This is a genomic window from Nonomuraea sp. PA05 (genome assembly GCF_008086045.1).
GTDB classification, from domain to species: Bacteria; Actinomycetota; Actinomycetes; order Streptosporangiales; family Streptosporangiaceae; genus Nonomuraea; species Nonomuraea monospora.
On the sequence record NZ_VSEY01000014.1, the window covers coordinates 1 to 55,062 of the forward strand.

Annotated in this window: 60 protein-coding genes (1 of these 60 only partly in view); 25 read left to right on the forward strand and 35 right to left on the reverse strand. The window is 72.3% G+C overall.

All coding sequences use genetic code 11. The features are described 5' to 3' along the window. Nucleotides 1–130: 130 nt before the first annotated feature. From FXF51_RS22230 to FXF51_RS22240, 3 genes are read right to left on the reverse strand one after another with little or no spacing between them, the layout of a single operon-like run. Nucleotides 131–2,629 carry a DEAD/DEAH box helicase gene (locus FXF51_RS22230; RefSeq protein WP_148436466.1) on the reverse strand — a complete coding sequence of 833 codons (2,499 nt, stop codon included), beginning with the start codon at nucleotides 2,627–2,629 and terminating at the stop codon, nucleotides 131–133. 54 nt (nucleotides 2,630–2,683) lie between these two features. Continuing rightward, entirely contained in the window at nucleotides 2,684–3,196 is a 513-nt protein-coding gene (locus FXF51_RS22235) for a GNAT family N-acetyltransferase (protein ID WP_148436467.1), read from the reverse strand. Between the two features lie 30 nt (nucleotides 3,197–3,226). Further along, nucleotides 3,227–4,486, reverse strand: a complete 1,260-nt coding sequence (locus tag FXF51_RS22240; protein ID WP_148436468.1) for an acyltransferase family protein — start codon at nucleotides 4,484–4,486, stop codon at nucleotides 3,227–3,229. Nucleotides 4,487–4,671: 185 nt separating this feature from the next. Here FXF51_RS22240 and FXF51_RS22245 point away from each other — a divergent pair, with 185 nt between their 5' ends. Both FXF51_RS22245 and FXF51_RS22250 read left to right on the forward strand, forming a co-directional pair. Continuing rightward, on the forward strand, nucleotides 4,672–5,919 hold the full coding sequence (locus tag FXF51_RS22245) for a sensor histidine kinase (protein WP_148436469.1): 1,248 nt from the start codon (nucleotides 4,672–4,674) through the stop codon (nucleotides 5,917–5,919). Next, nucleotides 5,910–6,557, forward strand: a complete 648-nt coding sequence (locus tag FXF51_RS22250; protein WP_148436470.1) for a response regulator transcription factor — start codon at nucleotides 5,910–5,912, stop codon at nucleotides 6,555–6,557. The genes FXF51_RS22245 and FXF51_RS22250 overlap by 10 nt, the downstream gene beginning before the upstream one ends. Nucleotides 6,558–6,692: 135 nt before the next feature. On the opposite strand, the gene mihF is transcribed toward FXF51_RS22250, so the two are convergent. The 3 genes from mihF to FXF51_RS22265 form a co-directional block, all read right to left on the reverse strand. Further along, nucleotides 6,693–6,998, reverse strand: coding sequence for an integration host factor, actinobacterial type (mihF, locus tag FXF51_RS22255; protein ID WP_043641121.1), 306 nt, complete (start codon nucleotides 6,996–6,998; stop codon nucleotides 6,693–6,695). A 102-nt stretch (nucleotides 6,999–7,100) separates the two neighbouring features. Beyond that, the gene (locus FXF51_RS22260; protein ID WP_148436471.1) at nucleotides 7,101–7,505 is read right to left on the reverse strand and encodes a GlcG/HbpS family heme-binding protein; all 405 of its coding nucleotides are present in this window, start codon (nucleotides 7,503–7,505) and stop codon (nucleotides 7,101–7,103) included. 128 nt (nucleotides 7,506–7,633) lie between these two features. After that, nucleotides 7,634–8,977, reverse strand: a complete 1,344-nt coding sequence (locus FXF51_RS22265; RefSeq protein ID WP_148436472.1) for an ROK family transcriptional regulator — start codon at nucleotides 8,975–8,977, stop codon at nucleotides 7,634–7,636. A gap of 23 nt (nucleotides 8,978–9,000) precedes the next feature. Here FXF51_RS22265 and FXF51_RS22270 point away from each other — a divergent pair, with 23 nt between their 5' ends. The 11 genes from FXF51_RS22270 (at nucleotide 9,001) to FXF51_RS22320 (ending at nucleotide 20,542) form a co-directional block, all read left to right on the forward strand. After that, nucleotides 9,001–10,254: an MFS transporter gene (locus FXF51_RS22270; protein ID WP_262379737.1), complete on the forward strand. Its 1,254-nt coding sequence runs from the start codon at nucleotides 9,001–9,003 to the stop codon at nucleotides 10,252–10,254. Nucleotides 10,255–10,636: 382 nt separating this feature from the next. After that, nucleotides 10,637–11,836 (forward strand): LacI family DNA-binding transcriptional regulator, encoded by a 1,200-nt coding sequence (locus FXF51_RS22275; RefSeq protein WP_262379738.1) that lies wholly within the window; start codon nucleotides 10,637–10,639, stop codon nucleotides 11,834–11,836. After that, a complete protein-coding gene (locus FXF51_RS22280) occupies nucleotides 11,833–12,747 on the forward strand; it encodes a carbohydrate ABC transporter permease (protein WP_222871411.1) in 915 nt (304 codons plus the stop codon). Before FXF51_RS22275 ends, FXF51_RS22280 begins: the two co-directional genes overlap by 4 nt. Next, nucleotides 12,744–13,562: a carbohydrate ABC transporter permease gene (locus FXF51_RS22285; RefSeq protein WP_148436473.1), complete on the forward strand. Its 819-nt coding sequence runs from the start codon at nucleotides 12,744–12,746 to the stop codon at nucleotides 13,560–13,562. Before FXF51_RS22280 ends, FXF51_RS22285 begins: the two co-directional genes overlap by 4 nt. A gap of 9 nt (nucleotides 13,563–13,571) precedes the next feature. Next, nucleotides 13,572–14,915 (forward strand): ABC transporter substrate-binding protein, encoded by a 1,344-nt coding sequence (locus tag FXF51_RS22290; protein WP_148436474.1) that lies wholly within the window; start codon nucleotides 13,572–13,574, stop codon nucleotides 14,913–14,915. Beyond that, the gene (locus FXF51_RS22295; protein WP_262379739.1) at nucleotides 14,912–15,949 is read left to right on the forward strand and encodes an ADP-ribosylglycohydrolase family protein; all 1,038 of its coding nucleotides are present in this window, start codon (nucleotides 14,912–14,914) and stop codon (nucleotides 15,947–15,949) included. Before FXF51_RS22290 ends, FXF51_RS22295 begins: the two co-directional genes overlap by 4 nt. Before the next feature lie 7 nt (nucleotides 15,950–15,956). Further along, entirely contained in the window at nucleotides 15,957–16,916 is a 960-nt protein-coding gene (locus FXF51_RS22300; protein WP_148436475.1) for an ADP-ribosylglycohydrolase family protein, read from the forward strand. Continuing rightward, nucleotides 16,913–18,070, forward strand: coding sequence for an ADP-ribosylglycohydrolase family protein (locus FXF51_RS22305; RefSeq protein WP_148436476.1), 1,158 nt, complete (start codon nucleotides 16,913–16,915; stop codon nucleotides 18,068–18,070). The genes FXF51_RS22300 and FXF51_RS22305 overlap by 4 nt, the downstream gene beginning before the upstream one ends. After that, nucleotides 18,067–19,395, forward strand: coding sequence for an ADP-ribosylglycohydrolase family protein (locus tag FXF51_RS22310; protein WP_148436477.1), 1,329 nt, complete (start codon nucleotides 18,067–18,069; stop codon nucleotides 19,393–19,395). The genes FXF51_RS22305 and FXF51_RS22310 overlap by 4 nt, the downstream gene beginning before the upstream one ends. Continuing rightward, the gene (rbsK, locus tag FXF51_RS22315; protein WP_148436478.1) at nucleotides 19,392–20,276 is read left to right on the forward strand and encodes a ribokinase; all 885 of its coding nucleotides are present in this window, start codon (nucleotides 19,392–19,394) and stop codon (nucleotides 20,274–20,276) included. Before FXF51_RS22310 ends, rbsK begins: the two co-directional genes overlap by 4 nt. A gap of 38 nt (nucleotides 20,277–20,314) precedes the next feature. After that, nucleotides 20,315–20,542 (forward strand): hypothetical protein, encoded by a 228-nt coding sequence (locus FXF51_RS22320; RefSeq protein ID WP_148436479.1) that lies wholly within the window; start codon nucleotides 20,315–20,317, stop codon nucleotides 20,540–20,542. Here FXF51_RS22320 and FXF51_RS22325 read toward each other — a convergent pair. Further along, nucleotides 20,539–21,234 (reverse strand): FadR/GntR family transcriptional regulator, encoded by a 696-nt coding sequence (locus tag FXF51_RS22325; protein ID WP_148436480.1) that lies wholly within the window; start codon nucleotides 21,232–21,234, stop codon nucleotides 20,539–20,541. The genes FXF51_RS22320 and FXF51_RS22325 overlap by 4 nt on opposite strands. 173 nt (nucleotides 21,235–21,407) lie before the next feature. Between FXF51_RS22325 and FXF51_RS22330 the strand changes: the two genes are divergently transcribed. Together FXF51_RS22330 and FXF51_RS22335 are read left to right on the forward strand one after the other, a co-directional pair. Further along, a complete protein-coding gene (locus tag FXF51_RS22330; protein WP_262379740.1) occupies nucleotides 21,408–23,102 on the forward strand; it encodes a 2-isopropylmalate synthase in 1,695 nt (564 codons plus the stop codon). A gap of 15 nt (nucleotides 23,103–23,117) precedes the next feature. Next, a complete protein-coding gene (locus tag FXF51_RS22335; RefSeq protein WP_148436481.1) occupies nucleotides 23,118–23,624 on the forward strand; it encodes a nucleotidyltransferase domain-containing protein in 507 nt (168 codons plus the stop codon). 45 nt (nucleotides 23,625–23,669) lie between these two features. Here FXF51_RS22335 and pyrF read toward each other — a convergent pair whose 3' ends face one another. Beyond that, on the reverse strand, nucleotides 23,670–24,494 hold the full coding sequence (pyrF, locus tag FXF51_RS22340; RefSeq protein WP_148436482.1) for an orotidine-5'-phosphate decarboxylase: 825 nt from the start codon (nucleotides 24,492–24,494) through the stop codon (nucleotides 23,670–23,672). A gap of 117 nt (nucleotides 24,495–24,611) precedes the next feature. Here pyrF and FXF51_RS61970 point away from each other — a divergent pair, with 117 nt between their 5' ends. After that, a complete protein-coding gene (locus FXF51_RS61970) occupies nucleotides 24,612–25,088 on the forward strand; it encodes a DUF2283 domain-containing protein (protein ID WP_222871412.1) in 477 nt (158 codons plus the stop codon). Nucleotides 25,089–25,116: 28 nt separating this feature from the next. Here the strand turns inward: FXF51_RS61970 and FXF51_RS22350 are convergent, their stop codons facing one another. After that, nucleotides 25,117–25,476, reverse strand: coding sequence for a hypothetical protein (locus tag FXF51_RS22350; protein ID WP_148436483.1), 360 nt, complete (start codon nucleotides 25,474–25,476; stop codon nucleotides 25,117–25,119). Nucleotides 25,477–25,539: 63 nt separating this feature from the next. Between FXF51_RS22350 and FXF51_RS22355 the strand changes: the two genes are divergently transcribed. Then, a complete protein-coding gene (locus tag FXF51_RS22355) occupies nucleotides 25,540–26,349 on the forward strand; it encodes an HAD family hydrolase (protein WP_222871413.1) in 810 nt (269 codons plus the stop codon). 100 nt (nucleotides 26,350–26,449) lie between these two features. Here the strand turns inward: FXF51_RS22355 and FXF51_RS22360 are convergent, their stop codons facing one another. The 5 genes from FXF51_RS22360 to FXF51_RS22375 all read right to left on the reverse strand — a co-directional run bounded on the left by FXF51_RS22360 (nucleotide 26,450) and on the right by FXF51_RS22375 (nucleotide 28,373). Beyond that, on the reverse strand, nucleotides 26,450–26,716 hold the full coding sequence (locus tag FXF51_RS22360; protein ID WP_148436484.1) for a hypothetical protein: 267 nt from the start codon (nucleotides 26,714–26,716) through the stop codon (nucleotides 26,450–26,452). 55 nt (nucleotides 26,717–26,771) lie between these two features. Next, nucleotides 26,772–27,392 (reverse strand): TIGR00645 family protein, encoded by a 621-nt coding sequence (locus FXF51_RS22365; RefSeq protein ID WP_222871414.1) that lies wholly within the window; start codon nucleotides 27,390–27,392, stop codon nucleotides 26,772–26,774. Then, nucleotides 27,392–27,538 carry a hypothetical protein gene (locus FXF51_RS60940; protein WP_187414514.1) on the reverse strand — a complete coding sequence of 49 codons (147 nt, stop codon included), beginning with the start codon at nucleotides 27,536–27,538 and terminating at the stop codon, nucleotides 27,392–27,394. Before FXF51_RS60940 ends, FXF51_RS22365 begins: the two co-directional genes overlap by 1 nt. A 170-nt stretch (nucleotides 27,539–27,708) precedes the next feature. Beyond that, nucleotides 27,709–27,927, reverse strand: a complete 219-nt coding sequence (locus FXF51_RS22370) for a hypothetical protein (RefSeq protein WP_148436485.1) — start codon at nucleotides 27,925–27,927, stop codon at nucleotides 27,709–27,711. 101 nt (nucleotides 27,928–28,028) lie between these two features. Continuing rightward, nucleotides 28,029–28,373: a winged helix-turn-helix transcriptional regulator gene (locus FXF51_RS22375; protein ID WP_262379741.1), complete on the reverse strand. Its 345-nt coding sequence runs from the start codon at nucleotides 28,371–28,373 to the stop codon at nucleotides 28,029–28,031. A gap of 91 nt (nucleotides 28,374–28,464) precedes the next feature. On the opposite strand from FXF51_RS22375, the gene FXF51_RS22385 reads away from it, so the two are divergent. After that, complete coding sequence (locus FXF51_RS22385; RefSeq protein WP_222871415.1) at nucleotides 28,465–29,310, forward strand: NADPH-dependent F420 reductase; 846 nt, start codon at nucleotides 28,465–28,467, stop codon at nucleotides 29,308–29,310. A gap of 81 nt (nucleotides 29,311–29,391) precedes the next feature. Here FXF51_RS22385 and FXF51_RS22390 read toward each other — a convergent pair whose 3' ends face one another. Beyond that, entirely contained in the window at nucleotides 29,392–30,051 is a 660-nt protein-coding gene (locus tag FXF51_RS22390; protein ID WP_148436486.1) for an endonuclease V, read from the reverse strand. Nucleotides 30,052–30,069: 18 nt separating this feature from the next. Here FXF51_RS22390 and FXF51_RS22395 point away from each other — a divergent pair, with 18 nt between their 5' ends. Genes FXF51_RS22395 through FXF51_RS22405 form a run of 3 tightly spaced genes read left to right on the forward strand, consistent with a single transcriptional unit; the run spans nucleotide 30,070 to nucleotide 34,152 of the window. Beyond that, a complete protein-coding gene (locus tag FXF51_RS22395) occupies nucleotides 30,070–31,179 on the forward strand; it encodes an alpha/beta hydrolase family protein (protein WP_148436487.1) in 1,110 nt (369 codons plus the stop codon). Nucleotides 31,180–31,211: 32 nt separating this feature from the next. Next, nucleotides 31,212–32,528, forward strand: a complete 1,317-nt coding sequence (locus FXF51_RS22400; RefSeq protein ID WP_148436488.1) for an FAD-dependent oxidoreductase — start codon at nucleotides 31,212–31,214, stop codon at nucleotides 32,526–32,528. Nucleotides 32,529–32,538: 10 nt separating this feature from the next. Further along, the gene (locus tag FXF51_RS22405) at nucleotides 32,539–34,152 is read left to right on the forward strand and encodes an AMP-binding protein (protein WP_148436489.1); all 1,614 of its coding nucleotides are present in this window, start codon (nucleotides 32,539–32,541) and stop codon (nucleotides 34,150–34,152) included. A gap of 4 nt (nucleotides 34,153–34,156) precedes the next feature. Here FXF51_RS22405 and FXF51_RS22410 read toward each other — a convergent pair whose 3' ends face one another. The 5 genes from FXF51_RS22410 to FXF51_RS22430 form a co-directional block, all read right to left on the reverse strand. Beyond that, the gene (locus FXF51_RS22410; RefSeq protein ID WP_148436490.1) at nucleotides 34,157–34,858 is read right to left on the reverse strand and encodes a type 1 glutamine amidotransferase; all 702 of its coding nucleotides are present in this window, start codon (nucleotides 34,856–34,858) and stop codon (nucleotides 34,157–34,159) included. A gap of 66 nt (nucleotides 34,859–34,924) precedes the next feature. Further along, on the reverse strand, nucleotides 34,925–35,752 hold the full coding sequence (locus FXF51_RS22415) for a bifunctional 5,10-methylenetetrahydrofolate dehydrogenase/5,10-methenyltetrahydrofolate cyclohydrolase (RefSeq protein WP_148436491.1): 828 nt from the start codon (nucleotides 35,750–35,752) through the stop codon (nucleotides 34,925–34,927). Then, on the reverse strand, nucleotides 35,749–36,351 hold the full coding sequence (locus FXF51_RS22420; protein ID WP_148436492.1) for a cyclodeaminase/cyclohydrolase family protein: 603 nt from the start codon (nucleotides 36,349–36,351) through the stop codon (nucleotides 35,749–35,751). Before FXF51_RS22420 ends, FXF51_RS22415 begins: the two co-directional genes overlap by 4 nt. 28 nt (nucleotides 36,352–36,379) lie before the next feature. Beyond that, on the reverse strand, nucleotides 36,380–36,883 hold the full coding sequence (locus FXF51_RS22425; RefSeq protein WP_148436493.1) for a hypothetical protein: 504 nt from the start codon (nucleotides 36,881–36,883) through the stop codon (nucleotides 36,380–36,382). 79 nt (nucleotides 36,884–36,962) lie between these two features. Next, on the reverse strand, nucleotides 36,963–38,411 hold the full coding sequence (locus tag FXF51_RS22430; protein ID WP_148436494.1) for a M1 family metallopeptidase: 1,449 nt from the start codon (nucleotides 38,409–38,411) through the stop codon (nucleotides 36,963–36,965). 153 nt (nucleotides 38,412–38,564) lie between these two features. On the opposite strand from FXF51_RS22430, the gene FXF51_RS22435 reads away from it, so the two are divergent. Then, nucleotides 38,565–39,476 carry a superoxide dismutase gene (locus tag FXF51_RS22435; protein ID WP_148436495.1) on the forward strand — a complete coding sequence of 304 codons (912 nt, stop codon included), beginning with the start codon at nucleotides 38,565–38,567 and terminating at the stop codon, nucleotides 39,474–39,476. 39 nt (nucleotides 39,477–39,515) lie between these two features. Here FXF51_RS22435 and FXF51_RS22440 read toward each other — a convergent pair whose 3' ends face one another. From FXF51_RS22440 to FXF51_RS22455, 4 genes are all read right to left on the reverse strand, one after another. Next, a complete protein-coding gene (locus FXF51_RS22440) occupies nucleotides 39,516–40,271 on the reverse strand; it encodes a chitosanase (protein WP_316247632.1) in 756 nt (251 codons plus the stop codon). A 10-nt stretch (nucleotides 40,272–40,281) separates the two neighbouring features. Beyond that, on the reverse strand, nucleotides 40,282–40,887 hold the full coding sequence (locus FXF51_RS22445) for an FMN reductase (RefSeq protein WP_148436496.1): 606 nt from the start codon (nucleotides 40,885–40,887) through the stop codon (nucleotides 40,282–40,284). A 30-nt stretch (nucleotides 40,888–40,917) separates the two neighbouring features. Further along, on the reverse strand, nucleotides 40,918–42,030 hold the full coding sequence (locus FXF51_RS22450) for an LLM class flavin-dependent oxidoreductase (protein ID WP_148436497.1): 1,113 nt from the start codon (nucleotides 42,028–42,030) through the stop codon (nucleotides 40,918–40,920). A 78-nt stretch (nucleotides 42,031–42,108) separates the two neighbouring features. Beyond that, nucleotides 42,109–42,645 (reverse strand): CGNR zinc finger domain-containing protein, encoded by a 537-nt coding sequence (locus FXF51_RS22455; RefSeq protein ID WP_148436498.1) that lies wholly within the window; start codon nucleotides 42,643–42,645, stop codon nucleotides 42,109–42,111. 92 nt (nucleotides 42,646–42,737) lie between these two features. Between FXF51_RS22455 and FXF51_RS22460 the strand changes: the two genes are divergently transcribed. Further along, nucleotides 42,738–43,994, forward strand: a complete 1,257-nt coding sequence (locus FXF51_RS22460; RefSeq protein ID WP_148436499.1) for an MFS transporter — start codon at nucleotides 42,738–42,740, stop codon at nucleotides 43,992–43,994. Here FXF51_RS22460 and FXF51_RS22465 read toward each other — a convergent pair. From FXF51_RS22465 to FXF51_RS22475, 4 genes are all read right to left on the reverse strand, one after another. Then, on the reverse strand, nucleotides 43,981–44,631 hold the full coding sequence (locus tag FXF51_RS22465) for an NAD-dependent epimerase/dehydratase family protein (protein WP_148436500.1): 651 nt from the start codon (nucleotides 44,629–44,631) through the stop codon (nucleotides 43,981–43,983). The genes FXF51_RS22460 and FXF51_RS22465 overlap by 14 nt on opposite strands. A 2-nt stretch (nucleotides 44,632–44,633) precedes the next feature. Beyond that, nucleotides 44,634–44,888, reverse strand: coding sequence for a DUF4291 domain-containing protein (locus FXF51_RS22470; RefSeq protein WP_262379746.1), 255 nt, complete (start codon nucleotides 44,886–44,888; stop codon nucleotides 44,634–44,636). After that, the gene (locus FXF51_RS62725; RefSeq protein WP_262379747.1) at nucleotides 44,866–44,997 is read right to left on the reverse strand and encodes a DUF4291 domain-containing protein; all 132 of its coding nucleotides are present in this window, start codon (nucleotides 44,995–44,997) and stop codon (nucleotides 44,866–44,868) included. Before FXF51_RS62725 ends, FXF51_RS22470 begins: the two co-directional genes overlap by 23 nt. 71 nt (nucleotides 44,998–45,068) lie before the next feature. Then, nucleotides 45,069–45,800, reverse strand: coding sequence for an IclR family transcriptional regulator (locus FXF51_RS22475; protein ID WP_148436501.1), 732 nt, complete (start codon nucleotides 45,798–45,800; stop codon nucleotides 45,069–45,071). Between the two features lie 71 nt (nucleotides 45,801–45,871). Between FXF51_RS22475 and FXF51_RS22480 the strand changes: the two genes are divergently transcribed. After that, a complete protein-coding gene (locus FXF51_RS22480; RefSeq protein WP_148436502.1) occupies nucleotides 45,872–46,237 on the forward strand; it encodes a metal-sulfur cluster assembly factor in 366 nt (121 codons plus the stop codon). Then, on the forward strand, nucleotides 46,234–47,217 hold the full coding sequence (locus FXF51_RS22485) for an amidohydrolase family protein (protein ID WP_148436503.1): 984 nt from the start codon (nucleotides 46,234–46,236) through the stop codon (nucleotides 47,215–47,217). Before FXF51_RS22480 ends, FXF51_RS22485 begins: the two co-directional genes overlap by 4 nt. Here FXF51_RS22485 and FXF51_RS22490 read toward each other — a convergent pair. The 7 genes from FXF51_RS22490 to FXF51_RS22520 form a co-directional block, all read right to left on the reverse strand. Then, nucleotides 47,179–48,315, reverse strand: coding sequence for an FtsW/RodA/SpoVE family cell cycle protein (locus FXF51_RS22490; RefSeq protein WP_222871416.1), 1,137 nt, complete (start codon nucleotides 48,313–48,315; stop codon nucleotides 47,179–47,181). The genes FXF51_RS22485 and FXF51_RS22490 overlap by 39 nt on opposite strands. After that, complete coding sequence (locus FXF51_RS22495) at nucleotides 48,312–50,165, reverse strand: peptidoglycan D,D-transpeptidase FtsI family protein (RefSeq protein ID WP_262379749.1); 1,854 nt, start codon at nucleotides 50,163–50,165, stop codon at nucleotides 48,312–48,314. Before FXF51_RS22495 ends, FXF51_RS22490 begins: the two co-directional genes overlap by 4 nt. A 56-nt stretch (nucleotides 50,166–50,221) precedes the next feature. Continuing rightward, on the reverse strand, nucleotides 50,222–50,761 hold the full coding sequence (locus FXF51_RS22500) for a rod shape-determining protein MreD (protein ID WP_187414516.1): 540 nt from the start codon (nucleotides 50,759–50,761) through the stop codon (nucleotides 50,222–50,224). 106 nt (nucleotides 50,762–50,867) lie between these two features. Next, complete coding sequence (mreC, locus tag FXF51_RS22505) at nucleotides 50,868–51,605, reverse strand: rod shape-determining protein MreC (protein ID WP_187414517.1); 738 nt, start codon at nucleotides 51,603–51,605, stop codon at nucleotides 50,868–50,870. Further along, entirely contained in the window at nucleotides 51,602–52,825 is a 1,224-nt protein-coding gene (locus FXF51_RS22510; protein WP_148436506.1) for a rod shape-determining protein, read from the reverse strand. The genes mreC and FXF51_RS22510 overlap by 4 nt, the downstream gene beginning before the upstream one ends. A gap of 117 nt (nucleotides 52,826–52,942) precedes the next feature. Next, nucleotides 52,943–54,811 carry a hypothetical protein gene (locus FXF51_RS22515; RefSeq protein WP_148436507.1) on the reverse strand — a complete coding sequence of 623 codons (1,869 nt, stop codon included), beginning with the start codon at nucleotides 54,809–54,811 and terminating at the stop codon, nucleotides 52,943–52,945. A gap of 191 nt (nucleotides 54,812–55,002) precedes the next feature. Beyond that, nucleotides 55,003–55,062, reverse strand: the final stretch of a protein-coding gene (locus FXF51_RS22520; RefSeq protein WP_148436508.1) for a nuclear transport factor 2 family protein. 372 nt of this gene lie beyond the right edge of the window; only the last 60 of its 432 coding nucleotides appear in the window; the start codon falls outside the window, past its right edge — the gene reads right to left on this strand; the stop codon is at nucleotides 55,003–55,005.

The following is a 55,062-nucleotide window of genomic DNA, read 5'->3' on the forward strand; positions in this document are numbered from 1 at the left end:
AAGCAAGGAATGTCTCGATCTTGGGACATTGTCATGACACGACTCCGACGTTTCCGCAGGAAACTTAATCGACAGGCCTGTGCCGGGGCGCCCTTGCCAGTCCGTTCCGGCACACGGCTTGTCGTTCTTCCTACAGCCGGTTGAGCCCCTGCACATGCAGGACGGCACGGCCCTCCTCGTCGGACGCGGCCAGATCGACCTGGGCGTCGATGCCCCAGTCGCCGTCGCCGGCCGGATCCTTGATCGTCTGCCGCACCCGCCACAGACCGCTCTCCTCCTCGATGCGCAGCAGCGCGGGGCCGCGCGCGTCGGCGTCGGTGAAGATCTCCTCGTGGTCGGCGTAGTACACGTCGAGCGCCGCACCCCAGTCGACGTCCGGGGCGAGCTCCTCCAGCTCGTCCTCCTTCTCGATCGCGCACAGCTCGACCAGCCGGAACATCGCGTTGCGCACCAGCACGCGGAAGGCCCGCACGTTGGCCGTGACGGGGCGCACCTTGACGTCGAGCTGCTCCTGCTGCTCCAGCGCCGCCTCCGGGTTGGTGAGCTTCTCCCACTCGTCGATCAGCGAGGAGTCGACCTGCCGCACCAGCTCGCCGAGCCACTCGATGAGGTCGACCAGGTCGTCGGTCTTGAGATGCTCGGGCACCGTGCGCGACAGCGTGCGGTAGGCGTCGGCCAGGTAACGCAGCACCGTGCCCTCGGAGCGGGCCAGCTCGTAGAACTGGATGTAGTCGCTGAACGTCATCGCCCGCTCGTACAGGTCGCGCACCACCGACTTGGGGCTGACCGTGTAGTCGCCCACCCACGGGTGGCCGCGCCGGTACGTCTCGTACGCGCCGAGCAGCAGGTCGTCGAGCGGCATCGGGTACATGACCTCGGCGAGCTGCTCCATGCGCTCCTCGTACTCGACGCCGTCGGCCTTCATCTGCGCGACGGCCTCGCCCCTGGCCTTCTTCAGCTGCGCCGACAGGATCTGGCGGGGGTCGTCGAGGATGGACTCCACGATCGAGACCAGGTCGAGCGCGTACGACGGCGACTCGCGGTCGAGCAGGTCGAAGGCGGCCAGCGCGAACGTGGACAGCGCCTGGTTCAGCGCGAAGTCCTCCTGCAGCTCGATCGTCAGCCGGGCGCGGCGGCCCTGCTCGTCGGGCTCGCGGAACTGCTCGACGATGCCGCCCGCCAGCAGCGACCGGTAGATGGCGATGGCCTGGCTGATGTGCCGGCGCTGCCACTTGCGGTCCTCGTGGTTGTCGGTCAGCAGGTGCTTCATCGCCTGGAAGCAGTCGCCAGGACGGTTGATCACCGCGAGCAGCATGGCGTTGCTGACCTTGAAGCGCGAGTTGAGCGGCTCGGGCTCGGCCTCCTGGAGCTTGACGAAGGTGTCCTCGCTCCAGCCGACGAAGCCCTCCGGCGGCTTCTTGCGGGCGTAGCCGCGCCGCCGCTTGGGGTCGTCGCCGATCTTCGCCAGGGCCTTGGCGTTCTCGATGTCGTGCTCGGGGGCCTGGCAGGCGACGTAGCCGATGGTGTCGAAGCCCGCGCGGCCCGCCCGGCCGGCGATCTGGTGGAACTCGCGGGCCCGCAGCCGCCGCACCTTGTTGCCGTCGTACTTGGACAGCGCCGTGAACAGCACCGTGCGGATCGGCACGTTGACGCCGACGCCCAGCGTGTCGGTGCCGCAGATGACCTTCAGCAGGCCCGCCTGGGCCAGCCGCTCCACCAGGCGGCGGTACTTCGGCAGCATGCCGGCGTGGTGCACGCCGATGCCGTGGCGCACCAGCCGCGACAGCGCCCGCCCGAACCGCGTGGTGAACCGGAACCCGCCGATCATGGTGGCGATGGCCTCCTTCTCGGCCTTGGTCGCCATGTTGATCGACATCAGCGCCTGCGCCCGCTCCATCGCCGCCGCCTGCGTGAAGTGCACGACGTAGACCGGCGCCTGGCCGGTGGAGAGCATCTCCTCCAGCGTCTCGTGCAGCGGCGTCATCCGGTACGAGTAGATCAGCGGCACCGGCCGCTCGGCGTGCTTGACCACCGCCGTCTCCCGGCCGGTGCGCCTGGTCAGGTCGTTCTTGAACATCGACACGTCGCCGAGCGTCGCCGACATGAGGATGAACTGCACCTTCGGCAGCTCCAGCAGCGGCACCTGCCACGCCCAGCCGCGGTCGGGCTCGGCGTAGAAGTGGAACTCGTCCATCACGACCTGGCCGATGTCGGCCGCCGCGCCGTCGCGCAGCGCCACGTTCGCCAGGATCTCGGCCGTGCAGCAGATGATCGGGGCGCCCGGGTTGACGCTGGCGTCGCCGGTCATCATGCCGACGTTCTCCGTGCCGAAGATGGCGCACAGGTCGAAGAACTTCTCCGACACCAGCGCCTTGATCGGAGCCGTGTAGAAGGTGCGCACGTCGCGGGTCAGCGCCGCGAAGTGGGCGCCCGCCGCCACCAGCGACTTGCCGGAGCCGGTGGGGGTCGCCAGGATCAGGTTGTTGCCGGAGACCACCTCGATGAGGGCCTCCTCCTGGGCGGGATAGAGGGTGAGCCCCCGCTCGGCGTTCCAGGCGACGAACGCGTCGAAGATGGCGTCGGGATCGGCGTCGATCTCTTCGGGCAGGCGGTCAACGAGTAGGCTCACACTCCTATCCTGCCGAAGTTTGCCGGATGGTCGAACCCGGGGCGGCCAACTCGGTCAGGACGACTGCGCCTGGCGCAGGTCGAGCTGCATCAGCGCGGTGTCGATCCAGCGTCCGTGCTTGAAACCGACGGACCTCAGCCGCCCCGTGTGCTCGAAGCCGAACCTCTCGTGCAGCCGGGCCGAGGACGGGTCGCCGGAGTCGGCGATCACCGCGACGAGCTGGCGCGCCTCCGTCTCCCGCGCGCCGTCGATCAGCGAGCCCAGCAGCAGCCGCCCCAGCCCCCTGCCCGTCCGGCCCGGCGCCAGGTAGATCGTGTCCTCCAGCGTGTGCCGGTAGGCGGGCTTGGGCCGGTACTGGGCGACGTAGGCGTACCCGGCGACCTCGCCGTCCACCTCCGCCACCAGGAACGGCAGCCCCGCGTCCGTGATGCCGCCCGCCTTGGCGCGCCAGTCGTCCGGCGTGAGCGGCGTCTCGTCGAACGTGGCCACCGTGGTGGTCACGTAGTGGGCGTAGATCTCGGCGATGACAGGGAGGTCGGTTTCGGCCAGGGCGCGCACTTTCGTCATGCGGCCATTCTGCGCCGTCGGGCACTCGCGCTAGACGCGGGCCCGGGGCGCCGTCATCAGCAGCCCGCCCAGCAGCGCCAGCACCGCCAGGAACGGGCCGCCCCCGGGCGCGAACCCGCCGACCGTCAGCGTCAGCACCCCGCCGCCGACCAGGCCGGTCGCCACGAGCATGCCGCCCCAGCCCGCCACCCCGTACGGCAGCGACGGCGGCGTCTCGAACCGGGCGAACCCCTTCAGCAGCGGCCACATGACCAGGCACAGCAGCCCGAACCAGACCGGCCAGCCGGCGAACCACAGGGCGCTGCCAGGCCGCGGCGTGTCCATGCCCAGCAGCACCACGACCACCCCGGTCACCGCGAACAGGGCCGGCATGTGCCACAGGTACATGGTCATGATCCGCGGCCCCGCCCAGCCCAGCAGCCGGCGGAGGGGCAGCCGCACCAGCACCGGGCGCAGCGCCACGGCCAGGCCGATCTGCCCCAGGCCGACCGCCAGCATGGCCAGCGTGGGCGGGGCCATGTTGGACATCTCGGCGCCAGGCAGGCCGATCATGCTGCCCGGGTACGGGCCGTAGGCCACCAGCAGGGCCGCCGCGCAGAACCCGCCGAGCGCCAGCGCCCAGGCCGCGCGCAGCCTGCCCTCGGCGTAGCAGAAGCCGAGCTGGTGCACGGCCATCCAGACGAACACCACGTTCAGGTAGCCCAGGGCGTCGAGGCCGGTCGAGAACCTGGCCACGTCCGTCAGCACCGCCCCGGCCGCCAGCGCCGCCGGGACGCGCCAGCCGTACCGCTCGTGCAGGCGCAGCGCGTACGGGGTGGCCGTGACGGCGATCAGGTACACGGCCAGGAACCACAGCAACTGGCCCGTCAGCTTGGCCCCCACCTCCAGCGGCTGCGCGGGCACGCCCAGCGACAGCAGCACGTGCGGCAGCGGGATCCACACCGCGGCCAGCGGCAGCAGCGGCCAGGCCAGCCGCCGCAGCCGCACCGCCAGCCACGACGGCGCGGGCGCCGCCGAACGGGCGAAGCTGATCGCGTTCGCCGCGCCGCCCGCGAAGAACACCAGCGGCATCACCTGGCTGAGCCACGTCACCACCCACACGCCGGGCGTGGACAGCGCGTTGCCCGTCGTCAGCCGGCCGTCCTCGTAGTCGAGCACCGGGATCGTCCAGTGCTGGAACACGATGAGCGCCATGCCCACCACGCGCAGCAGGTCGATGAACGGGTCACGCGTGGCCGCCGGGCGGGCGGCCGGCGCGGCGACGGCAGGGCGGTCCAGCAGGACGGTCATGGGGAGCCTCGATCTCAGGGGGAGCGAACACCTCCAAGGCTTCCGCCGCGGGCCGGATCGCACATTGCCGCGAGCCACCCATTCGGGGTCGAGGTCCCGTCACCCCCCGGGGTAGGGCTGGCCCTACCCCCGCACACCGGCGCACCTGCTCGTGCCCGCCGCCGGCGCGTTCTACCGTTGAGGCCATGCGCTCCCTGATGAGGCGTGTCCTCCTTGACACCCGATACTCGCTGGTCGGCTTCCCCACGACGCTGATCGGCTTCGTGCTCATGATCGTCGGCTTTGCCGCCGGGCTCGGCACCGCGGTGGTGTGGATCGGCGTGCCGCTGCTGGCGGGCACGCTCATGATCGCGCGGGGGTTCGCCGACGCGGAGCGCGGCTGGCTGGCTGACGTGCTGGGGCGCCCGCCCGTGCGCCCGCGTTACAAGCCCGTCCCGCAGGGGGCCGGGCGCTTCCGCCGGCTGGTGAACCCGATGACGAGCGGCCAGTCGTGGCTCGACCTGCTGCACGGCATCATCAACCTGCCGTTCGCGATCCTCGCGTTCGTGCTCACCGTCGTGTTCTGGGCGATCCCGCTCGCGGGCCTGACCTACCCGCTGTACGGCATCATCACCTCCAACATCCCCGGCAACACGGAGCTGCCCGAGCTGCTCGGCCTGGGCGACGGCTACCTGGTCAACTCGGCCTTCTACGTCATGCTCGGCCTGGTCTTCGCGCTGATCATGCCGTTCGTCGTCCGTGGCGCCGCGCTGCTGCGCGCCGGGCTCGGCAGGGCGCTGCTGACCGGCGTGGCCGAGCTGCAGGAACGCATCGACGACCTCGCCGAGGGCCGCGCCGCCGCCGTCTCCGCCGAGGCCAACGCGCTGCGCAAGCTGGAGCGCGACATCCACGACGGGCCGCAGCAGCGGCTGGTCTCGCTGGCCATGGAGCTGTCCAGGGCGCAGCGGCAGATGGCCAGGGACCCGGAGGCGGCGCAGGCCACCATCACGTCCGCGATCACCGCCACCCGCGAGACGCTCGACGAGCTGCGCGCCCTCTCGCGCGGCATCGCCCCGCCCATCCTGTCCGACCGCGGCCTGGCGCCCGCCCTGGCCGCCCTGGCGGGCCGCTGCACCGTTCCCGTGGAACTGGACGTGCAGACCGTCGAGCGCTACCAGGCCGCCGTCGAGAACGCCGTCTACTTCGTCTGCGCCGAGACCCTCACCAACGTGGCCAAACACAGCCGCGCCACCATCTGCACGATTCAGCTCATTCGCGTCGGGAACGTCCTGATGCTCTCGATCGGGGATGATGGTGTCGGCGGCGCACACGTCGCCAAGGGACACGGGCTCGCCGGGCTGGCCGACCGGCTCCGCGCGGTTGACGGGGAGCTGAGCGTGCAGTCGCCCGACGGCGGGCCCACACTCATCGTGGCGGAGGTGCCGTGCGGGTAGTCGTGGCCGATGACGCGGTTCTGATCAGGGAGGGCCTGGTCAGGTTGCTCGAGGAGTTCGGCTGCGAGGTGGTGGCGGCCGTCGGCGACGGCGACGCCCTCGTGGAGGCGATCGCCGAGCACAAGCCCGACGTGTCGGTGGTGGACGTGCGCATGCCGCCGTCCTTCACCGACGAGGGGCTCAAGGCGGCCGTGCAGGCCAGGAACCGGGTGCCGGGGGCGCCCGTGCTCATCCTCTCCCAGTACGTCGAGGTCTCCTACGCCGACGACCTGCTCGCCGACGCCAGGGGCGCGGTGGGGTACCTGCTGAAGGACCGGGTCGTCGACGTGGACGAGTTCATGGAGGGGCTGCGGCGGGTGGCCGCCGGCGGCACCGTCTTCGATCCGCAGGTGGTGTCCCAGTTGATGGTGCGCAGACGCAAGGACGATCCGCTCGCACAGCTCACGCCGCGCGAGCGCGAGGTGCTGGGGCTGATGGCCGAAGGGAAGTCCAATCCGGCCATCGGGCGGCAACTCGTGATCAGTGACGGAGCCGTCGAGAAGCACATCAGGAGCATCTTCAACAAGCTCGGCCTCTACGCGGAGGACAGCGACCAGCATCGCCGGGTGCTCGCCGTGCTGACCTACCTGCGTTCCTGACCGCCTCAGGGTTCGAGGACCCCTCGGCCTGGCCCGCCGTCGAGCGGGGCGGCTCCGCTCGGCGGTCCCTCCTGGCCAGTGAGGGGTCGCTGGCCGGTCCGCGCGCCGCTGCGCGCGGACCTGGCCGCCCGGGGGTCAGCCGAGCGCGTCGACCAGCTTCTTGCGCTGCTGGGCGCCCAGGCCGCCGAGACGGCGCTTCTCGTCGACGCCGGCCTCCTCCATCAGCGCGGTGGCCTTGGCCGGACCGACACCCTTGACGGCGCGGAGGGCCTGGGACACCTTGATCTTCTTGGCGATGTCGTCATCGCGCTCCAGCAGCTGAGCGAACGTCAGCTCGCCCGCCTTGACCTTGGCCAGCAGAGCCGTGCGGGCGGCACGGGCCTCGGCGGCCTTGGCCAGAGCGGCTTGACGCTGCTCGGGGGTGAGAGTGGGAAGTGCCATCTCTGTTCTCTCCTCGGGGAGTTAACGTTCGGGTTCTGTTACCCGTGGTGCAGTGGCTAATCATGGCGGATACCAGCGGTTCGTGTTGCGGAAAGCGCCCGCTCAGCGTGCATCCCACACCGAAGCGGCCGCTTCCGCGCACGCCACGTCCTGCGTGATCGTGCCTCCGCTGACCCCTACGCCGCCGACCACGCGTTCTCCCTCACCGTAGCCGGACCACAGCGGAACGCCACCTCCGAAGCACACGAAACCGGCCCCGGCCAGGCCCGCCAGCTCACCGCCAGGAACGGTCAGCGCGGCCAGCTCGGAGGTGGCTCTGCGCAGGGCGACCGACGTGTACGCCTTCCCCCGCGCGAGAGACGGCCCCGAGATCTCCGCACCCTCCATACGCTGGAAAGACACCAGATTCCCGCCCTCGTCCACGATCGCGACGGAGATCGCCGCGCCCTCACGGAACGCCTGCTTCATGGCCGCTTCCGTCATGCGGAGCGCGAGTTCGAGATTCACGCGATCTTCCCTCTGATCGTGATGCCGCGGCGCCTTGGACCCTTCCATCCGTACCGCCCGCCGGCGGGGGCCCGCAAGATCACCTATGTGACCTCGTCCGATCTCCTGTGATCTTGGAAGGGAGGGTGTTATGGCGCGCTTTCCCCGTTCAGGGTGGAATGCGTCACACTTTGCCGGTCGGGCGTGTCGCAAGCCTGGTCAGGGTGGCTTTTACGCCAGAGTTCAAGACCCTCCGTCGTGAGGAAGGCGTCGAAGACCGACTCCATCGCGCCCAGCAGTGAGCCCCGCCAGCCCAGCGCCGACCCCTCGATCCTGGGCGGGGCGTCACGGCGGATCGCCATCAGCCCCGGCTCGCAGGCCGCCAGAAGCGCCTCACCGGCCCTCTTGAGCAGCTCCACGCCGTGGCCGGACAGCACGACCACCTCGGGGTCGTGCGCGTTCACCAGGGCCGCTATGCCGCTTCCCAGGGCCCTCGCGTTCGCCGCCACCGCCTCCTCGCTCGTCGCCAGCACCCGCTCCGCCTGCTCCCTGCCCCTGCCGCCGCCGTACGCCAGGCCGACGTGGCGCAGCAGCGCGTTCGCGCCGACGTCGGTGCCCCAGCAGCCGATCGCGCCGCACGGGCACAGGCGGTCGCTTGCGCCGATGCGCATGTGGCCGAACTCGGCGCCGCTGCCGCTCGCGCCGGGGACCGCGTGGCCGTCCACCACCAGCACGCCGCCGAGGTCGAAGTCCACATGCAGGTGTACGCCCACGCGCACGCCCCGCAGCCTGCCCCTGCGCGCCTCGGCCAGCGCCGCCAGGGCCGTGTCGTTGCCGACGAACAGCGGGGGCCGGGCCTTCTGCGCGGGCGCGATGCCTTGTGCGGGCGCGATGCCTTGTGCGGGCGCGGTGCCTTGTGCGGGCGCGGTGCCTTGCGCGTCGTCCGGTGGGGTGGGGGCGTCGGCCGAGCGCCGGCTCAGGAGGGCGGGGACGTCCACCGAGCGCCAGCCCAGGTGGGCGATGTCCACCAGGCCGCCGTGGCGGATCGGCCCCGCCAGCGCCACCCCGGCCCCGATCACCCGGCTCCCGAGCCGGTGCGCGTGCCCGGCGAGGGCCTCGCCCAGCGGCCCCAGCGTGCCCTGCGGCGTCCCGTCGTGCGGCACCACGGCCAGCACCGTGACACGCCCGCCCAGCTCGCACGCCGCCAGCTCCCAGGCGTCCTCCCGCACGTCCACCGCCAGCGCGACCGGCCCCTGCGGATGCGGTCCAGGCACCTGCGTCGGCCGGCCGCGCGCGTGCCCGGGGGCCGGCTCCTCGTGCAGCAGCGCGTCCTCGGCCAGCCCGGCGACGAGCACGGACGCGGTGCCCCTGGCCAGGCCGAGATCGCGGGTGAGCTGGGACCTGGTGCGGGTCGCCCCGCAGTCGTGCACGGCGCGCAGCAGCCTGACCCGGTTGTGCGCGCGAAGCTGCCCACTGGTCGTAGCTCCATTCACGTTCCACAGTTTATGCTCTTGCCGTGAACAAAACCCCCATTGCCGCAAAGAAGGCTCGTGTCGGTGTTTTCGGATTCTTCTTCCTGGCCGGTTTCGTCATGGGGCTGTGGGCCGCCGGCCTGCCGTCGCTGAACGACCGCCTCGACCTCGGCCCCGCCAGGCTGGGCAGCGTCCTGCTGCTCATCTCCGGCGGCGCGCTGGTGTCGATGCTGGTGGCCGGGCCGCTGGTGGACCGGTGGTCCAGCCGGCGGGTCTGCTGGTTCGCCGGGCCCTTCTCCGGCGCGGTGCTGCTCGGGCCCGCGCTGGCGTCGTCGTACTGGTCGCTGGCGGCGCTGGCGGTGCTGTTCGGGATCGGGCTGGGGATCACCGAGGTCGCCATGAACGCCCACTCCGTCGAGGTGGAGCGGGTCTACGAGCGGCCGATCATCTCGGCCTTCCACGGCGTGTGGAGCCTCGGCGGGGCGGCCGGCGGCGGCCTCACCTCGCTGGCCCTGCAAGGCGGGCTGGACGCGCAGTGGCTGCTGATCGCGGCGGCCGTCGTGGTGCCGTTCCTGTACCTGCCGGCGGCGTACCTGCTGCTGCCCGATCCGCCCGTCCACGAGTCCGCCTCCTCCGCTGACGGGAACGCGCCCTCCGAAGGCTCCTCGCTGCGCTGGGGGCTCATCGCGCTGCTCGGCCTGGCGGCGTTCGCGGGGCACCTGAGCGAGGGAGCCGCCATCGACTGGGCCGCGCTGCACGCGCGGTGGGTGCTGGAGACCGACCCGGCCATGGCGCCGCTGGCCTACACGATCTTCTCCGTCGCGATGACCACCGTCCGGCTGCTCGGCGACCCGATCAGGGGGCGGCTCGGCTCCGTCCTCACCATCCGGCTCGCCGGCGTGCTCGCCACCCTCGGGTACGTCCTGGTGCTGCTGTCGCCGGTCGTGGGGGAGTCGCTGCGCGTGGTGTGCGCCTGGACCGGCTGGGCGCTGGCCGGGGTGGGGCTGGCCACGGTCGTGCCCGTGCTGTTCAGCGCCGTGGGGGCCGCCGGTGGGCGGGTCGGGCGGGCGCTGGCCATGGTGACGGCGTTCGGGTACAGCGGGTTGCTGCTCGGGCCCGCCGTGCTGGGGTTCGTGGCCGAGCACGCGTCCCTGCCGGTCGCGCTCTTCATCCCGGCCGTGCTGGCCGCCGTCGTGACCATCGCGGGCTCGCCCGCCATCCGCTCCCTGCTCCGGCTCTCGGCCACCCCGGCCCCGGCCGTCGTCCCGGAGGGTGAGCCACAGCCCGCCCGCGACTGACCGCGCCCCGGGCCCGCCCACCCTGCGCGCCCGGCCCGCCGTCTCACCGCGCCGCCCGCCGCTGCGCCGGAAGCGCCGCTTCGCGCGCCGTGTGTGCGCCCTGGCCCGTGCGCCCTGGCCCGTGCGCACGGGCGCGTCGTGCGTGCTGGGGTGCGTCAGTGCGTGCGTGGTGCGCCTTGTGCCCTGTGCCGTGGGTGAACCGCGGGCCGGGCTCCGTAACGTCTGGGCGGGTGGGTCCGAAATTTGCGTATAAGGGTGTTGACCTGGTGTTATGCGATCGTGACTTGACCCGCAAGTTACGTGCATGTTTCATGTCCCCAATCCCGTAAACGTTTACAGCCGAGCGCCCGTAAACGTTTACCCAAGATTCGGAAGGACAGCCTTGGCCGACGGACCCACGATCAACACGATCGCCGAGCGCGCGGGCGTCTCGATCGCCTCCGTCTCTCGGGTGCTGAACGGCCTGCCGACCAGGCAGGAGACCGTGCGCAAGGTGATGGCCGCCGCCGACGAGCTCGGTTACGTGCGCAACGCCGTGGCCAGGTCGCTCAAGTCGCGCCGCACCCACCAGGTCGCCTTCGCCATGGCCGACGTCGGCAACCCCGCCTACCTGGCCATGCTGCGCCAGATCCAGCCCGTGCTGAAGGCCGCCGGCTACCGGCTGGTGCTGCACTCGACCGACGCCGTCGTGGTCGACGAGATCGACGTGCTGCACAGCCTGGGCGAGCGGTACGTGGACGGGCTGATCATGAGCCCGCTGCGCGTGACCGAGGCGCATCTGCAGATGCTGGCCACCGCCAGGGCGCCCGTCGTGATCATCGGTTCGGTGCCCGAGGGCACGCGGGCGGACAACGTACGCGCCGACTCGCGCACCGGTGTGCGGCTGGCGGTCGACCACCTCTACGCCCTCGGCCGCCGCCGCATCGCGATGATCAACGGCCCCCTCGACACCGTGCCCGGCGCCGCCCGGGGCGCCGCCTACCGGGAGGCGCTGCGGGACCTCGGCCTGCCGTACGACGAGAGCCTGGTGCAGATCGGCGACTTCTACCGCCAGGAGGGCGCGGCGGCCGTGGCCGCGCTGCTCGCCCGGGTCCCCGACGTGGACGCGCTGATGTGCGCCAACGACCTGATCGCGCTCGGCGCCCTGGACGTGCTGCGGGCGGCGGGCAAGCGGGTGCCGGAGGACGTCGCGGTGGTCGGCATGGACGACACCGAACTCGCCGCCGCCTCGTGGCCGTCGCTGACCAGCGTGTCGCTCGGGTCGGCCGAGCGCGGGAAGGCCGCCGCCGAGCTGCTGCTGGAGCGCCTGCAAGGAGACGACGGCGAGCCGAGGGTGGTCACCGTGCCGCCCCGCCTGGTCGTACGGGCCTCCACCGCGGGCGCCGGCTACGACAGCGCCGGCGAAACCACCGCTGACCATGACGACAGGGCCGGCGACGACAGGGCCGGCGACGACAGGGCCGGCGACGACAGGGCCGGCGACGACAGGGCCGGTGACGGCAGGGCCGGCGACGACAGGGCCGGCGACGACAGGGCCGGTGACGGCAGGGCCGGCGACGGCAGGAAGGAGGGCGGGCAGTGACGGCGACCGTGACGAGACCGGCGCCGCCGAGCGGCCCGCGGGCCAGGCGCCGCGGGATCTCGCGCCAGACGCGCGAGATGTGGGTGCTGATGCTGCCGGCCCTGGTGCCGGTGCTGCTGTTCAGCGTCGGCCCCCTCCTGTACGGCATCGGCCTGGCCTTCACCGACGCCCGCAACACCCGCGTCCACCAGACCGAGTTCGTGGGCCTGGAGAACTTCTCCCGCCTGCTGACCGACGACGAGTTCTGGTCGTCGTTCCAGATCGGCGCCATCTGGGCCGTCTCGGTGACGGTGCTGCAGTTCCTGGCCGGGCTCGGCCTGGCCCTGCTGCTCAACGAGAAGCTGCGTTTCAGCGGCGTGGCCAGGGTGTTGTCGGTGGTGCCATGGGCGATGCCGCCGGTGGTGATCGGCCTGATGTGGAAGCTCGTCTACCACCCCGACGCGGGCATGCTGAACGACCTGCTCGGCACGCACGTCAACTGGCTGGCCGACTTCTCGCTGGCGCTGCCCGCGATCATCGTGGTGGGCGTCTGGGCGGGCATGCCGCAGACGACGGTCGTGCTGCTGGCGGGCCTGCAGAGCATCCCCAAGGAGCTGTACGAGGCCGGCGAGATGGACGGCGCCGGCACCTGGCGGCGCTTCTGGAACATCACGCTGCCACAGCTCCGGCCGGTGATCGTGGCGATCACCTCGCTCGACTTCGTGTGGAACATCAACCAGTTCGGCCTGGTGTACGTGCTCACCCAGGGCGGGCCCGGCGGGCGTACGCGGCTGCCGATGTTGTTCGCCTACGAGGAGGCGTTCCGGTACCGCATGGCGGGCTACGCCTCGATGCTCGGCCTGGCCATGGCGATCGTCGTGCTGGCGGTGCTCGGGCTGTACCTGTGGCGGCAGATGAGGGAGGCCAAGTGAGACGCGTTTCGCAGTATGTCGCGCTGGCGGCGTACGTCGTCTTCCTGGCGTTCCCGCTGCTGTGGCTGCTGTCCACGGCGTTGAAGACGCCGCAGGAGATGGCGCTGACCGAGCCGACGTGGATTCCGCGCGAGCCGACGCTGACCAACTTCGGCGACGCGTTCGGCGAGCAGGACCTGATCGGCGCGGGGCTGCGCAGCCTTGTGGTGGCGCTGTTCGCGAGCGTGATCACGGTGGTGATCTCGCTGCCCGCCGCCTACGCGATGGCCCGCTACCGGGGCCTGGTCAACCGGATCGCGATCGGATGGGTGCTGGTCAGCCAGGTGTTCCCGTTCATTCTGATCATCATCCCGCTCTTCATGATCCTGCGCGACCTCGACCTGATCAACACGCTGCCGGGGCTGGTCGTCGTGCACGTGACGTTCACGCTGCCGTTCGCGCTGTGGATGTTGCAGGGGTACGTGCGCGCGGTGCCGCGCGAGCTGGAGGAGGCGGCGGCCGTGGACGGCGCGGGCCGGCTGCGCTCGATCGTGAGCGTGGTGGCCCCGCTGCTCGCGCCCGGTGTGGTGGCCACGCTGCTGTTCTCGTTCATCTCGTCGTGGAACGAGTTCATGTTCGCGCTGGTGATCCTGCAGAACCCCGACGTCATGACGCTCCCGCTGACGCTGGTGAGGTTCACCGGCCCGGAGGGGGTGGCCAGGCTCGGCCCGCTGGCCGCGGCGTCGCTCATGGCGACGATCCCGAGTCTGATCTTCTTCGCAATCATTCAGCGGCGACTGAAGTCCGGCCTGATGGCCGGCGCCGTCAAGGGCTAGGAGGCTCATATGCGAATCACGTCCGCTCTGGCGGCTGCGGCGGTTCTCACGCTCGCCGCCGCGTGCGGCGGGGGAGGCGGCGGCGGCGAGTCGTCGTCCCCCAACGAGCCGGTCAAGATCAATTTCCTCAGCCTGGCGTGGCAGAAGGAGTCGGTCGCCGCCAACAAGCAGCTCGTGGACGAGTGGAACAAGGCCAACCCGAACATCCAGGTCACCTACGTCCAGGGGAGCTGGGACAACGTCAACGACCAGCTCGTCACCCAGTTCGCCGGCGGCACCGCGCCCGACGTCATCCACAACGACTCGCCCGCGCTGTCCGGTTTCGCCTCCGACGGTTACCTGCTGGACCTGAAGGACAAGCTGCCCGCCGAGCTGAAGGGCGACATCCCGCAGGCCGCCTGGGACACCGTCACCTTCGGCGACGGCAAGGGCGGGCAGGGCGTGTACGGCGTGCCGTTCCTCCAGGAGTCGCAGGTCATCATCGCCAACAAGAAGCTGCTGGACGCGTCCGGCGTGCGCGTCCCCACCGCGGACGCCCCGTGGACGTGGGACGAGTTCTCCGCGGCGGCCAAGAAGATGACCACCCAGCGCGTCGTCCCGTCCGGCGACTCCGAGGCCACCGGCCAGGGGTACGGCGTGGCGTGGGCGATGAAGTCGCCCGTCAACAAGACCCTCAACCTGGCGCTCAACTTCGGCGGCACCTTCTTCCAGACCGGCGCCGACGGCAAGACCACCGTCAAGGTCGGCCCGGAGGAGCGCGAGGTGCTGCAGCGCATCCACGACCAGCTCTACAAGGACAAGTCCGCCGACCCGGCGGCGCTCGGTCAGGGCACCGCCGACCCGCTGCCGGCCTTCTTCAAGGACAAGTTCGCGATGCTGCCCGCCGGCGTCTACCTGCGCCAGCAGGTGATCGAGCAGGCCCCGGACGGGTTCGAGTGGGTCACGCTGCCCGCGCCGAAGGGCACCAGCGCCGAGCAGGGCGCCGTCTCGCAGACGCTGTCGATCGCGCAGGAGAGCGAGCACCCCGGCGAGGCGATGAAGTTCATCTCGTTCTTCCTGAACGGCGCGAACCAGGCCAAGCTCGCCAAGGGCGACTGGCTGCTGCCCACCTCCACGACGGCCGCCGCCGACCCGGCGATGACCACCGAGGAGAACGGCTGGGACGTGGCCACCGCGTCCGCGAAGAACCTGGTGGTGGCGCCGTTCCTGAAGGTGAACGGGTTCGACGAGTGGAAGAGCAAGGTCGCCACCCCCGCACTGCAGGAGTACTTCGCCAATAAGATCACCATCGACCAGGTGGCCACGAAGCTGGTCGAGGACGGGAACAAGGTGTTGGAGCGTTACCAGCAGTGACGGAGCTCATGCGGGACGTGCTGCGCGACAGGGCCAGGGGGTGCCTGCTCGGCCTGGCGGCCGGCGACGCCCTCGGGGCCCCGGCGGAGAACCTCACCCCGGCGGAGATCCGCCGGCGGTGGGGGCGGCTCACGGAGATCGAGGGCGGCGGCACGGACGACACGGAGTACGCGATCTTCGCGGCCTCCCTGCTGGCCCTGCACGGCCACGCGCTCACCCCGGCGGTCGTGGCCGCCGCCTACCGGTCGCAGATCATCCCCCAGGTGAACGGGCCGATGCGCGGGGCCGGCTTCTCGGAGCTGGGCACCGTCGAGGCGCTGCGCCGCGGCCTCGAACCACCGCTGTCCGGGCTGGTGCACTCCCACGGCTGGTCGGACGGCCTGGCGATGCGCGCCGCGCCGTACGGGATCTTCTGTCCCGGCGATCCGGCGGAGGCGGCCCGGCTGGTGGAGCAGGACGGGCTGGTCAGCGCGTCCGGCGAGGGCATCCTTGGCGGGCGCGCGGTCGCGGGGGCGGTGGCCGCCGCGATGACCGGCGCCGAGCCGCGCGAGGTCGTGTCGGCCGCCCTGTCGGTGATCCCGGCGGACTCGTGGACGGCCAGGAACGTGATCCGCGCCCGCGACGTCCTCGACCGCGCGGCTCCCTTGAGCCCCGCGGGCGGCGATGACCTGGATCTCGTCGAGGCGCTGCACGAGGCCGTGGTGGTCAGGCACTACCCCTGGACGGACGTCGCCCCCGAGGCCGTGGCGCTGGCCATGGCCGCCTACCTGGCCGGCGACGGCGACGTCGAGGCGTCGGTGACCTTCGCCGTGAGCCTGGGCAGGGACGCCGACACGATCGGCGCCATCGCCGGGGCCCTCGCGGGGGCCGGGCGCGGCCAGTACGGCGTGCCCGAGCGCTGGGCACTCAGAATCATGCCCGTGACCGGCAAGTGCCTGCCCGTCGTGGCCGGCCTGCACGTGTTCGACGCCGCCGACGAACTGGCCGACGACCTGGTCGACAAAATGGCCGGCGAACTGGCGGAAGGACTGTAGGGAGACCATGTCGGGGGACAGGATCAGGGGCGCGTTCATCGGCCTCGCCGTCGGCGACGCCGTCGGCTGGCCGGCGGCCAGGCACCGCGCGGCCCTGCACGCGCCGTGGAGCCGCCGGCTGCACCGCGAGCTGGACGCCTTCGCCGAGGAGCACCGGGTCACCACGCTCCCGGTGCCGTTCGCGCTGAACCAGCCCACGGCGCCGCTCAGGGTGGGCCCGTCCGACGATGCCGAGTGGCTGGCGTGGACGTTGCTGACCGTGGACCGGCCGCGCGCCGCCGCGTTCATGGAGCTCAAGGACGTCAGGGCGCGCATCTCCGTGGCGACCGCGCTCGACAACCTGGCCAAGGGCGTCGAACCGCCCGCCTCAGGGCACGACAATCCGCACCACTTCGACGACGCCGCCGCCGTCAGGGCTGTCGCGTACGGGGTTCTGGGGAGGGACCCGACGCAGGACGCCCAGGTGACGAACGCCGGGGACGGGGTGCTGGGCGCCCTCGCGATGGCCGCCGCGATCGAGGCGGCCGTGGCGTCGGGCGATCCGCGCGAGGCGGTGGAGGCGGCGCTCGCCGTGCTGCCCGAGGACACCGCCATCGGCCACAACGCCCGCCTGGCCGTGCGGGCCGCGCAGCAGGCGGGCGACCCGTTCGGCGCGATCCCCGCGCTGGACGCCGCGCTGCTCGACCACGTCTACAGCTACGGCGTGGGCGCCGCGCAGACCGTCCCGGTGGCGCTGGCGCTGGCCGGGACGGCGGGCGGTGACCTGGCCAGGGCCGTCCCGGCGGCGGCCTGCCTGGCCCCGCTGGCCGACTCGGCGCCCGCGCTCACCGGAGCGCTGGCCGGGGCGTGCGGCGGGTATGAGGCGATCCCGGAGGGGTGGATCGCCTCGGCCCGCACGCTGGCCGGCTGCTGCCTGCCTGACCTGGCGGGCCTTGATCTGATCGAACTACTGGAGGGAATCGCATGACGCCGCTTGAGGACAGAGCCACTGGCTGCGTGGCGGGGGCGGCGGTCGGTGACGCGCTGGGCGGCGCCACCGAGGGCTGGACTCCCGAGCAGATCGTCGAGCGGTACGGGGGCCGCGTCGAGGGCGTCGTGCCGCCGTTCAACGAGGACTGGCGCAACGCCCGTCCCATCGCCCCGTACCACAAGGGCGACGGCCACATCACCGACGACACCCTGATGACGCACGCGCTGATCCGCGTGTACGACAAGAGCGGCGGCCACCTGGACGCGTACGCGATGGCCGAGCACCTGGTGCCCGAGCTGATGGGCGAGCGGCGCTGGATCCCCGAGCTGGAGGCCGAGGCGCTGCCGCTGCAGCGCGTCTTCCTGGCGGAGAAGTGGATCGTGGCCCGGCTGCACTACGGGCACGCCGACCCGCGCGAGGCCGGCGTCGGCAACATCGTGAACTGCGGCGCCGCCATGTACGTGGCGCCCGTCGGCATCGTCAACGCCGCCGACCCCGACGCGGCCTACGCCGAGGCCATCGAGCTGACGGGGGCGCACCAGTCCAGCTACGGCCGGGAGGCCGCCGGCGTGATGGCCGCCGCCGTGGCCGAGGCCATGCGGCCGGGCGCCACCGCCGACTCCGTGGTGGCCGCCTGCCTGCGGCTGGCCAAGGACGGCACGAGGGCCGCCATCGAGGCCGTCTGCGAGACCGCCGCCGGGCTCGGGCACTGGGACGGCTCGTTCGAGGCGCTGCGGGCCGCGGTGCGGCCGTTCGACACCGTCGCCGACACCTACCGCGACCAGGGGCTGGGCGCGCGCAGGCCGAGCCGGGTGCACAGCATCGAGGAGCTGCCGCTGGCGCTCGGGTTCCTGGTGATCGCCAAGGGCGACGTGCGCGACACCGTGCTGGGCGGCGTGAACTACGGGCGCGACGCCGACTCGATCGCCTCCATGGGCGGGGCCATCGCGGGCGCGCTCGGCGGCCTGGCCTCGGTGCCGCAGGAGTGGGTGGAGCAGGTGGGGACGGCCAGCCGTACGGATCTGGTGGCTCCCGGGCTGGCCATCGCGGAGGTGGCGCGCCGCGTGCACGCCGACGACCTGGTGCGGCGCCGCGCCCACGAGGCCGCGTTCGCCGACCTCGCGCATGAGCACGAGCACGGGCGCGCATGATCAGGCTCACCTGGGTCCAGCCGGAGGATCTCGTCGGGCACGAGCTGCGCCAGGCGGCCGAGGACGGGCGCGACGTGCGGAAGATCGCGGCCCGCTGGCACGCGGCAGGCGGACACGACGCGCCGCCGCGCGCGGGCGCCTCCGAGCCGGGGGCGGCGCGGCTGCGCGGGCTGGCGGAGGAGCTGCTGGACGAGCTGGCCGCGATCCCGTCGCCGCTGCCCGAGCCGTCCGACCTGCCGGGCATCATCGCCGCCTGCCCCGGCTGGCCCGCTCCGCAGGCGAACGTGCAGGTGGATCCGGCGCGGGTGCTGGGGGCGTGGCTGGGACGGGCGGCCGGGTGCGTGCTGGGCAAGCCGGTGGAGAAGATCCCGAGGCAGGGCATCAGGCAGATCGCCGAGGCCACCGGCAACTGGCCGATCCGCGGCTGGTTCACCGCCGAGGGGCTGCCGGACGACGTGGCCCGCCGCTGGCCGTGGAACCGGCGCAGCGCCGTCAACTCCCTGGCCGAGAACATCGACGGCATCCCCGAGGACGACGACCTCAACTACCCGCTGCTCGCCCTGTCCCTCCTGGAGCGGCACGGCCGCGGCTTCACCACCGAGGACGTGGCCAGGCTGTGGCTGGACGAGCTGCCCGCGGGCCGCACGTTCACCGCGGAGCGCATCGCGTACCGGAACCTGCTGGACGGCGTCGAGCCGCCAGCCACGGCCACCTACCGCAACCCGTTCAGGGAGTGGATCGGCGCGCTGATCAGGGCGGACGTGTACGGCTGGGTGAGCCCGGGCGACCCGGCGGCGGCGGCGGAGCTGGCCTGGCGCGACGCCAGGCTCACGCACACCGCCAACGGGATCTACGGGGCGATGTTCGCGGCGGCGATGTGCGCCGCCTCGCTGGTGGCCGATTCGGCGCAGGAGGTGGTGCGGGCGGGCCTGTCGGTGGTGCCGGAGGGGTCGCGGCTGCACGAGGCCGTCCGCCTGGCCGTCGCGGACGCCGGGGCGGAGGACGACTTCGAGCGGGTCGCCGATCGCCTGCACGAGCGGCACGGCGCCCTGCACTGGGTGCACACGATCAACAACGCCGCCCTGGTGGCGGCCACGCTGATCCACGGCAGGGGCGACTTCACCGCGACGATCGCCGGGGCGGTGGCGGGCGGCTGGGACACCGACTCGGCCGGCGCCACGGCCGGGGCGGTGGCGGGCGCGCTCAACGGCGGCGTGCCGGAGCGGTGGCGGATGCGTGACAGCCTGGCCAGCAGCCTGACAGGGTTCGACGGGGTGGGTCTTGCCGAGCTGGCCACCCGTACTCAGGGGATGATGACAGCATGATCTCGGTTTTCGGCAGCGCCAACATGGACCTCGTCGCGTACGTCTCGAAAGCCCCGAAACTGGGCGAAACGGTAACCGGGCACCGGTTCCGCACCGTACCCGGCGGCAAGGGCGCCAACCAGGCGATCGCCGCCGCGCGGGCGGGCGGCGAGGTCGCGTTCCTGGGCGCCGTGGGCGACGACGGGTTCGGCGCGGAGATGCGCTCCACGCTGGCGGAGGCCGGGGTCGAGGTGCGCGGCCTGCGCCAGGTGCCCGGCCCCAGCGGCATCGCGCACATCGTGGTGGACGACGACGGCGCGAACTCGATCATCGTCGTCCCCGGCGCGAACGGCACCATCACCGGCCCTTCCGGCGAGGACCTGGCCGCGATCGCCGGGTCCAGCGCGCTGCTGCTCCAGCTCGAACTGCCCATGGGCGCGGTCGTGGCGGCGGCGCAGGCCGGCAGGGTGGCCGGGGTGCCCGTCTTCCTCACCCCCGCGCCCGCGCAGCAGCTGCCCGCCGAGCTGCTGGAGGCGGTCACCACGCTCGTCCCGAACGAGCACGAGGCCGCGGCCATCACCGGCGTCGAGGAGCCGCAGGCCGCCCTGGACGCGCTGCTGGAGCTGGTCGAGGAGGCCGTGATCACGCTGGGCGCCGACGGCGCGCTGTACGGGTCGAGGTCGGGGGAGCGGCTGCGGGTGCCCGCCGTCAAGGTGGACGCCGTGGACACGACGGCGGCCGGCGACACGTTCGTGGGGGCGCTGGCCGTGGCGCACACCGAGCGGATGGGCCCGGCCGACGCGCTCACCTTCGCCGCGGTCGCGGCGGCGCTGTCGGTGCAGCGCGAGGGCGCCAGCACCTCGATGCCGACCCGCCGCGAGATCGAGGACGCGCTGGGCTGAGCCGGGTTCGGGGGATGCCACCAGGGCAGATGAGGGCTATGAGCGAGACATCCGACGAACTGCCGGAAGCCGTGGGCGGGGTGCGCGGGGAGAGCGACGTGGTCGCCGAGCGGGCGGGCTGCGACACCCCGCGATCGCGCCGCCCCGTGCCGGCCGACCTGCCCGACGAGCAGGACGAGCCGGAGCCGGAGGAGGAGCCGGGCGCGGACGGCGCGGACGGCGCGGACGGCGACGAGATCCGCCCGGACGTGGGCCCCACCGGCTAAGGGCGCCTCCGGTGGAGCAGCGCGAGGGTCTGCTCCAGCTCGGTGCGCAGGATCCCCTCGGCGGCGTCACCGTCGCCCCGCCGGATGGCCGCCACCAGCCCGGCGTGCGTGTCGTGCCCGGTGTTGGGGTCATGTTCGCGCAGCTCCAGCAACCGCACCAGATCGATCAGCCGCTCCCGCAGCGCGGGCGCGAACTCGGCGAACAGGTCCGACAGCACGGGGTTGCGCGCCGCCGCCACGACCGCCGCGTGCAGCGCGATGTCGGCGTCCACGAAGGCCGCGTCGTCACCGCTCGCCGCCCGCTCGCGCCCCGCCAGCGCCGACTCCAGCGCAGCCACGTCCTCGTCGGTACGCCGCTCCGCCGCCAGCCGCGCCGCCTGGGTCTCGACGATGACGCGGACCTCGTACACGTCGGTGATGGCGGCCCGCCGCAGCCTGGCGGGCCAGTCTTCCGCGACCTCCGTGGCGATCACGAACACGCCGGCCCCCTGGCGCGCCTGCACCAGCCCGGCCCCCGCCAGCGCCCGCAGCGCCTCCCGCACCGTCGAGCGCCCCACGCCGAGCGTCTTGGCCAGCGCGTTCTCCCCGGGCAGGCGGGTGCCCACCGGCCACTCGCCCTGCGTGATCTGCTCGCGCAGGTGCTCGGTGGCCTGCTCGACCAGTGGACTGGGGCGGAGTGACCCGAGCGGCATGGCGGTAAACCTCTCAGCTTGTCTGAGGACCTGTGTTGTGGTTAGTCTACCCGTCATGACGTCGTACGGTCGCCTGCTTCTCGGCCGCCGCGGCGGGGCCTGACCGGACCGGCACCCCGCCGCGGTGGTTCGGGTGCCCGCCGGTCCTCCGTCACGACCGAAGAGGACTTCACATGTACGACTGGAACCGGCAGAGCCCCAGCGCCATGCCCTACCACCGCTACCGCCCCGTCCACGAACGCGTCCAGGTGCCGCTGACCGAGCGCACCTGGCCCACGCGGCGCCTGACCGAGGCCCCGCTCTGGGCGCCCGTCGACCTGCGCGACGGCAACCAGGCGCTGGCCGAGCCGATGGACCCCGGACGCAAGCGCCGCATGTTCGACCTGCTCACCGGCATGGGCTTCAAGGAGATCGAGGTCGGCTACCCCTCCTCCAGTCAGCTCGACTTCGACTTCGTCCGCCACCTGGCCACCCCGGGCGTCGTCCCCGAGGACGTGACCGTGGTGGTGTTCACGCCGGCCAGGCGCGACCTGATCGAGCGCACCTTCGCGTCGATCGAGGGCATGTCCCGCGTGGTCGTGCACCTCTACACGGCCACCGCCCCCACCTGGCGCAACGTGGTGCTCGGCCAGGACAGGCCCGCGCTGCGCACGATGATCAGGGACGCCGCCGCGCACCTCGCCCGCCTGGCCGGGGACCGCGACATCCGCTTCCAGTTCTCGCCCGAGGTGTTCAACCTCACCGAGCCGGACTACGTGCTGGAGATCTGCAACGATCTGACAGCCCTGTGGGACGCCTCGCCGGACCGGCCCGTGATCCACAACCTGCCCGCGACGGTCGAGGTGGCCACGCCCAACGTGTACGCCGACCAGATCGAGTACATGCACCGCCACCTCGACCGCAGGGACGCCGTCATCCTGTCGGTGCACCCGCACAACGACCGCGGCACCGGCGTGGCCTGCGCCGAGCTGGCCGTGCTGGCGGGGGCGCAGCGGGGGGAGGGCTGCCTGTTCGGCAACGGCGAGCGCACCGGCAACGTCGACCTGGTGACGCTCGCGCTGAACCTGCACGCCCAGGGCGTCGATCCGATGATCGACCTGTCCGACATCGACGAGGTGCGCAGGGTCGTCGAGCACTGCAACCGCCTGCCGGTGCCCGAGCGCCACCCGTACGCGGGCGACCTCGTCCACACCGCCTTCTCCGGCACCCACCAGGACGCCATCAAGAAGGGCCTGGCCCACCACGCCAAGCGGGCCGCCGACCTGGGCGTGCCGCCCGAGCAGGCGCCGTGGGAGGTGCCGTACCTGCCGATCGACCCCGCCGACGTGGGCCGCGACTACCAGGCGGTCATCCGCGTCAACAGCCAGTCGGGCAAGGGCGGCATCGCGTACCTGCTGCACACCCGCTACGGCCTGGAGCTGCCCAGGCGGCTGCAGATCGACTTCGCGTCGGTCGTCCAGCGGGCCACCGACGGCAGCGGCGAGGAGATCACCGCCGAGCAGCTCTGGCAGCTCTTCCACGCCACCTACCTGGCGCCCGGCGAGATCGGCGCGCTCGCCGGCTGGAACACGGTGGAGACGGGGCCCGGCGCGCACGAGTTCACCGGGACGCTGCGCGACGGCCGGCGGCTGAGCGGCGCCGGCAACGGTCCGTTGTCGGCGCTGACCGCCGCGCTCGCCGCCGACGGCATCGACGTGGACATCCTGCACTACGCCGAGCACGCCCTCGACCCCGGCCGGGGCAGCCGGGCCATCGCCTACGTCGAGGCCAGGGTGAACGGCACCACCTGCTGGGGCGCGGCCCAGGACACCTCGGTGCTGACCGCCTCCGTGCACGCGGTCCTGGCCGCCGTCCACCGGATCATCTGACGTAAGATCACCGTCATGTTCGAAGCGGGCGCGGTGCTGGACGTGCTGGAGGCGCTCAGGAAGGCGGGCTGCCAGGTCTGGATCGCCGGCGGCTGGGGCGTCGACGCGCTCGTCGGCCGGGTCACCAGGGAACACGGCGACCTCGACCTGCTGCACCACGAGGAGCAGGAACCGGCCGTGATCGCCGTCCTGGAGGCCCTGGGGTACGCCGAGCGCACCGAAGGCGTCGTCCCGGGACGGCCCGCCCGCTTCGTCATGACCGGGCCAGGCGGGCGCGAGCTGGATCTGCACCCGCTGCGCTTCCAGCCCGACGGGTCCGCGCTCCAGCGGCTCGACGACTCGGGCGGCGCCTTCACCTACCCGGCCGATGTCTTCGTCAGCGGGGAGATCGGGGGCGTGCGGGTGCCTTGCCTGTCAGTGGAGCAGCAGGTGCGCTTCCACCAGGGCTACCAGCCGAGGGAGCGTGACCTGCTGGACATGGCGAGCCTGCGCGACACGTACGGGATCAGCACGCACTTCTGAGCGGCCGCCACGGCTGGATGTCCGCTTGGACCTGGGCGGCGGCGCTCACTTCTGGGTGGCGGGGCTCGCTGAGAGGTGGGCGGCGCACTCGTCGCGGTACCGCAGCGTACGGGCGCGCACCTGCTTCGGGTCGGCCAGTACGGCCCGTGACACCGACGGCACGACCGCGTGCCGCACCGGCCCGAACAGCCGCGCCACGTCGGCCGGAGTGGCACCCTGCGCGCCGAGACCGGGCGCCAGGATCGGCCCGTTGAGATCGTCCAGCGCGTGCTCCAGCTCGGGCAGCGTCGCCCCCATGACCACCCCGACAGGCCCGAACGGCGCATGCCCCGCGTTCGCCGCGGCGGCTCCGGCCAGCACCTGATCGGCCACCAGCCGCTGCAGCCCGGCCGCCTCCGGGTTGGACGTGCGGGCCAGCACGAACACGCCCGCGTCGTTGGCCATCGCCGAGGTGATCGCCCCCTCCAGCGACCCGAACCCCAGATACGGGCTGAGCGTCACCGCGTCGGCCGCCAGCGGGCTGCCCTTGTCGAGGTACGCCTCCGCGTAGGCGGCCATCGTGCTGTCGATGTCGCCCCGCTTGACGTCCAGCAGCACCAGCGTGCCCGCCTCGCGCAGGTCGGCGATGGTGCGTTCCAGCACGGCGATGCCGCGGCTGCCCCAGCGCTCGAAGAAGGCCGACTGCGGCTTGACCACGGCGGCCACGTCGGCCACCGCCTCGACGACCGTGCGGCAGAACCGCTCCAGCGCCGCGGGCGAGTCGTCCAGGCCCCACGTGTGCAGCAGGGCTGGGCTGGGGTCGATGCCCACGCAGAGCGGCCCGCACGCGTCGAGCCTGGCTCGCAGGCGGCTTCCGAACGACTCGTTCATCTCACGCTCCCGTGGGCGAATGGTCCTCCGGCGACGATATGGTACGCGAACCGCCGTTGCCTAACCGGTGCCTCACCGAGTCTTTCCACGAGTGAGCCTTGGGGTAGATGAGCAGACATGTACGAGATCGCCCACCGCGTGCTGGCACTGCGCACCGATCCACCGCGTGACGTCGTCGTCACGGTCGGCGTGCCCTACGAGGAACCGACGGGCGAGTGGTCTTGCCCGTACCGGATCGACGGGCTCGACGGGTGGGAGCACGAGCGGAAGGTCTCCGGGCTCGACTCGCTGGAGGCGGTCGAGCTGGCGATGATCACGGTCAGGGCGGCGGTGGCCGGCTCGCACGAGGCCAGAGAAGGCCTGCTGGCCTGGGACGAGGAGCCGGCGCGGCAGCGGGCGCGGACCGTGTACGTGAGCGTGGACCGGGCGCAGAACCTGGCTTACATCGCGATGAAGCACGAGATCGTGCCGGGGGAGGCGCGGCGCCAGGTCGTGGCGGAGGACATCGTCCTCGACTACGGCGACGCCGGGCAGCTCCTCGGCCTGGAGCTCACGGACGCGGCCCGGCTGCTTCCCCCGGAGATGCGCATCTGAGCGGTCCGCACCGCCCGCCTTCCGTGCCTCAGCGCGACAGCAGCCACCGCCAGCGCGGCAGCTCCAGCACCACCGTCACCACGGCCAGCACGGACACCAGCGCGGCGGCGAACGCGTGCCAGGCCACCCACGCCGCCGCCACGGCCGCCGCCACCTGCAACGCGACCAGCAGGATCGTCACGAAACCCGGCACGGCGACGATCACGTGCCGCTTGTCGCCCGGGGTGGAGAAGAGCGTCGGCAACCCGATCAGCACGATGACGGACAGCACGGCCAGCGGCACCGATGACGAGGCCAGCGCCCACGGCGTGGCGACCCACGCCACCAGCTCGGTGGCGAAACGAAAGACAGAGGCGACGCGGTCGTCGGGGCGGGGCTCGGAGGGCACCCGCGTACCTTACAACCCACCTCCCCGGACGCCTCACCAGGGGTGCTGGCGATAATCACTTCCGTGAGCACCGCAACCTTCCCCCGGATCGTGGCCACCGACCTCGACGGCACCCTCCTCAACTCGGCGGGCGACGTCAGCACACGTACCAGGCAGGCGCTCCAGGCGGCCCGCGCCGCCGGAGCGGAGATCGTCTTCGTGACCGCCAGAGCACCGCGCGGCATCCGCGAGATCGCCCGCCAGGCCGGCGTCACCGGCACCGCCATCTGCAGCAACGGCGCCGTCGTGTACGACGTCGCTACCGACGAGATCACCCACAGCAGCCCCCTCACACCGCAGGCCGCCCGCAAGGTCGCCGAGGCGCTCGCCCTGGCGCTGCCCGGCATCGGCCTCGGCGTCGAGACCGGCAGGAACGTGCTGGCCGAGGCCGCCTACACCAGGAGGGTCGACTACGACCTGGCCTCCTACATCGAGGTGGAGTCGGTCTTCGACGGCGACCGGCCGATCATCAAGCTGCTCGCCCTGTCGCCGGCGCACACGGCCGACGAGATGTACGCGGCCGTGGCCCCGGCGATCGGCGACCTGGCCGAGGTCACGTACTCGGGAATGGAGGGCATCCTGGAGATCAGCGCTCCCGGGGTGACCAAGGCGGTCACGCTCGACCGGCTCTGCGCCGAGCGGGGCGTCGGGGCCGGCGACGTGGTGGCGTTCGGCGACATGCCCAACGACCTGGCCGTGCTGCTCTACGCGGGCGCCGGGTACGCGATGGCCAACGCGCACCCGATGGTGCTGTCGGCGGCCGGGCACCGGACCCTGGCCAACGACGAGGACGGGGTGGCCGTGGTGCTGGAGAACCTCCTGGCCGCACGCTGAGCCCCCGGGCCCGCCCACCTGCCAGGGCGGGCCCGGCTCGGCTCCTGCCCGCCCGCCTACGAGGCTCGAGCTCGCCCGCCTGAGGGGCGGCACGGGGGTCTCACGCGTCGTCGTCCGACACGCGCGAGGTGCCCTCGCAGGTGGCGGGCGACTTGCTGAGCAGCGGAACCACCCCTCCGCAGGTGCTCACCGGCAGCGACACGGGCTCGACGATCTCGTCATTGAAAATGATCACGTCGCCGATCAGGGGAGCCGGGCCCGCCTTGGCGCCGCCGTCATCGTCGTCCGCGGCGTACGCGCCGGTGCAACAGAGCAGCGCCAGGGCGACCGCCCCGAGCCCCGCGACGGCGGCGCTCCTCACCCCCATCCGCTCCTCCATCCCCGGCAACGCCACCCGCCCTGCCACCCGCCCTGCCGCCCGTTCAGGCGGCCATCCGCTCCGGCTGCAACTGCCCGGGCCGTTCCGCACCGCCCGTGCCGTGTTGCGGGCGGCCGTTCTCCATGATCCGGTCGATCGCGGCCAGCGCCAGCGCCGAGATGACGAAGGTCAGGTGGATCAGGGTTTTCCATATCAGCTCCCTGTCGGTGATGGTGGGCCGGGCGGCGTTGATGAAGATCTGGAGCAGGTGGATGGAGGAGATGCCGATGATCGCCATGGCCAGCTTGACCTTCAGCACGTTCGCGTTGACGTGGGAGAGCCACTGCGGCTGATCGGGGTGGCCCTCGATGCGCAGACGCGAGACGAACGTCTCGTAGCCGCCTATTATCACCATGATGAGCAAATTGGAGATCATCACCACGTCCACGAGGCCGAGGACGATCAGCATGACGGTGGTCTCCGGCGGATGCCCGCTGAAGCCCAGGTGCGCCAGGTGCAGCAGCTCGGCCATGAACCGCCACACGTAGACGATCTGGGCGACGATCAGCCCCAGATACAGCGGCACCTGGATCCAGCGACTGAGGAACATGACGTAGCCGACGCGCCCCAGCATCGTCCGTGGCCCGGCCGGCGAGTCGGCCACGGACAGCTGCGCGAGTCGCACTACGACGTCAGGACGTTGACGTGCTGGACCATGGTCTCCACGGTGACAAGGGGCGGAGCGCCCCCGTCGAGGTTGTCGAGGAGTATCGGCGGCGCGCCGCCGGCCAGCGCCAAGGTGGCGACGGCTGCCAGGACTCGGACCTTCAACGGAACTCCTTGCTGCTGCTCGTCGGGAAGCTGCTGCTCGTCGGGAAGCTGTTGCTGCTCGGAAAGCTGTCGCTCTTCGGGAAGCTGTTGCTCTTCGGGAACGGGGACCGGGCGGCGTGCAGGGTCACGCCGCCCGTACCGGTGCCGAGGGGGTGGTCCGGTGCCCTTGGTCAGGGCGCGAGACAGTTGGTGGCCGGGAGTTCGGGCACGGCGAGCAGCGACGCCGGATCGAGCGCGGCGGACGGGTCGACGGCCCCCGTCGGAGCCTCGGCCAGGCAGGTGACCGCATGGACGGGATCGACGAAGGCCTGTGCCGCGGGAGCGGCGAGCAAGGTCAGGCCGCCCGCCATGACAGCGGCGCCGAGGACTCCGCGGGAAGAGAGGAGCATGGAACCTCCTGGGTAACGGTAAAGAACAACCCTCGACTTGCTACCCAGGGTAGTGGTTCGGTAACACTCGGTTTATGTAAAGTGTTGGGTGTGCTTGACAATCACGGTGCGGGCTCGTAGCGGTCCTGCGCGGCCATGACCTCGTCGGCATGGTCGAACGCCCACTCCCCGAACGCCTCGATCGGGCCCAGCAGCGTGCGGCCCAGGTCGGTCAGCTCGTACTCGACCCTGGGCGGAGCCTCCGCGTAGACACGGCGCGCCACCAGCCCGTTGAACTCCAGGCGGCGCAGCGTCTCCGTCATCACCTTCGTGCTGATGCCGCCGATCTCCTCCCGCAACCTGCCGGGACGGCGCGGGCCGTGACGCAGCGACCACAGGACTACCGCGTTCCAGGTGTTGGCCATCAGGTCGAAGGCGAGTCTGGCCTGGCAGTCGGCGAGGAACAACGCGAGCCTCCGTTAGGCACCGGATGGTGTGTGTCGGGACTTCTAGAGTCCACATGTTCTAGTAAAGCCCCTCTTCGGATGGAGGACGGACATGCGGATCGGGATCTTGGGCGCGGGCGGCATGGCGGATGCGCTGGGCACGCAGTGGGCCCGTGCCGGGCACGAGGTGATGGTGAGCGGACGGGACCTGTCCCGAAGCTCGGCGCAGGCCGCCCGAATGAGCGCCGCCGCCACCCCCTCGGGTCCCTCGGCCGATGCGGCCATCTCGGCCGGTGCGGCCAACGGGAGCGACGTGACAGGCGTGACAGGCGCGTCAGGTATGACCGGTGTGACCGATGTGACCGATGTGACCGGCGTGACAGGCGCGACAGGCATGACCGATGCGACAGGCGCGACTGCTGTGACCGAAGCGGCGGAGTTGGCCGGGCGTGGGCGGGTGCGGGCGGGGAGCTTCGCGGAGGCGGCCGGGTTCGGGGAGGTCGTGGTGGTGGCGGTCCGGGAGGCCGGGCTGCTGGACACACTCCGCGCCGCCGGAGCCGCACTGCGCGGGAAGGTGCTCATCGACGTGACCAACGCCGCGAACCCCAGGGAGTACGACCTCACGCACTCCCTGGCCCGGCTGATCGGCGAGGTCAGCGGCGGTCACGTGGTGAAGGCGTTCAACCTGTGCCACGTGGACGTGTGGCGGATGACGCCGCCCGTCTTCGACGGCAGGCCGCTGGCGGTGCCCCTGTGCGGCGACGACCCCGGAGCGCTGGCCGCCGCCCGCACGCTGGTCACCGACCTGGGCTGCACCCCGGTGGACGGGGGAGCCGCGGAACGGGCGGCACTGCTGGAGGCCACGGCGGCGTTCATGATCGGGCTCTGGTTCGGCGGCGCCGACGCCCAGGCCATCCTCCCGCCCCTCCCCTCCTCAGGCACCCACCAGCCCGCCTGACACGAGGCGCAACCCGGCGTCGGCCCAGCCAGACGGCGAGGCAGGGCCGGGGTGGCGGGCCGGGCGGGTGGTGGGGTGGGGTCAGGTCGGGTGGCGGGCCAGGTGGTCGGCGCGGCGGATCGGCTCCGGGAGGCGGTAGTGCGGGCTGAGGTGCAGCACCTGGGACGAGGCGACGTCCAGCGAGATGCGGTGCCCCTGAGAGACGTACACCGGCTTGACCCCCGGCTGCGTACGCAACGCGCGCCCGACCGCGACGCCTTCGTGGATGATCGGCGCCCAGGCCCCGCGCCCCGGCCCCGGCGGCTCGTGCGTGCCGACGAACGGCGTCTTGCCCACGCCCAGCGCCGGCAGCCCGGTCAGCACCCCCAGGTGGCAGGCCAGGCCGAAGCCGCGCGGGTGCGCCAGCCCGTACCCGTCGCAGACCAGCAGGTCGGGCGTCACCGTGAGCTGTTCGAGCGCCGCCACCAGCGCGGGCAGCTCACGGAAGGCGAACAGGCCAGGCACGTACGGAAAGGCCGTCTCCCCGTGCGCCACCACCTCCTCCACCGGCTCCAGCGTGCCGCCGTCGAGGACGACCACCGCGGCCGTGAGCGCGTCGTCGCCGCGGTAGTGCACGTCGAGCCCCGCCACCAGCGCGAACGTGTCCGGCCCCGTGAGCTCGACCTGCCCGCGGAGCCGGTCCTGGATGGACTCCGCCTCGGCGACGCCGGAGGGCCACGGGTGAAGCTGCTTCACATGCACCCGGCCTAAGGTATCCCCATGTGCGATGTCCTGGTGATCGTCGGTTCAGGGGTCATGGCGGACGCGGGGCTGCTCGGTGAGCTCGCCCGGCGTGAGTTCGCCGCGCTGGGGGTGCGGGGGAGGGTCGAGCATGCCCGGGACGCCGACCATCAGCGGGCCCTGATGCGGAAGGAACCTGTGGTCGTGGTCGTGCCCGCGCCGGGTGCGGAAGCGCGGACCCTGATCAGGCAGCCGCCGGGAACCGGGGTGGTGGTGCCGGTGGATCTCGACCGGGTCGAGGGTGCTCTGCATATCCACGGGCGGGGGATCGGGGGGCTGGCTTGGGGGATTCGCCATGCCGTCCACCGGGCCCGGTATCCGGCGGTGCGGCGGGTCGCCTACGGGCCGTCGCCTGAGCAGTGGGGGGATCTGTACCTGCCGGAGACGGTGGTGAAGGTGCCGGTCGTGGCGCTGGTGCACGGGGGGTACTGGCGGTCGGAGTGGGCGGCCGATCTCATGGAGGCGCTCTGTGAGGATCTGGTGGGGCGGGGGTTCGCGGTCTGGAATCTGGAGTATCGGCGGCCGGATCGGCATGGATGGGCGGCGACCAGGCAGGACGTCGCCGCCGGGCTGGCCGCTCTCGACGGGATCGGCCCGGCTGCGGTGACCGGCCCCGGCGAGGTGGGCGATCCGGCAGTGGCTCGGCATGTGCCGCTCGATCTGGACAGGATCGCCGTCGCGGGGCACTCGGCGGGCGCGCAGCTCGCCCTTCGCGCGGTGGCGGACGGGGCGCGCGCGGCCGTCGCCGTGTCGCTGGCAGGCGTGCTGGACTTGGCCGAGGCAGACCGCCGCTGGCTCAGCCACGGCGCCGTCGCCGCCGCCCTGGGCAGCGCTTCGCCTGGGGACGCCGAGTTGCGCGCCTCCTCCCCCCTCCTCCGCGTCCCCCTCGGCATCCCCCAAATAGTCGTCCAAGGCAGATCCGACGACATCAACCTGGTGGACATCTCCCGCCGCTACGCCACAGCCGCCCACGAGGCGGGCGACCACATCACCTACCTGGACCTCCCAGGCGACCACCAGGACGTCATCACCCCCGGCACCCCCATCTGGCAGGCCACAGCCGCGGCCCTCACCGCCGCCCTCACCTAGACAACCCCCGACCCCCGCCGTACGAAGGAGAGATGGAGGTCACGATCGTCGGCGCCGGGCTGGTCGGCTGCCTGCTCGCCTGTTACCTGGCCCGCCGCGGCCACCACGTCACCCTGTACGAACGCCGCCCCGACCCCCGCGAACGCGGCCCCGACCGGGGCAGGTCGATCAATCTGGCGATCTCGCAGCGCGGCATCGACGCCCTGCGCCGTCTCGGCCTGGACGGCAAGGCGTTGCACGCGGCGCTGCCGATGGCGGGCCGGATGATGCACGCGCCCGGCGGCGCCCTCAGTTTCCAGCCGTACAGCGCGGACCGGTCGCAGGCGATCAACTCGATCGGCCGCGCCGACCTCAACAGGGAGCTGCTGGAGGCGGCGACCGCGCAGCCGGGGGTGGAGGTGCGGTTCGGGTGCCGGTTGACGGGGCTGGACGAGCGGACGGGACGGCTGCGGTTCGAGTCGGGTGAGGAGGCGGAGGCCGGGGTGGTGATCGGCGCGGACGGGGCGTACAGCGCGGTCCGGGCCAGGTTGCAGCAGCTTCCCGGCGTGAGTTTCAGCCAGGAGTATCTCGACTACGGCTACAAGGAGTTGTCGATCCCGGCGCGGAACGGCGCGTTCGTCCTGGATCCCGGCGCGCTGCACATCTGGCCGCGCGGCCGTTCCATGATGATCGCCCTGCCGAACCCGGACCGCTCGTTCACCTGCACCTTGTTCTGGCCGCACAGCACGCTCGACTCCCTCGACACGCCGCAGCGGATCAGGGCGTACTTCGCGGAGCACTACCGGGACGCGTTCGGCCTGATGCCCGATCTGATCCCCGACTTCCAGGGCAACCCGGTCGGCCACCTGGTGACGATGCGCTGCGCGCCGTGGCACGCCAGGATCGGGGACGTCGCGGTGGGGCTGATCGGCGACGCCGCGCACGCCATCGTGCCGTTCTACGGGCAGGGCGCCAACTGCGGTTTCGAGGACTGCGTGGAGCTGGACCGCTGCCTGGACGAGGCGGGCGACGACTTCCCGAGGGCACTGGAGCTGTTCGAGCGGCGCAAGTCCGACACCGACGTGATCGCCAGGCTGGCGCTGGACAACTTCGTGGAGATGCGTGACAAGGTCGGCTCGCGGTTGTTCCTGGCGGGCAAGCGGCTGGAGCACGCGCTGGAGCGGGCGCTGCCCGGTTACGTCTCGCGCTACGAGCTGGTGTCGTTCTCGACGACTCCGTACTCGCAGGTGGAGCGGCGGGTGGCGCGTCAGCGGGGGATCGTGCTGGCGGCGGCGGGCGCGGCGCTGGCGGCCCTCGCGTTCGCGGCGCGTCGCGGCCGGGGTCTGGTGCGCGCGCCCGAGGCGGACTGAAACTGTGGGCATGCTGTCGTACTCCAGCACCACCGCCGGCACCCCGCTGCTCGGCGAGACCATCGGCGAGAACCTCGAACGCACCGTGGCCCGGTTCGGCGACAGGGACGCCGTCGTGGACGTCCCCTCCGGCCGCAGGTGGACCTACACGCAGCTCAACGCCGACGTCGACGACCTGGCCAGGGCCCTGCTGGCCAGGGGCGTGGCCAAGGGCGACAGAGTGGGCATCTGGGCGCCCAACAGGGCCGAGTGGGTGATCGTCCAGTACGCCACCGCCAAGATCGGCGCGATCCTGGTCAACGTCAACCCGGCCTACCGCACCCACGAGCTGCGGTACGTGGTCGAGCAGTCGGGCATGCGGCTGCTGATCAGCGCCCTGGCGCACAAGGGCAGCGACTACCGGGGCATGGTCGAGGAGATCGGCTTCGCCGACGTCGTCTACCTGGACGACCCGAGCTGGGACGTGCTCAGAGCGGTCAAGGCGGACCCTGCGGCGCTCGCGGCCCGCTCGGCGGAGCTGGCCTTCGACGACCCCATCAACATCCAGTACACCTCGGGCACGACCGGCTTCCCGAAGGGCGCGACGCTGTCGCACCACAACATCCTCAACAACGGCTTCTTCGTCGGCGAGCTGATCCACTACACGGAGGCGGACCGGGTGTGCCTGCCGGTGCCCTTCTACCACTGCTTCGGCATGGTCATGGGCAACCTGGCCGCGACCTCGCACGGCTCGTGCGTCGTCATCCCGTCGCCGGGCTTCGACGCCGAGGCCACGCTGCGCGCCGTCCAGCAGGAGCGGTGCACGTCCCTGTACGGGGTGCCGACGATGTTCATCGCCGGGCTGGCGCTGGCCGCGAAGTTCGACCTGTCGTCGCTGCGCACGGGCATCATGGCGGGCTCGCCGTGCCCGGTGGAGGTGATGAAGCGGGTCGTCGGCGAGATGAACATGCGCGAGGTCGCCATCTGCTACGGCATGACGGAGACCTCGCCGGTGTCCACGATGACCAGGGCGGACGACGACCTGGCCCGCAGAACGGAGACGGTCGGCCGGGTGATGCCGCACGTCGAGGTGAAGATCGTGGACCCGGAGACGCGGCTCACCGTGCCGCGTGGGCAGCCGGGGGAGCTGTGCACCCGGGGCTACTCGGTCATGCTCGGCTACTGGGACGAGCCGGAGAAGACGGCCGAGGCCATCGACGCGGCGCGGTGGATGCGTACCGGGGACCTGGCCACCATGGACGACGACGGGTACGTGAACGTGGTCGGCCGGATCAAGGACATGATCATCCGGGGTGGGGAGAACGTCTACCCGCGCGAGATCGAGGAGTTCCTGTACGGCCATCCCGACATCGCCGACGTGCAGGTCATCGGGGTGCCCGACGAGAGGTACGGCGAGGAGATCATGGCCTGGGTGATCATGCGGCCGGGCACGGAGGCGCTGACGGCCGAGCGGGTCAGGGAGTTCTGCGCCGGGCGGCTGGCGCACTTCAAGATCCCCCGGTACGTGCGCGTGGTGGAGGAGTTCCCGCTCACGGTCACCGGGAAGATCAGGAAGGTCGAGATGCGGGAACGCTCGATCGAACTGCTCGGCCTCCAGGACGCGGCGGCCGTACGGAACGCCTGACCTCTCACACGACGGCGGCCGCCCGCGCCGTGACGAGGGCGGCGAAGCGGCCGGTCACCGCGCGCCAGATCGGCGTGGAGACCGGCTCGTCCGCCAGCGCCCGCGCGTACACCTCGTCAGGGTCGACCCCCTCCGCCCGCCACTCCCGGATGCGCGCGGGCAGCACCTCCGGATGGAACTGCACGCCCCACGCCCGCTCGCCCACCCGGAACGCCTGGTACGGGCAGTTCGCCGTCTCGGCCAGGTGCACGGCCGCCGAGGGCAGGCGGGTGACGGCGTCCTTGTGGTGCTCGATCGCGGGCACCACCGGCGGCAGGCCGTGGAAGAGCGGGTCGGCGGCGGCCTCCGGCCTGATCGTGACGGGCAGGCTGCCGTTCTCCGGCGCGCCTGCCTCGCCGCGCACCTCGCCGCCGGCCACCTGCGCCAGCATCTGGCCGCCGAGGCAGATGCCGAACAGCGGCACCTCCCCGGCCAGCGCCTGCCCCATCAGCCGCCGCGCGTCGCGCAGCCACGGGGCCCGGTCGTCGTCGCCGGGCAGGTAGCCGCCGCCGAGCATGATCATGGCGTCGTGGCTCAGGGAGGCGGGCAGCGGCTCGCCCTCGTGCGCGTGGACGACGTCGAGGGTGAGCCCGGCCTCCTCCAGCCAGCCCGCCATCCGGCTCAGGCCGCCGGTCCTGCTGTTCTGGACGACGAGGACGTCAGGCATCGCGGTCTCTCTCACGGATCTGGGCGACGAGGACGTCAGGCATCGCGGCCTCTTGCATGGAGTGGGTCACGGCAGGTTGGCCGCCCTGGCGGTGTGGCGGAGCAGCAGGGCCGTGGTGACGGGGCCGACGCCGCCCGGCACCGGGGTGAGCGCGCCCGCCACCCCCGAGACCGCCTCGAAGTCGACGTCTCCGGTCAGCCCGCCGTCGTCGGTCGGGTTGGTGCCCACGTCGATCACCACCGCGCCCGTCGCCACGTGCGCCGCCCCGATCAGCCCGGCCCGCCCGACCGCCGCGACCAGCACCTCGGCCTGCGAGGTGACGGCCGCCAGGTCGCGGGTGCGCGAGTGGCAGACGGTGACGGTGGCGTGCCGGTCGAGCAGCAGGTGCGCCAGCGGCTTGCCCACCACGGTGGAGCGGCCGACGACCACGGCCCGCCGCCCCGCCAGCTCCACCTCGTAGTGGTCGAGCAGCGCCATCACGGCCGCCGCCGTGGCGGGCGGGAACGCGGGCAGCCCGGCCGCCAGCCTGCCGAGGGAGAGCGGGTTGGCGCCGTCCACGTCCTTGCGCGGGTCGATGGCCCCGGCCAGCTCCTGCGCCGAGGCGCCGGCGGGCAGCGGGGTCTGCAGCATGAGGCCGTGCACCTGCGGGTCGGCGGACAGCCTGGCCAGCGTCTCGCCGATCCGGTCGGAAGTGGCGTCCTGGCCCAGGTCGATCACGTCGCAGGCGATGCCGACGCCGGCCGCCGCCTTGGCGATCGAGCGGACGTACCACAAACTCGCCTCGTCGGCGGTGGCCACGACCACGGCCAGCCTCGGCTGCGGGCCGGCCGCCGCCTCGGCCTGCGTCCGGGCCCTGATCGCGGCGGCCAGGTCCTTGCCGGTCAGCGTCTTCAAGAGATCTCCTCGCGTACCTCGGCGGTCACCCAGTCTGCCTTGGCGACGGCCGCGTCCACGCCGGAGACGGGGATGTTCAGCTCCTCGCGTACTCGCTCGTCCTTGATGCCGCGCAGGTTGATCTCGACGTTCACCCTGGCCGTGGTGAGGGCGGCGCGGGCGGCGTCGGCCGCGGCGGCGACGTCGGTGACGACGTTGCGGTTGCCGATCGGCAGCAGCAGCTCGCAGAGCTCGACCACGCGCGCGGCCGCCTCGATCACCCTGGCGGGCGGCTCGGCCGCGCCCGCCAGCGCCCTGGCGATGGCGGCGCTGCGCTCCTCGCCCTTGGGCAGCCGGTAGGCGTCGGTGACGGCGGTGAAGGCCGCCGCGTCCTCCTCGGCCAGCCTCAGCGACCGCGCCCGCAGGGTGTCCGTCTCGGCGATCACGGCGACGACGATCTCGGCGTGATCGGTGTACTTCTCGCCGGTGGTGTAGCGGGCCACCATGCCGAGCAGCGCGGCGGCCTGCGCCGCGTGCAGGGCCGCCGTGGCGCCGCCCCCGGGCGCGGGCACCCGGTCGGCGAGCTGGTCGAGGAAGTCGACGATCGTCAAGTCGCGCATGGCGGCATTCTGCCAGGCCGCGCGGGGCTCACTCGCGGTACATCGGGCGTGTGGCGTCCTCGGAGCCGGTGCGCGGCGGCAGGTACGGCGACTGCGGCGACACCGTACCCCAGGTCGACTCGTACTCGACGGGCTCGGCCGGCTCGCGCGCGGAGCTCCGCCAGCGCGACGGGAAGAACGAGGCCACCAGCAGCATCAGGCCGATCATGACCTGCAGCCCGGTGTAGGTCAGGGTGGTGAAGCCGTTGCGGAACTCGGCGGGCAGCAGGTCCACGGGCAGCAGCCGGATCCGGGTGTACATCTCCACGAACGGCAGGACGCCGACCGAGGTGAAGGCCAGGCCGCCGACCAGCGAGGCGATGGGCGACAGGCGGGAGGCGGCGAGGAAGGCCAGCACGACGCCGGTCGCGGCGAGCACGCCGACGGCGACCCAGGAGATCTGGAACGCCTGCTGCGCCTCCAGCGTGAGCTGGCCGACGCCGTACCACAGGCCGGCGGCGACGAGGGGCGGGAGGAGCAGTCCGGCGACCACTCCCAGAGCGTGACGGGCACCGTTTGACATGATTAACCCCGTTTGTTTGGCTCTGTCCCAACCTACTCTCCGGGATCGGTCAGCGTGGCGTGGTCTTCGAGTCCAGCCAGGTGTTGATGAGTTTCGTGAAGTTCTCGCCGGTGTGCTCGTTGATCCACTTCACGAACGCGGCCCTGTCCTGGGTGGTGTTGCGGTGCTCCTGGGGCCAGGCCCTGGTCATCGCCCAGAACCTGCGGTCGCCGAGCCGCTTCCTGATCTCGTGCAGCATGATCGCCGGGCTGTAGTAGACGTTGCTCTGGCCGAACGCGTCGCGCCGGTAGTTCCCCGGCGGCCCGTTCTCCTTGCGCAGCTCGGCGTCGTAGGCGCGGATGTTGGAGATGAACTCGTCGATGGTGCCGCCCTCGTGGTCGGCGTACCACTGCATCTCGAAGTACATCGCGAAGCCCTCGTTCAGCCACATGTCGCGCCAGGTGCGCGGGGTGACCGTGTCGCCGAACCAGTGGTGCGCCAGCTCGTGCGCCACCACCGACGGCTCCATGTAGCGGGGGCCGAGCGCGATCATCTGCTGGGTCTCCATGCCGGAGTCGCTGGTGGCCACCAGCCCGGCGGTGGGGAACGGGTAGGGGCCGAGCTTCTTCTCCAGCCACCGCATGATCTCCGGCATCCGCCGCGCCACCGGCAACTGCTTGGCCACGTCCCGCGGGCGGATCCAGTACGTGATCGGGATCCCGCGCGGCCCCTTGTCCTTGAACATCCTGAACTTGTCGGCCGCGAACACCGTCAGATAGCTCGCCACCGGATCGGTCGACTGCCACCTGAACGTGCTGCTCCCGCCCTCGGTGCTCTTGCCCTTGTACGTCCCGTGCGCCACCCCCGACCAGCCCTTGGGCACGGTGATCGCCACGTCGTACAGCGCCTCGTCCGACGGATGGTCGTTGACGGGGAACCAGGTGAACGACCCGAACGGCTCCTGCAGCGCCCACGCCCGGCCGCCGCCCTCGATGTGGAAGCCCAGCATGGAGATGTCCTTGCGACGCTGCTTGGAGTCCACCGGCTTCGGCCTGCCGTGGTAGCGCACGGTCACGACCGTGCCCTCGCCCGTCTCCAGCGGCCGGGCCAGCGGGACGGTCAGGTCGTCGTACTTGCGGGTCGCCTTGGTCTTGGCGCCGTCCACCGTGACCTCGTCCACCTTGAGCGCGCGCCCGAAGTCCAGCTTGACCTGCCCGATCGGCTTCGCCGCCCGCACCGTCAGCTTCGCCGTGCCGCTCAGCGTGCGCGCGCCCGGCTCCCAGGTCAGCGCCAGGTCGTAGTGGAGCACGTCGATCGCCGGGTTGCCGTAGGCCGGGTAGACGGGGTCGGCGACGGGCCGGGACCTGCCCTCCTCGTACGCGCTCAGATCGACGGCGGGCCGCTGCTCCTGAACAGGGCTCGGGGTGACCGACGCCTTCGGTGGCGGCGTGGGTGGAGGGGCGCTGCACGCCGAAGCGACCAGCACGACGGACATCAGGGATAAAAGGGGCCTCCGCATTCGCGACAAGGTAGTGACGGCCGCCGAGCGGCCACAACGCGTTTTCCCGTTCCGTGATCAGGAACGCCCGGCTTCCCGACCGTTGCTGAAAGGTCCCTGTGAAGCCGTCCGCAAGTCTTTGCCCCGGACGGCCACGCGGGCATCGTGGGCCGCATGAGATCCGCGATCCTGAAGACCGCACTCGGCAGTGCCTTGATCGTCGTCCTGCTCGGCGGTGTGCCGGCGCAGGCCGCGACCAAGCCTGACACGTTCCCGCTGCCCAACGGGTTCCAGCCGGAGGGCATCGCGATCGGGGGCCACTACGCCTACTTCGGCTCACGCGCGACCGGTGACATCTACCGGGCCGACCTGCGTACCGGGAAGGGGGGCGTGATCAGCAAGGGGCCGGGCACGCAGTCGCTCGGGCTCAAGACCGACGGGCGCGGCCGGCTGTTCGTGGCGGGCGGCAACGCGGGCAACGCGCGGGTGATCGACCTGCGCACCGGCGCCGTCATCAAGTCGTACCAGCTCGCCACCGGCACGTCGTTCGTCAACGACGTGATCCTCTTCCGCGGCGCCGCGTACTACACCGACTCGGCCAACCCCGTGCTGTACAAGCTGGACCTCGGACGCGGCGGCGCGCTGCCCGCCGAGGCCGTCAGCATCCCGCTCAGCGGCGCCATCCAGTACACGACGGGCAACAACGCCAACGGCATCGCCCCGAGCCCGGACGGCCGGTCGCTGCTGATCGTCCAGTCCAACACCGGCAAGCTCTTCGAGGCCGACCCGTCCACCGGCGTCACCACCGAGGTGGACCTGGGCGGCGAGCTGCTGACCAACGGGGACGGGCTGCTCCTGGCCGGCCGCACCCTGTACGCCGTCCAGAACCGGCTCAACACGGTCGCCGCGATCGGCCTGGCCCGCGACGGCGCCTCCGGCAAGATCATCGCGCGGCTGACCGACGACAGGTTCGACGTCCCCACCACCGTGGCCGCCTACGGCCGCCGGCTCTACCTGCCCAACGCCCGCTTCACCACCACCCCGACCCCCGACACGACCTACGACGTGGTCGCCATCAAGCCCTGACCCCGTCCGCGCGCCCCGTGACCACCAGGGGCGCGCCCCTCACTTCTTGATCGTGAACTTGTCGCCGTAGACCTTCCAGGTCAGCGGCGGGTTCAGGTCCAGGTTGCGGTTCCGCACGAACACCCGCTGCATCGTGTCGACGCGGGTGGTGTCCTCGTGCGCCTCCTCGGCCTTCATGGCCGCCTTGCGGGCGTCGAGGAACGCGTTCAGGTACGTCACCTCGTCGCCGCCCTGCGCCGGTGTCCTGGCCTTGCCCATCGCGCTCTTCCTGATGCCGCCGAAGCTCAGCCTGCTGCTGCCGGGGCCGTGCATGACGATGGCGTCGTAGTAGACGAACTGGCCGAGCGCCCGCAGCCCGTCCTTCTCCGCCTGCCGCACGGCCGGGTCGAAGTAGACGCGGTCGCGCTCGTCGTTCTGGGCCTGCTGGAAGGCGGCGTCCTTGGCGGCGGCCTTCCAGTCCCTGACGAAACCCGCACCCAGGCCCTCGTGCGAGTCGGTGCCGTTCACCTTGCGCAGCGCCGGCAGGTACTTCGCCAGCACGTTGCCCGGCTTGCGCTTCGTGTACAGCTCGACCAGCTCCAGCATGTCGCCGGTGCCGGAGCAGAACCCGATGATGCCCGCCGTGTAGCCGCGCTCGTCCTCGATGTCCTCGATGTAGCCGTACTGGGCCTTCCAGTCGAGCGAGGAGTTCTCCGCACTGGACACCAGCCGCATGGCGATGTCCTTCTTGTGCGGGTCGGCGAGAGCCGGCGAGGCGACGGTCAGGGAGAGGGCCAGAGCCGCGGAGATCAGCACGCAGGGCAAACTACTCCACCGGGCGCAGCGCCGCGAGCTGTTGCTCGAACGGAACGACCTCCTCCACCTGCTCCCGCTTCTCGGGAGCCCGGTGCAGCAGCAGGTCGGCCAGCTCCTGCGCGGCGCGCGCGACGCGCTCGCCGAGCCCGTCGGTGAACGCGTCCCCGCCGCCGCCCCAGTCCTCCGCCGCCGCGTACACCGCCGTCGGGACGACCACGGCACGCAGGTACGCGAACAGCGGACGCAGCGCGTGCTCCAGCGCCAGCGAGTGCCTCGGGGTGCCGCCCGTGGCCGCGATCAGCACCGGCTTGCCGGTCAGCGCCGTGTTGTCCAGGACGTCGAAGAACGACTTGAACAGGCCGCTGTACGAGCCGCTGAAGATGGGCGTGACCACGATGAGGCCGTCGGCCCCCGTCACCGCTTCCGTCACCTCGCGCAGGCGGGTGTTCGGGAAGCCGGTGACGAAGTTGCCGGCGATGTCCACGGCCAGGTCGCGCAGCTCGACCACGCGGACCTCCACCTCCGCCCGCTGCGCCACCGCCTCGGTGAGGCGGTCGGCGAGCAGGCGGGGGGGGGGGGGCGGCGCCACCCCCGCCGTGACGACGACGAGCTTCATGATGCTCCTTTCGAGATGTGCAGGGTCGGCTCAGGCGCCGACGGGGGCCTCGGGCGTTTCCGCGCCCTCGGCTTGCTGCGCGGCGAGCCGGGACGCGTGCGTCGGCGCGTCGGGGACGCCCGCCGGGCGGTCCTTCGCGAACTCCTTGCGCAGCACCGGCACGACCTCCTCGCCCAGGATGTCGAGCTGCTCCAGCACGGTCTTCAGCGGCAGGCCCGCGTGGTCCATCAGGAAGAGCTGGCGCTGGTAGTCGCCGAAGAACTCCCTGAACTCCAGTGTCCTGTCGATGACCTGCTGCGGGCTGCCCACCGTCAGGGGCGTCTCCGCCATGAACTCCTCCAGCGACGGCCCGTGCCCGTACACGGGGGCGACGTCGAAGTAGGGGCGGAACTCGCGCACCGCGTCCTGGGAGTTCCTGCGCACGAACACCTGCCCGCCCAGACCCACGACGGCCTGCTCGGGGGTGCCGTGGCCGTAGTGCGCGTACCGCTGACGGTAGAGGCTGATCAGCCGCATGAAGTGCTCCTTCGGCCAGAAGATGTTGTTGGCGAAGAAGCCGTCGCCGTAGTAGGCGGCCTGCTCGGCGATCTCGGGGCTGCGGATCGAGCCGTGCCAGACGAACGGCGGGACCCCGTCCAGCGGGCGCGGGGTGCTGGTGAAGCCCTGCAGCGGCGTGCGGAAGCGGCCCTCCCAGTCGACCACGTCCTCGCGCCACAGCTTGTGCAGCAGCGCGTAGTTCTCGATGGCCAGCGGGATGCCCTGGCGGATGTCCTTCCCGAACCACGGGTACACCGGGCCGGTGTTGCCGCGGCCCAGCATGACGTCCACCCTGCCGTCGGCCAGGTGCTGCAGCATGGCGAAGTCCTCGGCGATCTTCACCGGGTCGTTCGTCGTGATCAACGTCGTGGCGGTGGAGAGCTGCAGGCGCTCGGTCTTGGCCGCGATGTAGCCGAGCATGGTGGTGGGGGAGGAGGGCACGAACGGCGGGTTGTGGTGCTCGCCGGTCGCGAAGACGTCGAGCCCGACCTCCTCGGCCTTGAGCGCGATCGCCACCATTGCCTTGATCCGCTCGTGCTCGGTCGGGGTCCTGCCGTTGGTGGGGTCGGTGGTGACGTCGCCCACGCTGAAGATTCCGAACTGCACTTTAGTCACCAATCCAGACTGTTGAATCTTTGACGGCTACGGTAGCGTCCGCACCTCCTCAGATATTCCATCATGGGGTCAGCCGTGGTTGCGGGCCCGGAAGGCCGCGGCCTTCGCCCGGTTGCCGCAGCCGCGCATGTCACACCAGCGGCGGGTACGCCGGTGCGAGGCGTCGATGTACAGGCGGGTGCACGGATCTGCCTCGCACTCCCTGATCAGCCCGGCCTGTGGGCCGCCCAGCAGCTCGGCCGCCGCCCGCGCCGTACTGGACAGCGCCGCCCGCAGATCGCCGCCGCGCTCCACCCCCCGCTCGCCGAGCAGCACGCTCGCGGGCTCGCGGCGCGCGGCGGCGTTGAGCGTGTCGCGGTCGGCGGCGTCCATGGCCTTTCTGGTACGCACGGCGGACGCCAGCCGGTAGATCGCCTCGCGCAGCGCCCGTGCCTCGGCCAGGTCGTCGTCGCTCACGTCCGGCCGGTCGTCGAGCAGCCCGGCCGCCGCCGTCCAGCGGGCCAGGTCGGCGGGCGTGGCCAGCAGGTCCAGGCGTGCGCCGCGCCGGTGCCCGACGGTGCCGGAAAGGTCCAGGCCGAGGTTGCCGCTGATGAAGGTGAAGTCCATGGGACTCATAGTAACCGCGTTGACAAGTTACTTTCGGGGCTGCCAGGGTGAGTAACCACTGAATCCGGTTATTTCGCTCTCAAGGTGGACATATGACGACCCTGCTCAGATCCCGCACCCAACCCGGCTACGAGCCCCGGCACCGCTGGGTCGTGCTGGCCGTCGGCGTCGGCGCGCAGGCCGCCTTCTCGGCCATGTTCTCCGGCATCCCCGTCGCCGGGGTGGCGATGAGATCCGGCTACCACCTGTCCACGGAGGCGCTCGGCCTCGTACTGGCCTGCCTGGGGCTCGGCGTGGCGGCGTCCGACATCGTGTGGGGGCTGCTGACCGACCGGTTCGGGGACCGCCGCGTGCTGCTCACCGGCCTGACCTCGACGGGCGCGCTGCTGGCGGTGATGGCCGCCGCCGTCACCCCGTCGGACGGGGCGGGCGTGGCGCTGCTGGCGCTCTGCCTCGCCATCGCCGGCGCGCTGGGCGGCAGCGTCAACGGGGCGTCGGGGCGGGCGGTCATGACCTGGTTCGGGGAGGGGGAGCGGGGCTTCGCGATGAGCATCCGGCAGACGGCCATCCCGGTGGGCGGCGCGGTCGGTGTGGCGCTGCTCCCGTGGCTCGCCGCCTCGTACGGCTTCCGCGCCGCCTACGCCGTCCCGGCCGCCTTCTGCCTCCTTGCCGCAGCCGCCACCTGGCGCTGGCTCCACGAACCCACCCCACCCACCAGCCCGGCCACAGCACCCGCCACCGCGCCCACCACACCCCAGCCCTCCCCCCTGCGCCGCTGGGACGTCTGGCGGCTGGCCCTGGCCGGCGCCCTCCTCACCGTCCCCCAATTCGCCGTACTCTCCTTCACCGCGATCTTCCTGCACGACGTCAAGCACGAAGGCACCACCCTGGCCAGCCTCACGATCGTGATAGCCCAGCTCGGCGGCGGCGCCGCACGCATCTGGACGGGCCGCCGCACCGACCGCACCGGCACCCGCCGCACCCACATCAGAGCGATCGGCGCCCTGGCGGGCATCGCGATGGCGGGCGCGGCCGTGCTGACCGGCGCCCCCACCCCCCTCACCGTCACGGCCCTGGCCATCGGCGGCATCCTGGCGAACTCCTGGCACGGCGTCGCCTACACGGAGATCGCCGCGATGGCGGGCGCCGACCGGGCGGGCACCGCGCTGGGCCTCCTGGGCACCACCCTGTTCGCGACGGGCTTCCTCACGCCGCTGCTCATCCCGCTGGTCATCGCCCACACCTCCTGGGCGACCGTCTGGGCCCTGGCCGCCGTGGCGTCCCTCCTGGCGATCCCGCTGTCCCCGGGAGAGACCAGGCGCGCGCACGGTGACGTCAGAGCGCGTTGATGTCGGCGGGCCCGAGCACCCGCTTGCCCGCCCCCCGCTCAGCGACCGCGATCATGGCCCGCCCGATCTGCTCGGTGGTCGTCACCCCGCCACCCACCAGCCGCCGCAACACGGGGAACAGCGGCCGGGTGACGACGTACGCCGCCTGGTAGAGCCGCGTACGGGACCGCACGCCGTGCATCGGCTGGATGAACCCGGGCCGGAACATGTACGCCTCCAGCGGCAACGCCAGCAGCGCGTTCTCGGTCTCGCCCTTGACCCGCGCCCACATGGCCCGCCCCCGGGCGTTCGTCCCGGCGCCGGACACGTACACGAAGGCCGAGCGGGGGCTGAGCCGGGCCAGCGTCTCACCCACCGAGAGCGTGAAGCCGTAGGTGATCCGCCGGTAGTCCTGCTCGGCCATCCCGACCGCCGAGACGCCCAGGCAGAAGAAGCACGCGTCGTACTCGCCGAGCTCACCCTCGACGGGCGTCAGGTCGAGCAGATCGCCGTGCGGAAGCTCGCGCAGCTTCGGGTGTGAGACGCCCGTCGAGGACCGCCCGACCGCGAGCACGGCGGTGACCCGGTCGTCGAGCAGGCACTCCCGCAGCACCCCCCGCCCGACCATGCCGGTCGCCCCGAACAGCAGAACCCTCATCCTCAGCTCGCTCCGATCGTCTCCGCCAGCTCGCCGGCCAGCGGGTACGGCCGTTCCGCCGGCAGCAGCGCGCCGGCGTCCGCCCCGCCGCGCACGGCCGCACGCACCTCATGTACCCGCTCGGTGATGTCGCTGATCCCCAGCGTCCACTCCTCCACGTAACGCCGCACCGCCTCCCCGGTGAGCCCCACCTGGATCGACCGGTACGGCAGCGCCTGGTGCCGGAGGCCGCGTTCAGGATCCCACTGGATCCGCACCGGGCTGCGGCGGACCCGCCGCGCCCATCCGGGCCGCCGGTCGTCGTGGCTGAATCCACAGGAACGACGGCTTGATCCACGTCATGCGTTCCCGCTTGAAGGGCGGCACGAAGCGCTGGGCGGCGACGGCACGTCCATGGCGTACCAGACTGGACGATCAAGGGTCGGCCGGACAACGTGTTATCCCAGGTCCCGCACGGCCTGAGCGAGGCGGATGCGGGCGATCTGCGGGATGGACAGGCCGCGGGTGGAGATGCCGATGGCCCAGTCGGTGCCGGGCACGATGGCGCCCGCGCACGCCACCTGCTCCCTGAACTGCCCGTGCTCCTCCACGATCTGGCCCGGCCGTAAGCCCGACAGCTCGTTCTCGACGTCCTCCACGCTGACGGGGGTCGAGGGGGTGAAGCGGCGCAGGCCGTACCCGGTCAGGACGCCGCGCCTGGTACGGGACGGGAGCGAGAGCAGCAGCGCCTTGCCCAGCGCGGTCGCGTGCGGCGCCGTCTCCAGCCCCGCCTGCAGATCTTCCAGGTACGGCGACCGCGGCCCCTCCACCACGTCCACCACGACCAGCCGCCCCTCGGCGAGCTGCGCCAGGTAGGCGGTGTGGCCGGTGGCGGCGGCCAGGTGGCGCAGCACGGAGGCGGCCCGGGGCGGCCGTTCGAACGCGTCCAGCATCTCGTGGAACCGCTCGGCCACCTGCGAGCCGAGCACGTAGTCGCCGTCGGGGCGGCGGTGCAGGTAGCCCTCGTAGCACAGGGTGCGGACCAGGTGGTAGGAGGTGGAGAGGTTCAGGCCGCAGCGGCGCGCGATGACCTTGACCGACAGCGGCCGGTCGGCTCGCGAGACCTCTTCGAGGACGCGGAGCGCGCGCGAGACGCTGCGGATCAGATCGCTGGGTTGTTCGCCGTTCATCCATCAAGCATCTTCGCCATTTGAAAACGGGACGCCTACCCCGACAGGCACACCCGTCCGACGATGAGGTCATGCCGGAGATACCGCAGTGGGCCAGTGAGGCGCTGTCCGGGGTCTACGACCCGTGCTGCAGGGAGAAAGGCATCTCCGTCGTGGAGATGGGCCTGATCCGGTCGGTCCAGGTGGACGACGGCCGGGCCCGGGTCGAGCTGCTGCTGACCTCGGGCTGGTGCCCGTTCGCCGCCAGGGTGCTGACCGAGGTGCGGGACCGCATCCAGGAGCAGCCCGGCATCGACGAGGCGGAGGTCGAGGTGGTGTGGGACGAGGTGTGGACGACGGACCGGCTCTCCCCGAGGGCCGCCCGGATGCTGCGCTTCCTGCCCGCGCCCGCGCAGGTGCCCGACAAGGCGGCCTACATCGGGAGGGAACTACGGTGATCGACGACTTCTTCGTGTTCGACAGCGTGGCCCACGTGTTCAACTTCGAGCCGAAGAACGCGTTCGGCCCGGCGGGCCAGATGTTCTCCAACCATCTGTACGCCTTCCACACGACGCTCACCCCGGAGGGCGAGACCAGGCTGCCGCCCGAGGAGTTCCTGCGGCAGTGGACGATCGACGACATCCGCCACATGGTGTTCGAGGAGTCGGACACGGACATGCTGGTGGCGATGCCGCTGCCGCTCACGGACCTCTACCACGACGGCCTGTCGCCGTGGCAGGAGTGCGCGGAGCTGGCCGCCAGGGACCCGGACCGGACGGTGTTCTGGGGCACGGTCAACCCGCTGGAGGGCCGCAAGGCGCTCGACCTGATGGAGCGGCAGGTGGGGGAGTTCAACGCGCGGGCGTTCAAGCTGTACAACGTCCGTTACGACTACGGCTCCCCGTACCCGTGGCGCATGGACGATCCCAGGGTGGCCTTCCCGATCTTCGAGAAGGCGCAGGATCTGGGCGTCAACCTGATCGGCGTGCACAAGGGCGTCCCGCTGGGCCCGCAGCCGATCGAGCACACGCAGACCTGGGACATGGACGGCGCCGCCGCGAACTTCCCCGACGTCAACTTCGTCATCTTCCACGTCGGCCTGCCGTTCCTGGACGAGACCTGCTGGCAGCTCATCCGCTACCCCAACCTGTACGCCGACCTGGCGGCGACGATCAACTTCATCGTCAGGGCGCCCAGGATGTTCGCCGAGATCATCGGCAAGCTGCTGTTCTGGTGCGGCGAAGACAAGATCATCTACGGTTCGGAGGCGCCGATCTTCCATCCGCAGTGGGCGCTGCGCGCGTTCAGGGACTTCACCATCCCGCAGGACCTGTGCGACGGCTACGGCTACCCGCAGCTCACCGACCAGGCCAAGCGCAAGATTCTCGGGGAGAACCTGCTACGCCTGCATGGGCTTGCTCCGGTGAACAGCCTGTAGCAGCCCGATGGCCACCAGCCCGGCGACCGTGGCGGAGCCGCCGTACGAGACGAACGGCAGCGGCACCCCCACGATCGGCATGAGGCCCAGGGTCATGCCCACGTTCAGATACGTCTGGAACCCGATCCACGACACCAGCCCGCCCGCCAGCACCGCCCCGTAACGCGAGGCGGCGTGCCGGGCGATCGACAACCCCCGCCACAGCAGCGCGAACACGGCCAGCACGATGAGCGCGGCCCCCGCGAAGCCCAGCTCCTCGCCCGCGACCGTGAAGACGAAGTCGGTGTGCTGCTCGGGCACGAAGTGACCGGCGGTCTGCTCGCCGTTGAACAGGCCCTTGCCGGACAGGCCGCCGGAGCCGATCGCGATGCGGGCCTGGGCGGCGTTGTAGCCGATGCCGCCCGGATCGGCTCCCGGCCGTACCAGCACGAGTAGCCGTTCGAGCTGGTACGGCCGGACCAGCCCGAGCTGCCACGCCGCCGCCCCGGCCCCGGCCGCGCCGCCGGCGAGCACCAGCAGCCACCGCTTGGGCGCCCCCGACACCAGCAGCGCCCCCGCCACCATGGCCGCGAACACCAGCATCGTGCCCACGTCCGGCTGCAGCGCGATGAGCCCGATCGGCACCGCGGCCAGCGCCAGCGCCAGCAGTACCCCGCCGAACCCGGCCCGCCGCTGCCCGTCGCGCAGCTCACCCAGCGGCACCGCGAACGCCAGCGCGAGCGCGATCTTGGCGAACTCCGACGGCTGAAACTGCACCCCGGGCGCCAGCACGATCCACGAGTGCGCCCCGTTCACCCGCACGCCCAGCGGGCTCAGCACCCCGGCCAGCGACAGCAGCGCCAGCACGTACGCCAGCGGCACGTACGCCCGCAACACCCGCAGATCCACCCGCGACACCAGCCACATGAGCACCAGGCCCACCCCGACGGCGCCCGCCTGCCGCACCAGCAGCGCGTGGCCGCCCGCCAGCCGCGTGGCCGACCACACCAGCAGCAGCCCCATCGCCGACAGGGCCAGCGCCAGCAGCGTCAGCAGCCGGTCGGGCGGGCCCAGCGACGGCGCCCACACCAGGTTCCTGCGCCCGGCAACCGCGATCATCGCCGCTCCCTCAGCCCGAGAATGCCCTCCCAGATGGCGCGAGCCGCCGGAGCCGCCCCCTCGGCGCCCCTGCCGCCCTCCGACAGCACCACGACCACCGTGTAGGCGGGATCGGGCGCGAACGAGGCGAACCAGGAGGTGTCGCGCCGCCCGAACGACTCCGCCGTCCCCGTCTTCCCCGCCACCGCGATCTTCCCGAACGGGAACCCCTTGAAGGCGCCCCCGGCCGTTCCCGTCCTCGGCACCTGGGTGAGCGCCTGGCGGATGAAACGCAGCGTCGCCGCCGTCGCGGGCAGCCGCCCCGCCGCCGGCGGCGTGATCGTGCGCACCGCCGTCCCGTCGGGCCGCACCACCTTCAGACCGACGCGTGGATGGTGCAGGGTGCCGCCGTTGGCCACGGCCGCGTACGCGCGCGCCAGCTGCAGCGGCGTCACCAGCACGCCGCCCTGCCCGATGGAGAGGTTCGCCGCGTCGCCGCCCCGCCACACGCCGCCGCCCCGGCAGTTCTCCCGCGCGATCACCGTCAGGTACGCCGCCCGCGCCCGGTCGGCCAGCTCCGGATAGCCTTTCCCGGCCCGGCGGCAGCTCTCCGCCCGGGTGGCCCGCCAGTACGCCTTCTTCGCGGCCGCGTCCGGCACCGCGCCCGCCGCCTCGCCCGGCAGGTCCACGCCCGTGGGCCGGCCGAAGCCGAACCCGCGGGCGGTCCGCTCCAGGGCGTCGGAGCCGCGCCGCCAGAGCTGGTCGGCCAGCCGGTAGAAGATCGTGTCGCACGACTGGACGAGCGCCCCGTGCATGGTCATCAGGCCCAGGTCGGCGCTGCCGAAGTTGCGGAACACCCGGTCGCCGACCGTGTAGCCGGGCGGGCAGTCGTAGGTGGCGCCGAGCCCGTACCCGGCCGACGCCGCTGCCGCCGCCGAGGCGACCTTCCACGTCGAGCCGGGCGCCCACTCGCCCTGCACCGCCTGCGACAGCAGCGGCAGCGCCCGGTACTCGCGCGCCGTCACGCCGTCCGTCCACACCGCCGGGTCGTACGCGGGCCGCCCGGCCAGCGCCACCACCCGGCCCGTCCCCGACTCCAGCACCACGGCCGCGCCCGACGAGCCGCCGCTGCCCGCCAGCGCCCGGGCGAGCGCCTGCTCCGAGATGGCCTGGATGCGGGAGTCGATGCTGGTCACCAGCGTGTCGCCGGGCACGGGCGGGTCCTCGCGGATCGTCCTGGTGACCTTGCCCGTGTTGTCCACGGCCACGTCCCTGCGGCCCGGCCGCCCGGCCAGATCACGGTCGTAGGCCGCTTCCAGGCCGTCGCGGCCCCGGACGCCCTGCACGTACCCGAGGGTGTGCGCCGCCGCCGCGCCGTGCGGGTAGACCCGGATCGGGCGCAGCTCCGTGCGGACGCCGGGGAAGTCCTGCTGGCGCTCGCTGATCTGCAGCGCCACCGGCACGCTCACGTCCCGCGCGACGGGGATCGGCTCGTACGGCGAGCCCTGCCAGCACGGCTTCGGCACCCCCTCCTCGCACAATCGCACCTTCTCCGCGATCTGCCGGTACGGCTGACCGAGCGCCTCGCCCAGCCGCGTCAGCACCGCCCGGCCGCCGTCCGGCTGGTGGGCCAGGGCGACGGCGTCCACCGTGACGACGGGGCGGGTGTTGTTGGTGACCAGGGGGCGGCCGTTCACGTCCAGGATCGGGCCCCGGGTGGGGGGCAGCGCGATGCTTCTGATCCGGATGTCGGCCGCGGCCCTGACGTACGCGTCGCCGTTCACGACCTGCAAGAACCACAGGCGGCCGAGCAGCGTGACGAGCATCGCGGTGGCCACCAGCCGCAGCACCACCAGCCTGGCCCTAGACACGGTGCCTCACCACCCCGGCCCGCATGCCCGCGGATACGGCGCCGACCTGTGCGCGCCTAGACACGGCGCGGCGCCGGCTGGGACTTCGTGCCCTCGGAAGGGCGCCGCCGTGCCACCACGACACCCCCGGCGGCCCCGAGCGCCACCGTCCAGGCCAGCGTGAGCGCCGCCCAGGACGCGGGCGCCGCCGGCGGCCCGGCCAGCGCCGTGCGCCACGGCTCGTCCCCGAGCGCCACCGCCGCCGCCACCTGCAGCACCGTGCCCAGCACCGCCCCGAGCCCGCCGGCGAGCAACGGCCTGCCCGCGGAGCCGCCCTCGTACGGCCGCCCGCTCGCCCGCAACCGCCCGGCCAGCAGCCCCGTCACCGACAGCACCAGCGCCGTGCGCCCCACGGTGCCGTCGGCGGGCGGCGTCACGTCGGCGGCCAGCCCGGCGACCAGCCCCGCCACGCACCCCCAGACCGGCCCCCTGGCCAGCGCCGCCCACACCACGGCCAGCACCACCAGGTCGGGCCCGCCCCACGGCGACCGGTTGACCAGCACCACCTGCACCAGTGGCGCCACGAGCGCGAGCAACACCAGCCCCAACGCCCTCACCTCCGCGGCTCCAGCACCCGCTGCCCCGCACCTGGCCCGCACCTCTGCGGCTCCAGCACCCGCTGCCCCGCACCTGGCCCGCACCTCCGCGGCCCGCGCATGGCGCTCACTTTCCGGGCGGCGGCACGATCACCGCCACCAGCCCGAGCGCCGACAGCCGGGCGGCGGGCCGTACCAAGGCCGTCCGCGTGGCCGTCCCCGGCTCGCTCCGCACCGCGGCGACCGTCCCGATGGGCACCCCGCCCACGTACGGCCGCCCACCGGCGGACCCCAGCGTCACCACCTCGTCCCCCACCCCGATCGGCGCGTTCGGATCGAACAGGCTCAGCCGCAGCCCCTCACCAGGCACCCCCGTCACCACCCCCAGCTCCCCGGACCCGGCCATCCGCGCCCCGATGGACGAGGCCGCGTCGGTGATCAGCGACACCGACGCCGTGGCGGGCCCCGCCCAGGTGACCTTGCCGACCAGGCCGTCGGCGTTCAGCACGGTCACGTCCCGCGCGACCCCCGACGAGGCCCCCGCGTCGATGGTGACGCTCTGCCCCCGCCCGAACCCGACCACGTGCGCCGCCACGCCCCGATGCCCGTCCGGCACGCCGGCCCGCGCCACGGACCGGGTGCCGGACGACAGCAGCCGGGCCCGCAGCGCCGCGTTCTCCTCCTCCAGCTCCCGCAGCCGGTCCTGGCCGCCGAACGCCCTGGTCGCCGTGGCGAAGGCGCTCTCGACCGCGCCGTACACGCTCGCCCCCGCCGCCCGTACGGGCGTCAGCGGCGTCAGCGTCCTGTCGATCGCGACGAGCAGGACGGCGGAGCCCAGCACGAGCAGGACGAGCGCCCGCTTCACCGGCGTGACCAATCGGGCAGCAGCACGTCCCGCATGGCCTGGAAGCGCTCCACGCAGCGGCCCGCGCCGAGCGCCACCGAGTACAGCGGCTTGTCGACGAGGCGGATGGGCATGCCGGTGGCCTGGCCCATCCGCTCGGGCAGGCCCCGTAACAGGGCGCCGCCGCCGGTCAGCACGATGCCGTTGTCGAGCAGGTCGCCCGCCAGCTCGGCCGGGCACTGGTCGAGCGTCGTCTGCACGGCGTCGATGATGGCCTGCACCTGGTCCTCGATGGCCTCGCTGACCTGCTCGGCGGTGATGGTGGCGGTCTTGGGCAGGCCGCTGACGAGGTCGCGCCCGCGTACGGGGGCGGAGGTCTTCAGGTCGAGCGCGCGCGGCGCGGCGGACGGCGTCGCGCTCTCGGCCTTGGGCTTGGAGCGGAACGGGTTCCAGCCGCGCGGCGGCGGGGCGGGCTGCTCGGCGGGCTCGTCGCCCACGGGGTCGTCCGGCTCGTCGAGGACGGGCGGGGCGAGGCCGACGCGGTGCCGTCCGACGGAGTCGGCCGCGATCACCGGCGCGGGCCGCACCAGGCCGAGGTCGATCTTGATGCGTTCGGCGGTGCGCTCGCCGAGCAGCAGCGCGTGCTCCTTCTTGACGTGGGTGACGATGGCCTCGTCCAGCTCGTCGCCGCCGACCCGCAGGGACTTGGCCACCACGACGCCGCTCATCGACACGATGGCGACCTCGGTGGTGCCGCCGCCGATGTCGACCACCATGTTGCCGGTGGCCTCGCCGACCTTGACGCCCGCGCCGATCGCGGCGGCCATCGGCTCCTCGATGATGTGCACCCGCCGGGCGCCCGCCTCGTACGCGGCCTCCTTGACGGCCCGCTGCTCGATCGAGGTGGTGCCGCTGGGGACCGCCACGACGATGCGTGGCTTGGCGAGGAACCGGCTCGGGTGCGCCTTCTGGATGAACAGCCGTAACATGCGCTCCGCCGCGTCCAGGTCCGCGATCACGCCGTCCTTGAGCGGCCTGATGGTGGCGATGTGCGGGGGAGTGCGGCCGACCATGCGCTTGGCCGCCTTGCCGACGGCGACGACGGTGTTCTTGTGCAGGTTGATCGCGATGACCGAGGGCTCGTTCAGCACGATGCCCTTCCTGCGGACGTAGACGAGGGTGTTCGCCGTCCCGAGATCGACGGCTATGTCATGACCGAGAAGAGCCCATGCGAATGCCATGTGCCGCACACGCCTTTCCGACCGGCAGGGGCAGGGGGACACTGCCCTCAGTGGCGCTGCCCTGAAGAAGGCTGGCCGCAAACGCGATATGTCTGTAGCCGTGACAGTCCGTGCAGGTCAGCCGGGATCGTAGGAGCAGCGCAGACCCGTCCGCACGGTAGCCCGCAATTCCTCCCCGATGACGGGATCGGCTATCGCGACGCGATCCACGGCCCGCCTGATCGCCTTGCCGACCGCTGTCCTGGCCCGCTCCTCGCTGCCGGCGAACGTGCGCGGCCGGCCGCCGAGCCCGGTCGCCGAGGCCAGCTCGGCCACCAGCCAGTCGCGCTCGGCCCGCCGCTGCTGCGCCTGCTGGGCCTGGTGGTTGGCCTCCAGCTCGGCGATCTCGGCGTCGAGCTGCGCCAGCCTGCTCCGGTACGCGCGCCCCGCCGGCCCGTCCAGCACCCGCTGCGCCGACGCCTGCCCGGGCACCGCGTCGGGCGACCCGGCGGCCAGGTCGGCGGCCGGGATCTCCTTGCCGGGGCTGGCCAGCAGCGCCGCCAGGTGCAGCATGCCCACGCAGTGGTCCACCAGCGCGGTCCGCGCGCCCAGCTCGACCCGCCACTGCGCGCCCACCGCCCGGCAGGTCACCCGCTCGGCCACGTAGCGGGGCACGTGCATGCCGAGCGCGTCGGCCTCCTGCGCGGCCAGCGCGCTCTGCCGGCGCGCACCCTCGTCCCTGGGGCCGTCGCGCATCGCCAGCGCCTGGCCCAGCCGCGAGCGTGACAGCGCGACCGCCGGCCAGTGGCCCAGCGCCAGGTTCTCGTGGACGGCCCTGCGCAGGTGCGTGATCGCCAGGTCCAGGTCGCCCGCGGTGATCGCGGCCACGCCCAGGCTGTGCCGGGCCGAGCCGAAGCAGGCGATGCCGGGGCTCGTCATGACGGGCAGCCCCGCGTACGGGGCCAGCAGCGTCCCCGCCCTGGCCGCCAGGTCGGCGTCGCCCAGCAGGTCGGCCGCCTCCACGATCGCGTACATCGACATCAGCCAGGTGCTCGTGCGCGGCCGGTCCGCCAGCACGCCGCGGCGCAGCCTGGCCAGCATGCTCTCGGCCAGCCGCCGGTCCCCGGCCGCCGCCGCCGCGACCGCCAGGCCCGCGTACGGGGAGTCGTCCACGGCGGGCAGCATGGGCGAGTTCAGCAGGTCGGTCAGCAGCGGGACCAGCTCGCCGATCCTGCCCTGGTACCAGCGGATGGCGGCGAGCTGGCGGACGTACCAGCCGGGCGCGTCGTGGTCGCCCGCCGCCATGCCCCGCTCGTAGCAGGTGGCGGCGCGCTCCTCGGCCTGCTCGAACCGGCCGGCGCGGGTGAGCAGCATCACCTCGATCGCGCCGACCACGAACTCGATGGCCTGCTGCCCCTCGCCGTCCAGCGCGATGCGCAGCTCGCCCAGGGCCCGCTCGGCGTGCGGGTCGGCGTCCAGGAGCAGGTCCACGGTGCGCCACAGCAGGCCGATGAGCAGGTCGGACCGGCGTCCCGTGCGGGAGGCCACCCCGATCAGCTCCCTGGCCAGCTCCATCCGCCGCGCCCCGTCGCCGGGGCCGAGCATGCAGTGGTGCGCCAGGCTCAGCGCCTCGGCCAGCGCCACCGGGTCGTCGGCCGCCCGCGCCTCCGACACCAGCGCCATGATCGCGTCCATGCCGCCGGCGCCGTAGTCGTCCTCCGCCGCCAGCCTGATCCGCAGTCGCAGCGCCAGCGGTGAGTCCGCGTCGAGCCGCGAAAGCGCCTCGCGCTGGCGCAGCCGCACCGTCGCCACGGCCGCGGCCGTGCGGTGCTCGTGCACCCACATCCCGCCCAGCCCGAGCGCCGCCCTGGCCAGCGCGGCCGCCTCGCCGCGCTGCGCCGCCTCCGCGTAGGCGTAGTCGAACCGTTCACGTGCCCGCCGCATGTCCCCCTTGACCAGCAGCGCGTGCTCTCCGTCGAGGAGAGTCCACTCCAGCGTTTCGATCACTGGCCTTACCCCCGTGGCAGCCTGAATACCTGGCGCACCCATGGGTGGCGGGCCTCCCACCGCTCCGCTTCCCCGGCCGATGAACTATCGGGTGAACAACCATGGAGACGGCTCCCTGCCGTCGTCCGGTTCAATTCCACCTCAAACCGGAAAGTTTCGGAACCGAATTACGGGACGGAGATGTCCGGGATTCAGCACACCGTACGCCAGGTCTGCTCCTCCACCAGCTCGGTGCTGCGCCAGCCGTCCGG

Bases quoted from the DNA above. Each gene is read 5' to 3' on its own strand.
- FXF51_RS22235 (WP_148436467.1), bottom strand. From the start codon at position 3,196: ATGACGAAAGTGCGCGCCCTGGCCGAAACCGACCTCCCTGTCATCGCC.
- FXF51_RS22240 (WP_148436468.1), bottom strand. From the start codon at position 4,486: ATGACCGTCCTGCTGGACCGCCCTGCCGTCGCCGCGCCGGCCGCCCGC.
- FXF51_RS22245 (WP_148436469.1), top strand. From the start codon at position 4,672: ATGCGCTCCCTGATGAGGCGTGTCCTCCTTGACACCCGATACTCGCTG.
- mihF (WP_043641121.1), bottom strand. From the start codon at position 6,998: ATGGCACTTCCCACTCTCACCCCCGAGCAGCGTCAAGCCGCTCTGGCC.
- FXF51_RS22290 (WP_148436474.1), top strand. From the start codon at position 13,572: ATGCGAATCACGTCCGCTCTGGCGGCTGCGGCGGTTCTCACGCTCGCC.
- FXF51_RS22300 (WP_148436475.1), top strand. From the start codon at position 15,957: ATGTCGGGGGACAGGATCAGGGGCGCGTTCATCGGCCTCGCCGTCGGC.
- FXF51_RS22305 (WP_148436476.1), top strand. From the start codon at position 16,913: ATGACGCCGCTTGAGGACAGAGCCACTGGCTGCGTGGCGGGGGCGGCG.
- FXF51_RS22310 (WP_148436477.1), top strand. From the start codon at position 18,067: ATGATCAGGCTCACCTGGGTCCAGCCGGAGGATCTCGTCGGGCACGAG.
- rbsK (WP_148436478.1), top strand. From the start codon at position 19,392: ATGATCTCGGTTTTCGGCAGCGCCAACATGGACCTCGTCGCGTACGTC.
- FXF51_RS22320 (WP_148436479.1), top strand. From the start codon at position 20,315: ATGAGCGAGACATCCGACGAACTGCCGGAAGCCGTGGGCGGGGTGCGC.
- FXF51_RS22325 (WP_148436480.1), bottom strand. From the start codon at position 21,234: ATGCCGCTCGGGTCACTCCGCCCCAGTCCACTGGTCGAGCAGGCCACC.
- FXF51_RS22330 (WP_262379740.1), top strand. From the start codon at position 21,408: ATGTACGACTGGAACCGGCAGAGCCCCAGCGCCATGCCCTACCACCGC.
- FXF51_RS22335 (WP_148436481.1), top strand. From the start codon at position 23,118: ATGTTCGAAGCGGGCGCGGTGCTGGACGTGCTGGAGGCGCTCAGGAAG.
- pyrF (WP_148436482.1), bottom strand. From the start codon at position 24,494: ATGAACGAGTCGTTCGGAAGCCGCCTGCGAGCCAGGCTCGACGCGTGC.
- FXF51_RS61970 (WP_222871412.1), top strand. From the start codon at position 24,612: ATGTACGAGATCGCCCACCGCGTGCTGGCACTGCGCACCGATCCACCG.
- FXF51_RS22360 (WP_148436484.1), bottom strand. From the start codon at position 26,716: ATGGGGGTGAGGAGCGCCGCCGTCGCGGGGCTCGGGGCGGTCGCCCTG.
- FXF51_RS22370 (WP_148436485.1), bottom strand. From the start codon at position 27,927: ATGCTCCTCTCTTCCCGCGGAGTCCTCGGCGCCGCTGTCATGGCGGGC.
- FXF51_RS22385 (WP_222871415.1), top strand. From the start codon at position 28,465: ATGCGGATCGGGATCTTGGGCGCGGGCGGCATGGCGGATGCGCTGGGC.
- FXF51_RS22395 (WP_148436487.1), top strand. From the start codon at position 30,070: ATGTGCGATGTCCTGGTGATCGTCGGTTCAGGGGTCATGGCGGACGCG.
- FXF51_RS22400 (WP_148436488.1), top strand. From the start codon at position 31,212: ATGGAGGTCACGATCGTCGGCGCCGGGCTGGTCGGCTGCCTGCTCGCC.
- FXF51_RS22405 (WP_148436489.1), top strand. From the start codon at position 32,539: ATGCTGTCGTACTCCAGCACCACCGCCGGCACCCCGCTGCTCGGCGAG.
- FXF51_RS22410 (WP_148436490.1), bottom strand. From the start codon at position 34,858: ATGCCTGACGTCCTCGTCGTCCAGAACAGCAGGACCGGCGGCCTGAGC.
- FXF51_RS22420 (WP_148436492.1), bottom strand. From the start codon at position 36,351: ATGCGCGACTTGACGATCGTCGACTTCCTCGACCAGCTCGCCGACCGG.
- FXF51_RS22430 (WP_148436494.1), bottom strand. From the start codon at position 38,411: ATGCGGAGGCCCCTTTTATCCCTGATGTCCGTCGTGCTGGTCGCTTCG.
- FXF51_RS22435 (WP_148436495.1), top strand. From the start codon at position 38,565: ATGAGATCCGCGATCCTGAAGACCGCACTCGGCAGTGCCTTGATCGTC.
- FXF51_RS22445 (WP_148436496.1), bottom strand. From the start codon at position 40,887: ATGAAGCTCGTCGTCGTCACGGCGGGGGTGGCGCCGCCCCCCCCCCCC.
- FXF51_RS22455 (WP_148436498.1), bottom strand. From the start codon at position 42,645: ATGGACTTCACCTTCATCAGCGGCAACCTCGGCCTGGACCTTTCCGGC.
- FXF51_RS22460 (WP_148436499.1), top strand. From the start codon at position 42,738: ATGACGACCCTGCTCAGATCCCGCACCCAACCCGGCTACGAGCCCCGG.
- FXF51_RS22465 (WP_148436500.1), bottom strand. From the start codon at position 44,631: ATGAGGGTTCTGCTGTTCGGGGCGACCGGCATGGTCGGGCGGGGGGTG.
- FXF51_RS22475 (WP_148436501.1), bottom strand. From the start codon at position 45,800: ATGAACGGCGAACAACCCAGCGATCTGATCCGCAGCGTCTCGCGCGCG.
- FXF51_RS22480 (WP_148436502.1), top strand. From the start codon at position 45,872: ATGCCGGAGATACCGCAGTGGGCCAGTGAGGCGCTGTCCGGGGTCTAC.
- FXF51_RS22490 (WP_222871416.1), bottom strand. From the start codon at position 48,315: ATGATCGCGGTTGCCGGGCGCAGGAACCTGGTGTGGGCGCCGTCGCTG.
- FXF51_RS22510 (WP_148436506.1), bottom strand. From the start codon at position 52,825: ATGGCATTCGCATGGGCTCTTCTCGGTCATGACATAGCCGTCGATCTC.